This window comes from Acinetobacter lwoffii (assembly GCF_024129735.1).
Lineage (GTDB): Bacteria > Pseudomonadota > Gammaproteobacteria > Pseudomonadales > Moraxellaceae > Acinetobacter > Acinetobacter lwoffii_H.
In genome coordinates this window covers 1-57,671 of sequence record NZ_JAMXXK010000009.1, presented here as the reverse complement: position 1 = coordinate 57,671, position 57,671 = coordinate 1, and the positions used below count along the sequence as shown (strand labels likewise).

Below are 57,671 nucleotides of genomic sequence, written 5' to 3'. Positions count from 1 at the left end.
AAAAAAATATCTTAAAGGAAAGTTGAGTAAGTTAATATGGAATATATCTACTTAGGTTTTTTTATAACTTTCTTTTTCTTATTTTTTATATTGACTAGCGGAAAAGTCGATTATTTTTCTCCTTTATCATTGCATGTTGTATCTTGGTTTTTTGTTTTTTTTATTGGTTTACTTGTAGGGAATCAGTTTTATCCATTAACTGATCATATATTTTATTGTTTTATGATTTGGTTTTGTGTGCTAACTTTTTCATTTTTATTAATGTATTTTTCTCAAATAAAAATGAAAAAAATAGATTATAAGTATGAACTAAAATATAAAAAAACTTATATTATTCTCTCTATATTTGCATGTGTGATACTTATAGGTGAGATTTTTTATGTCGGGATGGGGGGGCCATATAATTTCTTTTTGAATCTTAGGCTTTCTTTGTTTGTAGAAGAGTATGAAGGTGTACGATATGTATTCGCACCATATTTTTATTTATTAATGACTCCACTATTTGCTATTTCTCTACTGAGTAATAATACTAAAGTTTTGAGTAAGATTACTTTTTTTTGGCAGATTTTGTTTATAGTGGCTACTGTTGGTAAGTTGGCGATATTAACGACATTGATAATATATTTGGTCGTTAAATATTCAGGGTTTAAAAGAAAAATTAAAATTTATAAGGTATTTTTATTTTTATTTTTATTTTTATTTTTATCATTTTTATTGCATAGTATTAGAGTAGCAAAGGGTGAAAGTTCTATTCCACTATTAGAAATGATAGGAATTTACGTTTATTCACCACTTATCGCTTTTGGAGAGTTATCGGAAAATAATAATTTTAATGGAGAGTATACTTTCAGATTTTTTTATGCTGTAAAATATAGTCTGGGTTTAAGTGAATACGAAGCTACCAAAACAATTTTAGAATATGTGTATATACCATCTCCAGTAAACGTCTATACAGTTATGCAGCCATTCTATCAAGATTTTGGTACTATAGGTATATTTTATGGGTCATTATTTTATAGTTTATTCTATGCAATATTGTATTTTAAGGCTGTAAGAGAGCAAGGATTATATTTGATTTTATACTCCTTGTTGAGTGCAAGTTTGATTCTTTCTTTTTTTGCAGAAACCTTGTTAACTAATATGGCTTTAAACATATATTTAATATTTTTTTCAATAGTTTTGTGGAGAAGTAGTGTTGTTAAGCGTTGATATAATTATGGCTACTTACAATGGTGAAAAGTATATAGAAAATCAGATACTTTCTTTAATGCAGCAATCACATAAAAATTGGACATTATACGTACATGATGATGGTTCAACTGATAGAACTATAGAAATTATAAGAAAATACATCACTATAGATAATCGTATAGTTTTAATTGATGATGGTTTGAAAGGCTTAAAGGTTGGGAAAAATTTTTTACATACTTTAAGCTATTCTACATCTGATTATGCAATTTTTTGTGATCAGGATGATGTTTGGTTAGAAAAAAAAGTAGAAAAACTTTTAAATGCAATAGTGGAAAATGATTGTCTTGATATGCCTGTAATGGTCTATTGTGATGGTTATTCATGGACTGAGGGAAATGGTTGTATTAACCAAGATAGTATTGCAATTAAACATGCACAAAGTTTAAAAGATTTTATTTTCTATAATGGTGGCTATCAAGGTTGTTCTATTATAATGAATAAAAAACTTATTGAGCTTGCTTGTTCTTATAATGGCTATATATATCATCATGATGATTTAGTTTCTTTAATAGCGCATACTTTTGGAAAAGTAAAATTTATTCCTGAAAAATTGATGCTATATCGCCAACATCAGCAAGCTGTTACTGGTGTTAAAAGTTATAAGAAAAAACCAGTGGATGGGTTGTTTAATAATGTTGGTTATGTGGTTTCAAAACAACATTATAAAGCTAAACTTGATTTTTATACTATTTATAAGGATGATATGAGTGATTCTGCTAAAAATGTTTTTCAATCATATTTAAGTTATTGTAATATTGGTAGTAAGTTTTTAAGATTAATACATGTTATTTCTTCTCCTTTAACCTTTGGGGGGAGCAAATTTAAACTATTGGGTAAAACCTTATTTCAGAGTTTATTTAATGTATAATTGAATTCCTGAATCAATTTGAATTAGGCATAATATTTAATGAAAATTCTATATATAATCACCGGTTTAGGATTGGGCGGTGCCGAAAAGGTTGTTTGTGACTTAGCAGATCAAATGATTTTAAAAGGTCATGATGTTAAAATAGTTTACCTAACAGGTAGTGTTTTAGTAAAGCCCATTTCTCCTAGGATTGAGTTATTGCCATTACACTTAAACTCTGCAAGTAATGTTTTTAGTGCTTCAAGGAAGTACAAAAAAATTATTAGAGATTTTTCTCCAGATGTTGTTCATTCTCATATGATTCATGCGAATATATTTGCAAGACTTAATCATTTAAGTTTTAAATATATAAGACTTATTTGTACTGCGCATAATTCAAATGAAGGTGGGCGAGTGAGAATGCTCGCGTATAAGTTGACTAATTTTTTATCTAACCTTAATACAAATGTCAGCCAAGAGGCATCTGAATCCCTTATTTCAAAAGGAGCATTTAATAAAAATAATTTAATTACAGTTTATAATGGTATAGATTTAAATAAGTTTAACTTTTTTAATAAGGATAAAAACTCAAATGAATTGAGTTTTTTATCTGTAGGGCGTTTTAATAAGCAGAAGGATTATCCAAATTTATTTCAAGCTATTTCTATTTTAAAAAATACAATTAATAAAGAGGTAAAATTCTATATTGCTGGTGATGGCGAGTTGCGTCCTCAACTTGAGCAATTAATAGTAGACTTGGGAATTTCAGATTGTGTTGTTTTATTAGGTAAACGATCGGATATACCAAATTTATTAAATAAAGCGGATTACTTTGTACTCTCATCTAGACATGAAGGTCTTCCTACGGTTGTAATTGAGGCAATGGCTTGTGGAACATTTGTAATAGCTACTGACTGCGGTGGCAGTGCTGAAATTATGGGAGATACAGGAATTTTAGTCCCTCCTCAAAATAGTGAAGCTTTAGCCGAAGCAATAAAACAAGCAGTAAGCAAAACACCTTTAGAGATACAAGAAAATAACTTAAAAGCACGACAACGTGTGGAAGAATTATTTTCTTTAGAAAAGTCTGTTCAAAATTGGTTAAAATTGTATGAACAAAATTAAAAAGATCGTAATGATTGGCACTACTGCTGCATGTTTTTACGGTTTTAGGGCAGAGCTTATAAAGAACTTAAACTTAAAAAATATTACTGTTTATGCATTTACTACGGACAATGATGCATTAGAACTAGAAAAAATTAGTAAGTTAGGCGCGATTCCTATCTCTTACCAGCTTAATCGAGGTGGTTTAAACCCTTTAGCAGATATGCTGGCAACTTTTAAGTTGGCACAACAAATCAAACAATTAAAGCCAGACTTAGTTTTTTCATATTTTACTAAACCTGTCATATTTGGTACGCTCGCTGCAAAAATTGCCAAAGTTCCAAAAATTATAGGTATGCTTGAAGGATTAGGCTACACATTTACAGATCAACCGAATGGTTTAAGCTCAAAAATTAAACTCATTAAAGCAATTCAAATTTTTTTATATAAACTTGCGCTACCAAAGTTAGATCAGTTAATTCTACTCAATCATGACGATAAAACAGACCTGCTCATAAATAATGATATAGAAGTCAAAGAAACATATATTTTAGGTGGTATCGGTCTAGATTTAAATCAGTATAAATATTCACCTGCAACAAAAGATTTACCAATACAATTTTTGTTCATTGGCCGGCTTCTAAAAGAAAAAGGAATACATGATTTTATTGCTGCTGCTCAGATTGTAAAAGAGAAATTTCCTCAAACAACATTCACTGTACTAGGTGGAATTGATGAAGCAAATTTAGGTGCTTTAACACAAGGTGAATTGACTCAGTATATTGACCAAAACGTAATTGATTATCCTGGTCATGTTGAGAATATTGCTGAGTGGATTAAACAGTCTCATGTGTTTGTGCTGCCATCATATCGCGAAGGCGTCCCAAGAAGCACACAAGAAGCAATGGCAATAGGACGTCCAGTCATTACAACAGATGTCCCTGGTTGTCGAGATACGGTCATAGACGGTGTAAATGGTTTTTTAGTGCCCAAATGGAACCCACAAGCATTGGCAGAAAAAATGACTTATTTCATTGAGCACCCAGAGCAAGTTCGTATGATGGGTGATCAAAGTCATAAAATTGCAATTGAAAAATTTGATGCAAAAAAAGTGAACCGGCGCTTATTAGAAATATTGGGAATTTAAAATATGAAGGTCTTGCTCACAGGCAGTAACGGTTTCCTCGGTCAATACTTATCACAATTCTTGGCTGAAAAAGGCGATTCAGTTTTAGCGCATACACGTAAAGCCCAAACATTTGATCATCCAAATATTAACAATATCAATTTTGACCTAAACGACAATTTAGACAACATTGATCTGAATCAAGTTGAGGTTGTTATTCACTGTGCAGGTCGTGCGCATGTCATGCATGAAACTGCCGTATCACCACTGGAAGCATATCGTCAAACCAATGTGCAAGGCACTTTAAACCTTGCACAAAAAGCAGTACAAAGTGGCGTCAAACGCTTTATTTACTTAAGCAGCATTAAAGTCAATGGCGAACAAACTACGACACAAGCCTTTCACCCCAATGATGATGTCCACACAAATGACCCGTATGGCCTATCTAAATATGAAGCAGAACAAGCCTTACTTGCGCTCTCTCAACGTTCAGGTTTAGAAGTGGTTATTATTCGTCCCGTCCTTATTTATGGACCGAATGTAAAAGCTAACTTTAAAAGTATGGTGAACTTGGCAAGTAAAAAAATCCCTTTACCGATTGGTTGCTTAGACAATAAACGTAGTATGGTGAGTGTTTATAACTTAGCTGACCTGATTCATACTTGTATGACTCATCCAAATGCGAACCGTGAAGTATTTTTAGCCAGTGATCAGGATGACATTTCAGTCAAACAATTATTTGAAAAATTAGCAAAATACCAAAATAACCAATTGCTAATGCTACCTGTACCAAAAAGCTTGATCAGTTTTATGGCAAGCTTGGTGGGGAAAAAAGCAGTGGCTTCACGTCTATGTTCAGAACTGGTGGTAGATTCCACTAAAAATACACAACTTTTAGGTTGGACTGCACCATATAATGTCGATACAAGCCTAGAAAAAATGTTTAACACAGCGCATCAAAACTGAGCCTAGTCACAAATATGTCCATGCTATCCCTTTTTATTTTCTTTTTACTTGCGTTTGCGATGACCTATTTTATGCGCGCCTACGCCCTCAAGAAAAATATCATAGATAATCCCAATGAGCGTAGCTCCCACAGTGTGCCTACGCCCCGAGGTGGCGGGGTTGCGGTGGTGGGTAGCTACTTGTTGGCGCTGGCTGTGCTGATATACAGCCAACAATTGACCGTACATATTGGTTTAACCCTGATAGCAGCGGGTTTTGTCATCGCTTTACTTGGTTTTTTAGATGACCATGGGCACATCAATTCTATGTTGCGCTTGGCTGTACATTTCTTGGTGGCCATTGGCGTGGTGATGAGCTTGGGTGGCTTTAGCGAAGTTACAGCTTTTAATGGTCTGCAACTTGGCTTTATCGCCAATATTATTGCAGTATTATTTTTGGTGTGGTTGCTCAATCTATACAACTTTATGGATGGCATTAACGGCATTGCCAGTGTCGAAGCCATCACCACTGTCGTTAGTATGGCCATTTTGTATTATGTACTGAATACAACATTAAACGTAGACATACTCTGGTTATTGGCAGCCTGTGTATTTGGCTTTTTACTGTGGAACTTTCCCAAGGCTAAAATTTTTATGGGCGATGCCTGTAGCGGATTTCTCGGCCTTACTTTGGGTATTTTGGCGCTCATTGCCCTCAAAGAAAATTTGGCACTGTTTTGTGCGTGGATCATTTGTCTAGGTGTATTTGTGGTCGATGCAACCTATACCCTCATAAAACGTGTGTTGAGCGGCTATAAAATGTATGATGCACATCGAAGCCATAGCTATCAGATTTTATCGCGTAAATGGAGAAGTCATACTCCTGTGACTTTGGCTGTAGCAGCTGTTAATTTATTGTGGCTCTTTCCAATCGCCTATATCACAACCACACAATTATGGGCATATCCTGAAATGGCAGTGTTGATTGCTTATTTACCTTTAATATTGATTGCTATTAAATTAAGAGCGGGAACACCTGATGCCTGAGAAAAAATTACTCATTCTCGGGGCAGGAGGTTTTGGTCAATCAATTGCTGAAGTTGCTGAACTGCTAGGTAAATGGAAGAGTATTTCATTTGTTGATGATCGATGGCCTGAGCAACAACAGGTTGGTCGCTATACAATTATTGCAAATATTCAATCTTTAGAAGCAATCAATTTGCATAGTTTTGAAGCCATTATAGCAGTTGGAAATAACCAAATACGACAAAAATGGCAACAATTATTGCTTGATTTATCTATACCCATTACGACTATTATACATCCACAAACTGTCATTGCTCCTAGTGCGAAAATAGGGCAGGGGGTAAGTATTATGGCTGGGTGTGTTATTGGAACGAATACGATTATCCAAGATGGTGCTATTTTAAATATGGGTACATTATTGGACCATGATGTGGTGGTTGAACAATTTGTACACTTAAGTATTGGGGTGAAAGTTGCAAGTAATAATATTATCCCTACATTTTCTTTCTTGGAAGTGGGAAGTATCATAGAACATAAGTCTTAATAACAACTTCTTTAAATTAAGATATGACGTGCTGAAAAATATATGAAATCTCTTGTAATTCCTCTGGTTGAATCTCCACGTTCAGCAAAACTCGCGTTTTTAGTCATTTTAGACTTTTGTATTTTCCCTGTTCTAATCTGGCTTTGTTATGCCATTCGACAGTTTGATCTCGGTGCAGAAGTTGTACCTAATATTCCCTTTGGGTCAGTTTGGGTCAGTGCTATTGCAGTCTTTGCGCTGTTTCTTTGTGGTGTATACCGTTTTATTGTTCGTACCTTTAATGAATTTTTTATTGCCAAATTAGGTCTAGCAACCATATTAAGCGTGATTGGTTTGTACTTGTTAGCTTATAGTACGCATGCGTTTGTTCCGACCTCAATTCCATTAATGTTTGGCTTTATGATGTTTGCCTGGGTTTGGTTCAGTCGTGGCGTTATTCGCTTTGTGGTGAGATCCTACTTACAGGCTAATGTGCCTAAAAAACGGATTGCTATTTATGGGGCTGGTTATGCAGGCCAACAGGTTGCAGCGACTTTAAATCGCTCCCATGAGCATTTGCCGATTATATTTATTGATGATAACCCGTCTTTAAGAGGCCAGAATATTGGGGGGGTTCAAGTATATTCACCACATAGAGCTTTAAAGTGTTTGGTTAAATTACGTATTGATGAAATCTTAATTGCCTTACCGTCAGTGGGAAGAATCCGTAAAAGTGAGATTGTTAAGTTTTTAGAACCAGCCCACCTTAAAATTACCGAAATTCCAGGTTTAACTAAACTGGTCAATGGTGAAATTCGAATTTCTGATATTCAGGAAGTGGATATTATTGATTTACTGGGGCGTGATCCTGTACCGCCAGTTCCAGCGCTTTTGGCTAAAAATATTAACAATAAAGTAGTCATGGTCACAGGTGCGGGTGGCTCGATTGGTTCAGAACTATGTCGCCAAATTATTAAAAATCAGCCTGTCAAGATTATTATTTATGAGCTAACAGAATTTGCTTTATATCATATCGATAAAGAATTACGTCTTACAGCAAACTGTGAAATTATTCCAATTTTAGGTTCAGTTCTCGATGAGCGTAAGTTAGAACGGGTGATTGAACAATATGGTGTACAGACTGTTTATCATGCTGCTGCGTATAAGCATGTGCCGCTGGTGGAGTGTAATCCTCTGGCAGGGTTGAAAAACAATGCCGTCGGAACCGCCTTTAGTGTGAATGCAGCAGTAAAAAAAGGCGTCGAAACCTTTGTGTTAATTTCAACCGATAAGGCCGTACGTCCCACCAATGTGATGGGAGCGACTAAGCGTATGGCAGAGCTGTATTGTCAGGCCATGGCAGAAGCCCAGAACCAGACCCAGATCAGTATTGTGCGCTTTGGCAATGTACTCGGTTCTTCGGGCTCGGTCGTGCCGCTGTTTAAACAGCAAATTGCCAAGGGCGGGCCAATTACCGTGACTGATCCAGAAGTGACCCGGTTCTTTATGACCATTCCGGAAGCCTCGCAGCTGGTGATTCAGGCCGGTGCTTTAGGTACAGGAGGCGACGTGTTCCTGCTGGATATGGGCGAGCCAGTACGGATTCAGGATCTGGCTCGTCAAATGATTGCCCTTAGCGGACTCAAAGTCAGAGATAATAAAGACCCGAATGGTGATATTGAAATTCAATATACTGGGCTACGTCCAGGCGAAAAACTTTATGAAGAACTGCTGATTGACGAAGAAAATACAGAAATTACCGCGCATACGCGTATTCTACGATCTGTCGAGAAACATTATCCATTGGCAGAAATTCTGGCAGTATTTAACCGTATGCATGAACTTAGCGCGACTCAGTCCGATATTGAATGGGCACTGGCACAATTAGAACATTATGTCGACGGTTATGTACGCGGTAATGAAATTAAAGTGAATTAGGTTTTTATAGATATGATCAAGAAAGCAATTCTTCCTGTGGCGGGTCTAGGTACGCGTTTCTTACCTGCCAGCAAATCCATTCCTAAAGAGATGGTGACTGTCGTGGATCGCCCTGCGATTGAATATGTGGTGCGTGAAGCAGTTGCTGCCGGGATTGAGCAGATTATTCTGGTGACCCATTCTTCCAAGGCATCGATTGAAAATTATTTTGACCGTAACTTTGAGCTTGAAACCACGCTTGAGCAAAAAAACAAAACCGACTTGCTTAAAGAAATTACTGAAATTCTGCCTGCGGGCGTGAGTGTGATTAGTGTCCGTCAGCCACAGCCTCTGGGCCTGGGCCATGCAGTATTGTGTGCCAAAGCAGTGATTGGCGATGATGATTTTGCGGTATTGTTGCCGGATGTACTGGTCAAGGATCAAGATCCGGAAAATGATCTAGCACGCATGATTCAGCGTTATGTTCAGTCTCAGGCTTCACAAATCATGGTGGAAGCGGTACCTGAACATCTGGTCGACCAGTATGGCATTGTGGATGTTGCCGCCTCGCCTGAGGAAGGGGAAAGTATCGTCATGCAAGGGATCGTCGAAAAACCGGCCGTCGGAACTGCACCTTCAAATCTGTCTGTGGTCGGACGTTATATTCTGCCGGCAAAAATCATGCAGCTTTTGGAACAGACCCCACGCGGGGCAGGTAATGAAATCCAGCTCACAGATGCCATCGCCATGCTGCAGCAAACCGAAGCCGTAGAAGCCTATCGCATGAAAGGTCAGACCTTCGACTGTGGCAGCAAGTTAGGTTATTTAAAGGCTGTTTTACATTATGGTATTGATCATCCTAAACTCGGTAGCGAGTTTAAAGCATTGATTCAGGAACTTGCTTTATAAGAAAGGAATATTATGAAAGTCGCAGTATTGGGAAAAACCTTATTTTCCGGAGTCATGTCGGCTCTTTTATCTGAGTGTGGTCACCAGGTGGTCTGGTGTAATAGCTTCAATGCAGATGAGTCGGCCCGGCCCTATTTCCAGGATGAATCTCTACAACAATTACTGCAAAAACAGGAAAAATCTGGCTTTTTAAACTGTTGCGATTTTCAGCATCTGGATTTTAATCAGGATGTTTTTTTCTTTAGTTTTAATGCGACTGAAGAACAGCAGGCATTTCAGATGCTGGACACCATCCGGCATGCCTGTTTTGCCCATCCCAAACTGATGATTAATGCTTCGACCTTTGGCTTGCATGGCACCCAGCGCTTTCAGCAGTTGCTGCCGAATGATGACTGGATTTATCTGCCAGATATTATTCAGGAAGGCAATGCACTGCGTAGCTTTACTCAGGCCACCCAGCTGATTGTGGGTTGTGATCATGCAGATATTCAGCCTAAAATCAAAGAACTCTTACGTCCTCTTTTTCCACGCGCGCAGCAGTATCTATTTATGCCGGTTCTGGATGCCGAATTTACCAAGCTGAGTATTTCCGGCATGCTGGCCACCCGGATCAGTTATATGAATGATCTGGCCAGTGTGGCAGAAAAGCTTGGCATTGATATTGAACAGGTACGGCAAGGCATGGCTGCGGATAACCGGATTGGTTCTGCCTATCTGTTCCCCGGCGTTGGTTTTGGTGGAGAGAATTTCTCCCATGATATCCGCACTTTGACACATGCAGTGGCAGATTCAGGGGTAAAAAACCAGCTGTTGGAGCAGGTCTGGGACATCAACGAACAGCAAAAAGAACTGCTGTTCCGTAAACTCTGGAATTATTTCCGCGGAGACTTAAAAGGTAAGGTCATTGCGATCTGGGGGGCTGCTTTTAAAGAAAACACGCCGAGTATCCAGCAGTCTCCGGTACATGCCATGCTGACCGCTTTGTGGGCGCAAGGCGTGACGGTCAAGCTGCATGATCCTCAGGCAATCGCAAATATTGAAAAGGTCTATGGGCCACGGGAAGACCTGATCCTGTGTAAAGACCAGTATCAGGCTGTGGAAGGGGCGCACGCCTTATGTCTGATTACGGCCTGGAAACAATATGGCAGTCCGGATTATCCGTATCTGATCAAGCTGATGCAGCATCCCCTGATTCTGGATGGGCGTAATCTGTATGATCCGACGTATGTCAAGACACGTGGTTTTAATTATATTGGGGTAGGACGTTAATGTTGAGCCATTTTAATCCAAATCTCGACACTGAAACTGTGTGTCAGAAACTCGCCTCGAACAAAGAACAGCTTCAATCTGAGCATTTGCGGGAGCTGTTTGCAGCTGACCCAGAGCGCTTTAACCAGTATTCCATCCAGTTTGAACAACTGCTGTTTGACTATAGTAAACACAGAATCAATAAAAATGTGCTGCAGGGCCTGATCGAATGGGCCGATGCACAGAACCTCAGATCCTGGATTGGTTCCCTATTTTCCAATCAGGAAATCAACTATACCGAGCAGCGCGCTGCCATGCACTGGGCACTGCGTCTGCCGGAACATGACCAACAGCATGCTGATCTGGCAGCTGATGTGCATGCCCAGCTGGAGCGTATGTATGCGCTGGTGGAACAAATTCATGCCGGACAGCGTCGCGGTGCCACCGGGGAAGTCATTCAGGATGTGGTCAATATCGGGGTAGGGGGATCAGACCTTGGCCCCTTGATGGTCACGCATGCTTTATCTGATTTTAAATACCAGTCTGCCCAGCCACTCAACGTACATTTTGTTTCGACCATGGATGGCAGTCAGCTGTCCGAGCTGTTGCATCAGCTGCGTCCGGAAACGACACTGTTTATTATTTCTTCTAAATCCTTCGGCACCATTGATACTCTGACCAATGCACAAACAGTCCGTTTATGGCTGGAAAAGGCTTTAGGTCAGCATCCTTATATTCTTAAGCATCATTTTATTGGGGTATCGACCAAACCGGAAAAAATGACCGCGTGGGGTATTGCACCGGAAAACCAGTTATTGCTTTGGGACTGGGTTGGCGGGCGTTATTCACTCTGGTCCTGTATCGGACTGCCAATTGCCCTGAGTATCGGGATTGAAGGCTTCAAGCAGCTGCTGGCGGGTGCCTATGCAGTGGATCAGCATTTCCAGTACCAGCCTTTTGAACGCAATATTCCGGTATTGATGGGATTGTTGGGAGCCTGGAATACCAATTTTCTGGATATTCAAACCCATGCAATTCTGCCTTATGACGGCCGGCTAAAATATTTTGCCTCCTATCTGCAACAGCTGGAAATGGAATCAAATGGTAAGTCAATCCAGCGCAATGGCGAAAAAGTCCAGTTCGATACCTGCCCGATCATCTGGGGAGAAGTAGGACCGAATGCCCAGCATGCCTTCTATCAGTTATTGCATCAGGGTACGCAGTCAGTTAGCTGTGATTTTATTGCGCCGGTAGAGCGTTATAACAGCCAGCAATATACTTATGCAGACAGTGCCGAAGCATTGGTAGAACAACATCATTTGGCCTTATCCAACTGTCTGGCGCAATCGCGCTTACTGGCTTTTGGTAATGAAGCCCTAGATCAGGCTGAATTGGCGAGCTTGCCGGCCTATAAACAGTATGAAGGCAATCAGCCGAGCAGTACCCTGTTATTGCAGGAGCTCAATCCATACAGCTTGGGCATGCTAATTGCTTTATATGAACATAAGGTATTTGTCCAGTCTGTGCTGTGGAATATCAATCCGTTTGATCAGTGGGGCGTAGAAAAAGGCAAGGAAATTGCCAACCAGTTATTGCCTATCCTGAATGGTGAACAGACCGATCTGGATGGTCTAGATGGCTCAACCCAAGGTTTAATTAAAGTTCTATTAGGAAAGTAAAATGGCGAAAATTCTGGTCACAGGCGGGGCAGGCTATATTGGTTCACATACCTGTGTGGAATTGCTGAATGCCGGACATGAGGTCGTTGTACTGGATAATCTGTGTAATAGCTCAGCTGAATCCTTAAACCGTGTAGAAAAGCTAACCCAGAAAAGTCTGACCTTTGTGGAAGGTGATATTCGGAATAGCCAGTTACTCGATCAGGTCTTTCAGCAAAATTCGATTGATGCAGTGATTCATTTTGCCGGACTGAAAGCCGTTGGCGAGAGTCAGCAGATTCCTTTGGACTATTTTGACAACAATATTGCCGGTTCCATCAGTCTGGTGCAGGCGATGCAGCGCGCACAGGTGTTCAAACTGGTCTTTAGCTCTTCGGCTACGGTCTATGGTGAAGATAATCCTTCACCTTTAAATGAAGAGATGCCTACCGGAATGCCAACTAATAACTATGGTTATACCAAACTGATAGTTGAGCAACTGCTCGAAAAGTTATGCATAGCTGATGAACGCTGGTCCATTGCATTATTACGGTATTTTAATCCGGTCGGTGCACATAAAAGTGGTCAAATTGGGGAAGATCCACAAGGTATCCCAAATAATTTAATGCCTTATGTAACTCAGGTGGCTGTAGGTCGTCGTGAAAAGCTATCTATTTTTGGTAATGATTATAACACGGTAGATGGCACTGGTGTGCGTGATTATATTCATGTGGTGGACTTAGCCAATGCGCACCTGTGTGCCCTGAATAATCGCCTTACGACACAAGGTTGCCGTGTCTGGAATATCGGTACCGGCAATGGGATTTCAGTGCTGCAAGTCAAGAATACCTTCGAGCAGGTGAATGGTGTTGCTGTTCCATTTGAGTTTGTACCACGACGTGAAGGCGATGTCGCAACTTGTTTTGCAGACAATACACGCGCTGTACAGGAACTTGGCTGGGTAGCTAAATATGGCTTGGAGGATATGCTCGCCGACAGCTGGAACTGGCAGAAGCAGAATCCCAAAGGATATGGATAATAAATATGAATTTTATTTATGGGATTGTTTGTCATCAACTTACCCATTCACTGGTTTTTCTGGTGAATGAGCTGCTGAAAAGTCCTCATAGTATTATTCTTATTCATGTCGATCAAAAAGCCGACCTTGCCCCATTTCATACTCAATTCAGACAGCTTGATCAGGTATATTTTTAGCAGACCGGACAGATGTACGATGGGGCAGCTATAGCCAAATTGAAGTCATGTTAAAACTCCTGCAGGAAGCACAAAAATATGATTACGGCTATTTTTTCTTCCTGTCTGGAGATGACATTCCTTTATGTTCCAATACCGCAAGAGAATTATTTCTAGAAAAAGAATATCAAAAACAGACAGAGTTTGTGGGTCATGATGATTTAGCAGATGATGTGGAACAACGGGTGAATGTCCTGTATTTACCGATTATGTATCAGAAAGCTAAATCATCATTATTTCAGTTCCTGAACAGATGGGCATTATGGTATTGACGGCACTTCCGTAAACAGGATATTTCTCATTTACCTAAACTATATAAAGGTTCAAACTGGATTACTCTCACCGATCAGGCGGTGACATTTATTCTAGATTATCTGGAAGCGAATCCGGATTATGCAAAAACCTTTAAATCTTCACTCTGTGGAGATGAAATCTTTTTCCATACCATTATTTATAATTCCCATTTTCAGCAACGCATCTATCATGTCCAGCATAGGATAGAGGATTGTGAAACAGGGCTAAGATATATTGACTGGGATTCCGGGCCGGATTATCCAAGGACTTTAGATGTGTCTGATTTTGATAAAATGAAGCAGTCAGGCATGCTGTTTGCGCGAAAAATGAATACAAATATCACAGTGGATATACTCAAAAAACATTTTCCATAAAAGCTTTAGGCCGGAAAAGTACCCTAAAAACTGGAATCTTTTGTCTGGTTTAAAGGGTACTGTTTTCAGGTTTTTTTTGAGGACTTAAGCTTCGCCTTGGATCAGCTGGGTCAGCTCATCAACATAGTCCTGCATTGTTCGTGGATTATGATCACGACGGCTTTCAATATTTAGACGCAATAGCGGTTCAGTATTCGATGCACGCACATTAAAACGCCATGCACCAAAATTAAGGCTGACCCCATCGGTCTGATCGATTTCTGGTTTTTGATCGGCATAATGATCGAAAAGTTTTTGGATGGTTGCTTGGGTATCGGCCACTTTAAAATTAATTTCACCTGAACATGGGAACTTGGCGATCATTTCTTCCACAAGAGAAGATAAGGATTTTCCTGTTTCAGACAGTACCGCCATAGCCAGTAACCATGGAATCATGCCGCTGTCACAGTAAGCAAAATCACGGAAATAGTGATGGGCACTCATTTCCCCGCCATAAGCCGCATTATGTTCACGCATGACATCTTTAATGAAGGCATGCCCTGATTTTGATTGGACGGTAATTCCCTGATACTGCTCCACCACATCCAGCGTATTCCAGACCAGACGCGGGTCATGGACAATTTTTTCACCAGATTGCTTCAGCAGGAATGCCTGCGCAAGAAGGCCAACAATATAATAACCTTCAATGAACTGGCCTTTTTCATCGAACAGGAAGCAACGGTCAAAGTCGCCATCCCAGGCAATGCCCATATCCGCACCATGCTGAATGACCGCATCACGGGTGCTATCACGGTTTTCAACCAGAATTGGATTCGGGATGCCATTCGGGAAGTTACCATCGGCCTCATTGTGAATTTTGACAAATTCAACCGGGATCTGTAGTTGTTGAAACTTCTGTTCAAGCGCATCCACCACATGACCTGCGGCACCATTACCGGCATTCATCACCAGTTTCATCGGGCGGATTTTTGCCGGATCGATATAGGTCATCAGGTGGTCGATAAATTCTGGCAGGATATTATATTTTTCCGTATGACCTTTTTTGCTAACTTCAATGAATTGCCCTGATTCGGCCAAGGCCTGAATTTCTTTCAGACCAGTATCGGCACTGATTGGACGTGCATTTTCACGCACCAGTTTCATGCCATTATAATCCATCGGGTTATGGCTGGCAGTAACTTCAATACCACCCTGGACATCCAGGTGAAAAGCCGCGAAATAAACTTCTTCAGTCCCGGTCATGCCAAGATCCAGCACATTGACCCCGGCATCATTCAAGCCGCGAATGGTGGCCTGTTTTAGGTCTTCACTGCTGAGTCGTATATCACAGCCAATGACAACCGTTTTAGGTTGATAAATCTGTCCATAAGCACGGCCAATTTTATAGGCGATATCTTCATTGAGTTCGGTACCGAGTTTGCCGCGAATATCATAGGCTTTGAAGCAAGTCAGTTTTGTCATTTAGAGGCTCTCCTGTAAGCTAGTAATAAAGCTTCATCCTAAGTTTTATTAAGTGCTTGATTTTAATAACTTATGATCATAACTTATTAAAAATAAAGTATCATCGTACATAATCATATATTCTTAATTTTATAGGATGTCTAGTAATAAAGTATCATCTTAAAGGTGGGTGAGTTAAATTCAAAGATCCAAATATTTATGCCATAGAGCATAGAGAAAACTATTAAGCAGATTTTAAGGCTTCTGTAAACCGCTTTAACCAATCTGCAAACTCTTTATCAGACTCACTTATCTCAAATTTGTTTTTTGGATGGTTAATGCCTTTGGGAATGCCAATATCTTTTAAGGATTTTGCCGTGGGCCAACGCAAAGAACGTCTAATAATCTGTTGTTTAAAAATTGGAAAATTTTGATCCCAGGCTTCAAAATCTTCGACTTTAACAATTAATGTTGAAAGTGGTTTGTAATTGTCGCTAGTATCAATTTCTAGAATGGAAAATTTTTTACCTTGAAATTCTAGCTGTACTTCCGCAATACTTCGAAAGTTGCCATCATCGGTCTTATGTAGCTTGGATCGATTGACAGCGGGAAGCTTAGAAATGGTAAATCTAAATTTTGATAGAATATTATTCTGTGATCTGAATTCCTCAATCATAGCTTGAAATGATTCAAATCTTTTCATAAATAGTTTAAGGTCATCACTCTCATCTTGACAATTTTCAAATTCCCCCCGGCCAATTTCTCCAAAAATAGTGGATTCCCCTGTACCGACGTCAGGTTCAGGTAAGGTAGTTATATCATCGTTATTAAAGCTGCCCTTTTTACCAGAACGTTTAATTACTGCTTTTTTCGTTTCAAAAGGAGATGAGAGTGCTAGTGTGATTTTAGGTGAATCAATAATTGCTATTTTTTTATCACTATTTGCTTCTTTTTTATCATCAATTATAGGATCTTCATCTTGGAGATGCTTACTACCTCTGGAAGAGCCCTGAGAGCTTTCCTGAGTATTTTTTACCGTAAATTTAGGACTGCAGAAAATGACAGTATGATTAATTTCACTGGGTAAGTTTGATATTGCTAGAATTTCATTTACATAATATTTGTTTTTCTTCGGACTAAAATATACTTTTAATGTGATTTCAGCACCTTTTAATGAGGGTGGGACAAAATTAAAGTTCCAGTATTCTCGGACTTTGGTCTGAAACTTCTCACTTAAAAATTTTTTGGAGATGCTTTCGAAAGATGTTCGTGCTTCTGTATCGAGTAATATCCATGCGAGCAAGCGGCGCATTCCGACATTATCATATTGGGATGGTGGGAAGTTACAGAATGTAGGAATATTGACCACAGTTTGATTCTCTCCCTTTATGATATCAAATTCACCAGAAAGACGTGTTTGATCCAGTGCACTACGAGATAGATAGGCATTATGCAAGAATAATACTCTAGCGAGTTCTATCTGGGGTAAAATAATTTCAATATCTTTATATTTTTCATTAATATCGCTAACAATATTGCTGAAATTATATTGTCCTGACTCATTAATTAAAATATTCCATTTTTGAAAGTTATCAATTTGAATGGTGATAGTAGATTCATTAAAAGGAGTAAAGGTTTCAGTCTGATTGAAACGTCGGTTGCGCGCTAATAATGGCATATTAGAAAAACGAGCATATTTCAGTATATATCTCTGATTTTCTATTGAATATTTATAATTTTCTAATCCAATATTTATATAGCATTCAGGATTTTTTCTTTCTTTAAAAATAGAACCTAAAAAAGTAATTCTAGCATTTTCAGGAAAATTTTTAATTTTTGTCATCTATTCTTTACCATTTGAATCTTTAGTTGATTGAAAAATACTGCATATATTAAAGCTTATTTTATTGAAATTTCAAAGTTTAATTTCAGTAAGGTAACGATTTAATCAAATTAATTTTGAATAATTTGAGAGAATTCAAGAGTGATATATTCTAGAAATCTTTTCGTTTCAGATGTCATTCGTTCTTCACTTAATCCAGCTTTTCGTAGAATGCGCCACTGAGGAATTGATTGTTTATTGATTTTAATATCGATAAACACTTTTGTTAGGCGTCTGATTTGATAACAGCTAATATTTTCACTATACCGTTCTAGAAAAAGTTGAATCAGAGGTAATTTATGTAAATTTTTCTCTAATGTATTTGAAGTAGACGTCTGTTTAAACCACCATTTCATAGAGCGTCTCGGGCTATCTAAATCCCAGATTAAAGTATTATTAAGTTGGATAAGTTGCTTTACATAAAAAAGATCGCGTTTTTGCCAATCAATTTTAGCCTCTTGAGGAATAAATTTCTGATGGAAATTTTGGTTTGTCTGCAATAGCCAGTCTTTATCGTTTCGATATAACCATGCATAAAGAGCTGCCTGCAGGTGACGAGCCGGTTTAACCCCATGTTCTTGTACTAAACCTACCCATTTTTCACGATTCTCAGCTCTAGTTATTTCAAAATTAGTATCCTGGAATTTTATTTGATTATTCTGTTGAGTAGTTGCTTTCTGGAAGGACTTAACTTGAGTGAAGATATCTGTAAAAGACCAGTCAGTATTTAAAAAAGCTTCGATTGTAATAATATGCTCCAGATAACTAAAGCTTTTGCGATGCTTTCTAAAAATATGACGTAGCCAACTGGTTTCAGAAGCTAAGTCATCTAAATGATATTGCTGAAGAAATTTTTCTGGCCACCTTAATGATATTTTTTCTAAAATTTGATCGAAAGCAATTTGGTTTTCCCCACGGATACAGTTATTCCGTCTGGCTAGTTCATTATAAAACATCGTCCACTGTTCATAACTCGGTGATACAAAAGGCGGTGTAGATAACAATTCTATTATTTTAGAACTAATGAAAAGTTCATCACTTGTTGCTGGTACCTGATTCCACTCAGTACAAAAAACATCTGAAGGTGCTATAAAGTCATGTCGATGTAATGATCTTAAATCTAGTCTTGATTCTACAAGATTACCGTGTTGCGGACAGCAAGCTCCCTGAATTTGCCATAAACTCAACCAGTAAAATTCTCCTTTTTGAAGCGCTTGCTCTTTCAGACATTGTGGACAGTAACGTAGTCTATGAATAATAGGGACTCGTGAAGCATTAATTCCCAAAGAAAGATGTACCGAACCTTGTGAAATATTACCCATCCATTTGATACATTGTTTTCTTCTTGCTTCAGGCACAAAAGGTGCATATATAGGAAATAATGTATGTTTGTATATTATATTTTGTAGAGTCAATTGTTGTTCAGAATACTGATTAACGATCGCATTAAGATGGCAGGGTAAATCAACCGTCGCAATAACCTGTCTATTTTCAAATACAGCATCAAGTAATTGCTTGGGACTTTCAAATGCCAAGCGGATTCCAGCACGAGCCACCGTACTATAAATTAGCTCATGTTCATAAGGCATAGGGAAATTTAGCATAACTAACTCACTTGTTTGATCCAATCAGGTATATCAAAGATCAAATCTGTTTCAGTTTTTAGATGATCATAAAAGCTTTGACCACTCTTTTTTTGTGAAAATTGAAAACGTAAGTCAACTGAATCCAATGTATGCCATTGATCATATTTAAGTAGTTTAGGTTTGGATATTTTAGGTTTGGAGAGTGGAGGGCTCTTTGTTGAATCTTCATTCTGTTTTAACCAGTCCAAAATAATTGATAGTAGTTCGGTCAAATGCTTGTCAGGATGTTTAATAAATACTTTTTTAACCATCGGTATCAAAATCTTGGAGTCATAACCAAGCTCAAGTAACAGAGCATGTAAACGCATAGATTCATCATGTCCTTGATATTCATCAAGCTCATCTTCTTGCTCAATTGCACTTTCTTCGATTTTGGAAAAAAGTTTTAACAATTGTCTGTCAATTTCAGGTGTGATCAAATCAGGATATTGTGCAATTCGTCGAGCATCACCTGAACGTAAGGCATCTATAATATGATGAATTGGTTTAAAGTCTTCTTGATATGTATTTTGGAGCAATTTTACAGTGATTCGTTCTAAACCAGATTCAATTGCTCGTATTTGTGCAAGGACAAAAAGCTTAACTGTTACGTCTAAAATACCTTGGGTTAGATCAAACCAGCATTGTCGTAACTCCTCTGAGAGTGCGAGATCAGCTTTTCTTAACCACTGATATTTCCAAAGAGCATCTGTAAATGTCATCCACTCAGATTTTCGAACTTTCCCATCTGGGGTTTTTATTGCAGGCTCATTTTTTATAGGTTCCCAGTGAATTGAACCAAAACCTACAGCTCGACGTGATGAGCGCAGATCACGTTCAAATATGTTACTTGCTTTAGGTGTTCCTACCATAATGATTGGCAAGCTATAAACATTCACTAAAGTCACAAAGAAATTCAACATTTCATCAGAATTTTTAGATCTGTTTGCCATGAGGTGTTGAATTTCATCAATCACCAAAAGACCGATTGCATGAAGATGGGCAATGTGTCCCATAAGTTGCAAGAGCTTTTGTTCATTATGTCTTTTTTGAGTGTATTGTTGTTCATAACTAGTTCCTAAAGCACGGTCAACAGCACTAAAGAAACTTAAATATAGAGATTTAAGTGAGCCGTTATATGGGCAGTCTATTTTTAGATAGACCAGTTGAGTGAAATTATGTTCAGGATGATAAATTTTTTGTGGATAATTTCTAAGAATGCGATTTAATGTGGTTGTTTTGCCACTACCAGAGAAGCCAATAAACACTAGACTCTGTGCTGTTGATATTAAATTTGTATGGCGGGAAGCATTAAAATCATTGCTTTTAATATGTTCAAAACTATTTTGTAAATGCCGACTTAAATCACCTGTAGTAATATTACGTCCTACATACCCCTTTCTTAACATAATAGAAATTTTTTGTTCTAATGTTAAATGCCGTTTAATAGGGTGAAAAAAATTATTTAATAACTGGGATATAATATGAGCACGAGTATTGTTGGGGAGTTGTCGATCAGATAATTTAAATTCGATAGTACCTCTAATGGCTTGGATAGTATCTTTTGCCTCAAAAATTTCGGGTAAGGCTTCGATAAAAGGATTTCCCTGATAGTCGGAAACAGGACTTGCTGTATACACTGCATGGTCGTTTTTATTAGTCATAATTGTATCCTGCTTATTTGAATTTAGTGAATATCAATTTTCATCGCCAGAATCTCCAAGGTCATCTAGTAACTCTTGATAAATGCCAAAACGTAGTTTGTAATCTTCATCATTTTCTAAATCTATAAATTGTCTAGACTTAGGCATAGGAATAATATTACTTTGATTTTCTGAAGACTGTTCAGAGTGGTCTAGAACCGTAAAGACAGATTTTGACGATTTTTGGCTGTTGTTTCTCTGTTTCAATCGTTCACTATCTTTTTCAGCTTGTTTATTTTTACGAAGATCAGTTAAACGTTCTTTTTTACTAAGTGTTGAAGAAGGTTTTTTTGCATCTGCCCGAGCAATAATTGATTCAATATGTTCTTCAAGGTTTGCTTGAGACCTATTGGTTTTTAGATTTTGAGCGGCTTTTGTTTTCTTTTGTTCGTGTTGAACCTGCCAAACTTCCCAAAAACTACAGCCCATGAATTCTCTAGATCTTGGAGAAATTGTAGCTTCCCAATAATCTAAACTATGCTCCTGATAAAACACATAAATTATTTCTGCATTACTTGGATCATAAGCCACTTGAAATGATTCTGGACGAGAAATAGATTTTTTACGATGCATCCAGCCTTGTTTATATATTTCAGGGCAATTATAAAATACTCCAAACATTTTTAGGCCAAGGTCAGACAAGGTCGCTTTAATTTTAGGTAATAAAGCAACACGTAATGCTTTTTCAGAAACTTGTTTTAACTGACCCACACGATGTTGTATTCCCCAATTCCATAAATGAATAGGAACTAAAGGCAAATCGCTAGGCATATCTATATCACGATCATAAGTTGTCAATTGATGTGATGTATTATGTGCAAGTATTGAACCAATAATGATCTGCTTAAATTCAGTTATAGTAAGTGTTGCATCTAACCGGTAGTCAGAGCCCCCACGTTTTTTTTCTTTAACCTGTTGTACTACACCAGAAGCAAAAGGCTTAAATTTTGTCTGAATAGTTCTGAAATAACGTTCAACAATTGGTTTTAAATCTCCACGATAAGGTGCAGTATTTTCGATACGAATAGAAAAGTTATATTCTAAAGCTTCAATCTGATGCCCTAATAATTCTCCTCGATCTGCTAAAATAGCATCGGGTAATCCAATACATGGCCAGTCATCATATGTAATTTCATAACCATATTGTTTGCATAACTCAACTTTATCTGTCATGGCGACTTGTAGAGCTTGCATTGCAGTTACATAGGAGGCATTTTCAAATCCAATATAGAAACCAACCACCATTCTACTAAATACGTCAGCAACTAAATAAATAGTGGGTCTTCCGACAATACAGGCACGATCTGAATCTGATACAAGATAAATATCAGCAATTGTTGCATCAATTTCATAGCGAGAACCTGGCCCTAGGACTTGGGTGTTGACAGTTGAATGGAGCTCTCGGATGTCTTTTGCATAGATAATTGGATTGGTTCGAGCAGTAAGTTGAGTTACTTTTGGAAACTCACGCTCATAAAAATATTTAAATTGCCAGATGGTCGGAATTTCGCTATCAGCAGTATCTGGAAATAATGAATGATACATCGTAGAAAATTTACGATAGGCATAACTCAAAGAATATTTATCCTTCGTTAACATATATTTATTAATATTAATTCTGAAAAGTCGCTCGACATTCTGATCAACTAATGCACCAACACCTTCACTATATTTTCTTGGCCTACCTAGTTTTTTATTTTTTGCAATACGTTTAACACCTTTAGCACCAGAATTGTTATAACTGGGAATAAGTGCATTTGGTGTTTGACCTCGTTGCCAGTATCGACGTGCTAATCTATAAATGGTTTGATGAGTTGTTTTATGCTGCTCAGTAATTATTTTAACAAGGCTAAAACGAATAGATGGATCATAGAAATGCTCATTAGATATGAGTAAATCTATAATGTTCATTCCCATATCACGTTTTTTTTGCTGTACAGAGTCTTCTGTCACATTAATCAAGGAGATATCGGCAAAAGGATCATCGGTTATTTCTGCTTCGCCTACTTCTATGGCTGTAATCAGTTCTTCTTTTTTAATTATAGAGGGATTGGCATTGGGATGATTTAAATCAATCCAGATAATATGAGAAGGAATAATTTTAAGAATTCGGTAATCTTTACCTTGAAACTTATATACACTATTGATTCGAAACATGGCGAATCTCCTTCCATATTTCAAAATTACCTAACTTGATCTCAGAGGCTTTAATCTTTTTATAGTCTTTAGTTATATCGAAAATAAAATAGCGTTGAGCAAGCAGTTCTCGGAGCTCAGCTAAAGACGTACCAATCGTTAAATTATACACTTGATCTATTTTTTTACTTAAAGTAATTAAGTCGAGCTCAGGATACTGTGTAAATATATGAATATAATCGTTTAAACGATTGTAAAATTCAGTACTAGATTCTCTCATGGCTGGATAAAGCCATTTGATGTTATTCAAAATAACGGAAGGAATTTCTTTTTCTGTAAGGATATACCAAGGTGTATCTGTACTTTTCCAATATCTACGCTCAAGCTCTAGTTTTTCAATGATTCTCTCATCCTTTAAGCTATTTGTGTATTTAGTTCGGATGACAAAATTTGGTTGGTTAGTACTTTGACTATTTACATAAAAACTTGAACTTATAGTTTGTAGAGTATCTTTAATTTTGGGGTGAGATATTTGGGCTCCTTCTGAAATTTCGAGCGTAGTGTTGAGAGGCAAGGGGAACTGCTCTCTGATATCAGTAATTAACGGATTCCAGTCTAAAAGTAGAAAAATTGCAAGTTCTAAATCGGATAATAAATGATGGGTGCGTTTCGTTGTATGGCCAAAAACTCGGTGAGAACGACCTTTTGAGCTAACATCTCGTACAGTAATCCATGGCTTATAATCTTTTAGATAGCCTTGACCACGTCCTTCTTTGATCCAGCGTTTCTGCTGATGTTCTGTAACCATAACAAATCGCCCGCTATTCTTTATTTATTCAGAATAGCAGGCGATCAATCTTTAATCAATATGAGATGATACTTTATTACTAAAGATGAAACTATATTACCTAGGGTGATACTTTATTACCTAAATACACCCCAGCCTTGATTCAATTTTAATTATTCTACGGTGACCGATTTTGCCAGGTTACGTGGCTGATCTACATCCGTACCACGTAATACAGCCACATGATAAGACAATAACTGCACCGGGATGCTATACACAATCGGTGCCAGCACTGCATTGACTGCCGGAATATGTACCACATGCTGGCGTTCTTTGGCTTTAATGCCGCTGTTTTCATCAGCAAACACAAATAGCTCGCCACCACGCGCCTGAACTTCTTCCATATTGGATTTGAGCTTATCCAGCATGTCATCCTGTGGTGCCAGAATCACTACTGGCATGTCATTGTCAACCAGTGCCAATGGCCCGTGTTTTAGTTCGCCTGCAGCATAACCTTCCGCATGAATATAGGAGATTTCTTTCAGCTTGAGTGCACCTTCCAGAGCGATCGGGAAATGCGTACCACGGCCCAGGAATAGGCAATGCTGCTTTTCAACAAACAGTTCTGAAAGACGTAAAATTTCATCATCATGACGTAATGTATCCAGAATCACTTTAGGCGTATGCCAAAGTTCTGTGGTGATCTCCGTCATTTGTGCTGTAGAAATCGTATTTTTCACAGAACCGATTTTGAGTACCAACAGCATCAATGCAGCAAGCTGGGTAGTAAAGGCTTTGGTTGAAGCCACACCAATTTCAGGGCCAGCCAGGGTTAACAGGCTATGCTGAGTTTCGCGTACCATTGATGAGGTCGCCACGTTACAGATGGTCATCGTGGTGATGTCGAGGCCTTTGGCAGCCGCACGTTTCTGTGTATCACGTAATGCAGCCAAAGTGTCGGCAGTTTCACCGGATTGGGAAATACACACATACAGCGTGTTATTCACAATCACCGGAGTGCGATAACGGAACTCGCTGGCAATCTCGACCTGGCAAGGCAGGTCAATCAGCTGTTCAAACCAGTATTTGGCAATCATGCCGGCATGATAGCTGGTACCGCAGGCAATAATCTGGATTTGCTGGATTTTTGCAAAGTCTTGTTCTGCACTGGCAAGAAAATCTTCACGCAGGTCATTGCCATTTAAAGCTTGGGAAATGGTCTGTTTGATCGCTTCAGGCTGCTCATAAATTTCTTTGAGCATGTAGTGCTTGTATTCACCTTTAGAAGCATTGCTGACGGCAGCATCCAGTTCCTTGACCGGACGATCGACAAGTTGACCATCGACAAAGACTTCAATCGTGGTACGGGTCAAACGGGCAATATCGCCTTCTTCAAGATAAATAAAACGGTTGGTAATCGGGAGCAGAGCCAACTGGTCAGAACTGATAAAGTTTTCACCAATACCGACACCAATGACGAGCGGAGAACCTTCACGTACGGTAATCAGTTCATCAGGGTGGTCAGTATGTACGATACCGAGTGCATAGGCACCTTTCAGTTGCGGAACCACTTGGCGTACAGCTTCTAACAGGCTCGAGGTAGATTTCAGCGCATCATTGATCAGATGGGCCACCACTTCAGTATCAGTCTGTGAGGTAAACACATAGCCCAAAGCTTCAAGATCATCTTTGAGTTCTTGGTAGTTTTCGATAATTCCGTTATGGACTACTGCCACATTTTCAGAAATATGCGGATGGGCATTTTCTTCAGTCGGTTTGCCATGGGTCGCCCAGCGTGTATGCGCAATGCCAAGTGAACCACTAATCTGTGATTCATTCACAGCCTGTTCAAGGTTCGCAACCTTACCGACACGGCGTTCACGTAGGACTTGGCTGTTGTTAATGAGTGCCAAACCTGCTGAATCATAACCACGGTATTCCAGGCGTTTTAAACCTTCAATCAAAATATTGGTAATGCTACGTTCTGCAATGCCACCAACGATACCACACATATTTATTCCCCTTATTTCTTGATTTTTTGCGGACGTGGATAGTTTTCTTTGGCAAATTGCTTAGAGCGCTCTACTGCCAAACTGTTGTCTTCCACATCACGGGTAATCGTTGAGCCTGCACCGACTGTGGCGCCATTGCCAATTTTTACAGGTGCCACCAATGAACTGTTCGAGCCAATAAAGGCCTGATCACCAATAATCGTTTTAAACTTGTTCGCACCATCATAATTACAGGTAATGGTTCCTGCACCGATATTAGAACCGGCACCGATTTCAGCATCACCCAGGTAGGTAAAGTGGTTGGCTTTAGAGCCTAAACCAATCGTGGTATTTTTAACTTCAACAAAGTTACCGATATGCACTTCATTGGCCAGTTGTGCACCCGGACGGAGTCGTGCAAAAGGTCCAATTTGAGTATCTTCACCAACGATGGCGCTATCTAAAATGCTATATGGCTGAACCTTGGTGCCAGCTGCAATCTTGGTATTCTTGATAATACAGCCAGCGCCGATTTCAACGTTGTCGCCCAGCTCGCAATCACCTTCGATAATCACGTTGATATCAATGCGGACATCCTGACCGACAGTCAAATTGCCACGCAAGTCAAAGCGGCTTGGATCAATCAGATGTACGCCTTGCTGCATCAGCTGTTTTGCTTGATAAACCTGGAACTGACGTTCTAAAGCAGCCAGCTGCACCCGGTCATTTACCCCTTCAACTTCAAAAGCCTGCTCAGGTTCTACCGATGCAACTTGCATACCATCTGCCAAAGCCATCGCGACGATATCCGTCAGGTAATATTCACCTTGAGCATTGTCATTACTTAAACTTGGCAGCCATTGATGCAGTTTGGCATTGCTGACCGCATAAATACCGGTATTAATTTCTTTAATCTGACGTTGCTCTTCGGAAGCATCCTTGTGCTCAATAATGGCCTGGATCTGACCCTGTTCACGCACAATACGACCATAACCATTGGCATCTGGCAGGGTAAGCGTCACCAGACCAATACCGGTTGCTGCAGTGGCATCGAGTAATTTTTGTAAGGTTACAGGATTAATGCACGGCACATCGCCGGAAAGAATCAGCGAGACGCCGTCTTGTGGCAGGACAGGCAAGGTCATTTGTACGGCATGACCGGTACCCAGCTGTTCAGCCTGTTCGACCCATTTAATATCCTCTTGTGCAAATGCTGTCTGAACCCGATCACCGCCGTGACCATAAATCGTAATAATATTATCTGCGTTTAATTTTTTTGCCGTTTCAATGACATGACCCAGTAAAGGACGTCCTGCAAGGGGTTGTAATACTTTCGGTAAGCTAGAGCGCATGCGCGTTCCTTTACCTGCAGCAAGAATAATAACAGTCGTTGACATGTTCTAATCCTAAATATGGCTTATGCCACGATGAAGTAAAAATAAAGCAAAATACAAAGAGCAGCCCAAAGGCCGGCAATAATGTCATCCAGCATGATGCCGAAGCCACCGTCGACCTGTCGGTCAATCACACGGATCGGCCAAGGTTTCCAGATATCAAATAATCTGAATAGCGCAAAACCGATGAGCAACCATAACCAGTTCATCTGGCCTAAATAGATCAGGGGCAAAAATGTGATGGATTGTCCGGCAAATTCATCCCAGACGATGCGGCCATCATCATGTACACCCATGACTCTAGCAGTATGCCCGCAGATATATATGCCAACCAGGGACATGATGGCAATGGCAAAAACACTGTTTAGAAAACCAAGATGCAGCCAAATAGGAATAAATAAAAGTGCAAAGGCCGAACCAAAGGTACCGGGTGCTTTAGGTGCCAGACCAGAACCAAAACCAACCCCACTAAAGACAATCAGTCGGTCGATCCATGACATGGCTTTAAAATTAATCGCAGGTTTATGCAAAATGTTGATACCCATTAAATTGAAGTGAATGATCTACGCCATCTTTTTCAAAAGTTAAGCCGTGTTGCTGCTGAATTGTGCCGATCATACTAATCGAAACATCAAGTTGTTTTTGCAATAATTTTTCGTAATTTTGCGGGCTTATTGTAAAGCATAATTCGTAATCATCGCCACCAGCGAGGGCATATTGCCATTTTTGCTCATCGTTTAAAGCATGCAGGGCAGGACTGATCGGTAAGTTTTCGAGTTGCAGCTTTGCACCTACTTGAGAGGCTTTGAGAATATGTCCAAGATCTTGTGCCAAGCCATCCGAGACGTCAATCATACTATGTACCAAACCTTTTAAGGCAGCACCGAGCTGACAGCGTGGCGTTGGATAGTCCAGACGTTTTTGCAGTGGATGACCAAGATGCTGTAGTGCAAAAGCTGCATCACCGACAGTTCCACTGACACAGATCAGATCACCCGGTTTTGCACCTGAGCGTGGAATGGCTTGACCAATATCCACCCAGCCCAATGCTGTAACAGACAGGGTTAAATGAGGACTTTGAGTGGTATCACCACCGATTAAACTTACGCCAAATTGATCGCAGCAATCGTACAGACCCTGACTAAAAGCTTTTAGCCAGTCATGATCAATTTGGGGTAGGCTCAATGCGAGTAAAATACTGTACGGGGTTGCGCCCATCGCGGCAATATCAGATAAATTGACAGCCACAGCTTTCCAGCCAATCGCATGCGGATCGGTATTCATTGGAAAATGGCGTCCAGCAACCAGGGTGTCGGCACAGATGACCAGTTGTTGCTGAGGAGGGGGGGTGAGCAAGGCTGAATCGTCACCGACGCCCAGATCGACAGAATTGGCATTCTTGCGATTGAAATAGGTGTCGATAATCGAAAATTCAGCCATACAACAAATCTACGCTATTAGTTAGATTGCTGTTTTTCTGCTGCACGCAAAGTTGTCGCTAAACGATCCAATACACCATTGATGTATTTATGGCTATCGGCACCGCCAAAATGTTTAGCCAACTCGATCGCTTCATCTAGAACGACGCGATATGGAATCTCAAGATGTTCTTTAAGTTCATATGCACCAAGACGAAGGGTCGCAAGTTCAACACCGTCAAGTGCAGAAAGTTCGCGATCGAGTACCGGGATTAAGAGCGCATCCAATGCTTCATGATTGGCAACCACTTGAGTCAACAATTCATGATAATAGCTCAGATCCACTTTGTGCATGGCATTTTCCACACGCGTACGTGCTTCAATCTCATGCACCGGATTGTGGCTCATTTGCCATTCATAAATTCCTTGTACAGCAAAGCGACGTGCTTTACGTTTTGCTGCATAAGTTGCTTGAAGTGTTTGCGACATAGCGTTAAATAGCCTTTAACAAGTTAACCATTTCAATCGCAGTCAGGGCAGCTTCGCTACCTTTATTGCCTGCTTTTGTTCCAGAGCGTTCAATCGCTTGTTCAATACTGTCCGTAGTGAGTACACCGTTAATGACAGGTAAGCCAGTGTCCAGGCCAACCACGCCTAAACCTTTGGCACATTCGCCTGCAACGAAATCGAAGTGAGGCGTGCTACCACGAATCACGGCGCCAAGCGCGATGATGGCATCGAAACGATCTGAAGCTGCCAGTTTTTTCGCAACTACAGGAAGTTCCCAGGCACCAGGTGCATGAACAACAGTGATATTATCCTCTGATACACCATGACGTTTCAATGTATCAATGGCACCTTCTAACAGATGTTCAACCACAAAGCTGTTAAAACGACCAACTAAAATCGCATAACGGTCTTCGTTCGCGAGATGTAACATACCTTCAATACGGCGAACTGCCATAACAACCTCGATAATTTCTTAAGATGTTTGTTGTGCGGTGATGTATTCCACCACTTCTAAGTTAAAGCCTGACAGGGCATTGAAACGCAATGGAGAGCTGAGCAGCTTCATTTTTTCAACGCCTAGATCACGCAAAATTTGTGCACCCACACCAATGGTCTGATACTGCTGAGACAGTGCAGAATTTGATTTTACATTTTTTGGTGCTTTAAGGGTATCTAATGCTGGACCCAAATCCTGTAAATGGCGTTGACCAATCCAGACCAGTACACCACGATCACTGTTGGAAATTTCTTTCAGGGCGCGATCCAGGTTCCAGGCCGGCTCGCCATCCTGTTTTTTCAGTTTGAGCAAGTCGCGGGTCGGGTTAAAACCATGTACACGCACCGTGGTCACGCCCTCTTTAGGCTCACCTTTGACCAAGGCCAGATGGATATCCGGATTGCCCAGTTCACGATAGCGGTACAGGTCAAAGCTGCCGTATTCAGTCTCAATACTTTGCTGATCGATACGCTCAACCGTCTGTTCATTGGTCATGCGGTAATGAATCAGATCGGCGATCGTCCCGATTTTCAGGCCATGCTTTTCAGCAAACACTTCCAGATCCGGACGGCGCGCCATCGTGCCATCTTCATTGATGATTTCACAAATCACAGAAGCCGGTTCCAGTCCTGCTAAACGGGAAAGATCACAACCTGCCTCAGTATGTCCAGCACGGTGCAATACACCGCCTGGCTGCGCCATCAGCGGGAAGATATGTCCTGGCTGTACAATATCGGCCGGTTTGGCATGAGCAGCCACAGCAGTTTGAATTGTATGGGCACGTTCAGCCGGAGAAATACCGGTAGAAATACCTTCAGCCGCTTCAATCGACAAGGTGAAATTGGTCCCATGCTGGGCACCGTTTGCATCGACCATCAAAGGCAGATTCAACTGCTGGCAACGCTCTTTGCTTAAAGTCAGGCAGACCAGACCACGTGCATGGGTGATCATGAAGTTGATGTCTTCAGGACGTACGTGCGTGGCAGCAATCACTAAGTCGCCTTCATTTTCACGATCTTCATCATCCATCAGGATGACCATTTTTCCTGCACGGATATCTGCTACAAGCTCTTCAACAGTATTGAGCGGCATCAACCTTCACCTTCTTTTTTGATCTTGATCAGACCGAATCATGACATTATTGGGTACATAGTCTAACGCTTTTTGCGCAATTTTGCCTATGCTTATTGCTTTCCCTCTAGTAGTTCATTGTTATACACAGTCTTGATAAACATGAAAAGCCGACTTTAAATGAAAGCCTGAGCTTTATTCAGGTTTTTTGAGCAATTAAAAAGCATAAAAAATGAGAAACTTAGGTGAAATCAACATAAGCCCAGACATTAAGGCGTTTTCAGAAAGTATTTTAATTTATTGTCAGTCATTCAATGGAATTCTGGACGAACAATGCTGGAAAATTTTACCTAGTATTAAAATTTTAAAAAATATCAGGTTAAAAGCGAACCGAAGTCCGCTTTTAATCATCAGGTTGTTTAGAAGAAACCAGCAGGCTTGGTCGAATAGCTCACCAAAAGATTTTTGGTTTGCTGATAGTGATCCAGCATCATTCTGTGATTCTCACGTCCAATGCCTGATTTTTTATAACCGCCGAAAGCCGCATGCGCAGGGTAAATGTGATAACAGTTGGTCCAGACCCGGCCGGCCTGAATGGCACGGCCAGCACGGTAGGAGGTATGCGCCGAACGCGACCAGACACCGGCACCGAGTCCGTAAATCGTATCATTGGCGATCTTGATCGCATCATCAAAGTCTTTAAAGGTGGTCACAGCCAGTACAGGCCCGAAGATTTCTTCCTGGAAGGTCTTCATGTCATTGGTGCCTTTAAAGATGGTCGGTTCAATATAGAAACCTTGACCCACTTCATGACGTGCTTCACCACCGGTCAGGATCTGTGCGCCTTCTTCACGGCCAGTGGCAATACAACCCAGAATCTTGTCCTGCTGTTCCTGTGAGGCTTGCGCACCAATCATGGTGTCGGTATCTAACGGATGACCAGTCTTAATCCGTTGCACCCGCTCTACTGCACGCGCCAGAAATTCATCGGCAATACTTTCCTGTACCAAGGCACGGGAAGGACAGGTACAGATTTCACCTTGATTCAGGGCAAACATGGCAAAGCCTTCCAGAGCTTTATCCAGATAATCGTCTTCCTGATCCATAATGTCAGCAAAGAACAGATTCGGTGATTTACCGCCAAGTTCCAGCGTTACCGGAATAATATTTTCAGTTGCATACTGCATGATCATTTGGCCGACGGCGGTTGAACCGGTAAAGGCAATCTTGGCAATACGGGGATTGGTCGCCAGTGGACGGCCAACTTCGACTCCGTAGCCATTGACGATATTCAATACGCCTGGTGGCAAAATGTCCTGAATCAGTTCAGCCAGTACCAGAATACTGACCGGAGTCTGTTCCGCAGGTTTCAGCACAATACAGTTGCCTGCAGCCAGGGCGGGTGCCAGTTTCCAGGCGGCCATCAGAATCGGGAAATTCCAGGGAATGATTTGTCCGACTACACCAAGCGGTTCATGGAAATGGTAGGCAATCGTATCTTCATCAATTTCGGAAATGCCGCCTTCCTGCGCACGAATACAGCCGGCAAAATAACGAAAATGATCAATGGCCAGTGGAATATCGGCAGCCAGTGTTTCGCGGACCGGTTTGCCATTGTCCCAGGTTTCTGCCACAGCCAGCAGTTCCAGATTTTGTTCCAGACGATCTGCAATTTTTAGCAGGATATTGGAACGGGTGGTCGGCGATGACCGGTTCCATTGTTCCTTGGCTTTGTGTGCTGCATCAAGTGCCAACTCAATGTCTTCTACAGAAGAGCGCGGCACTTTGGTAAAGACTTTGCCATCTACCGGAGAGATATTGTCAAAGTATTCACCTTTGACCGGAGCGACCCATTCGCCGCCAATGAAATTATCGTATTGTGCTTTAAATTGAATTTTTGAACCGTCAGTATTGGGGTCTGCATAACGCATAATCTATTCCTTTATATGATTGTTAGTGGTGCAGGTCGAGCGCATGTTGCCGATCAAAAAATATAGGCGCTTCTGCATTCAGCTCTACTATAAAGAGGGAAAAAGACGGGCGGTTGTTTGTTTACAGGCTTGCTACAAAAGACAATATTTGGAGACAAGCAGTAGAAGAATAAAAGTTATAAATTTTCAAGCCTTAAATTTAAAAACAAGGGCTTATAGCATTTATAAAACATCGAAAGATTGGCATATTTTCAATGTGCTTGATTACATTCCAACCTAATAAGGATTCAAAAGAAGCCAAGCAGGAGAAATGAGGGTAAGTTTCATTTCTCCTTCCACGTTTATCTAAAGCCCTTTGTCATGCAGCCATTGAAACAGTTGCTGATAAACCTGCTCACGCACAGATTGCTCTGAAAGTACCAGATCATGTAAACCCTTCCGGATACTTTGAACCGTGACATCGCCTTTAATTTTTTTGGCATATTTCTGAATGTCTTTAATCCCTAAAATTACATCGCTGCTCTGTGCGGCTTTACCCCATTTTTTAGGATATAAAGTCTGATGCGAATGCATGATCAATACCGGAACATCGAGCTGAACACCGCGATGAATTTCTTTCTGTGCCTCATGAATGGCACGAATAAAACTGATCCGAACCATCGGATAGCGGGTCTTTTTCCAGTCCAGACTGAAGTCCCATTCGCCTTTTAAATCCTTATGCAGGCTGGTGGCATACCACTTGTTCAGCTCGCTTGGAAATTTAAGATTGGGAAAAATTTTGGCCAGTCTGCTCAGTTGCGGAATGCCAAGCGCACGTTTAATCGGATTCATATTGAAGTCATAAAATGGACTGTTGACCCAAAGTGCTTTAATTAAAGAATGCTGCGGATGATGTGCCGCATACAAGGTCGTGGTCAGGCCGCCGGTAGAATGACCACAGAGCAGGGCAGCATCGTGACCCTCGGCTGCTATAATGTCGAGTGCCTGGGTAATTTCTGCATCATATTCAGCAAGGTCATACACGTTATAATATTTTTGATGCGGCAGAATCGAACGGCCGTATTTTCTCAAATCCAGCGCATAAAAATCAAAACCATGCTGATTAAAGCGCTCTGCCATTTCGGTCTGAAAAAAATAATCGATAAAGCCGTGAATATATAGAACTGCTTTTTTTGTAGGTTGGGCTGCTTTTTTACGGATCAGGGTTGCTACGACTTTGCCCTCATAATCATCGGGAAAGTTTAAGGTCGCTTGCTCATAACCTGTCCCCAAAATATCGGGCTGATAAAGCGGTTGCAGTTCACTCATTGTTATACTCGTTGGTCTTATTAAATTTATGCTTTATCCTTGATGAGCTGAGGTTTTTTGTCAAACAGATCTTGCTGCCGATTTAAATTAAAAATACGAATAGGGATTAATTTTAGAAACCGTCCAAAACCTAGGCTGAAAATGAGTGTTATCAGATTATAAAATCCTGCTACAAGTATTATAAATTTGCTAAATGACCTAACAGCTTAAAATCAGGCTAAGCTATATAAAATAAACAAAGTGATGTGACTATTTTGGCAGAACTGCCGAAGATTGATTAGATGAGTTAAATAATGCCCAGAGAAAATTTGAACAGTAAACGCCCTTTATATATTCCTTATGCTGGAAATACTCTGCTAGAACTCCCACTACTCAATAAAGGCTCTGCATTTTCTGAAGAAGAGCGTAGAAGCTTTAACTTGCATGGCTTGATTCCTCATGTCACCGAGACGATTGAAGAACAAAGTCAGCGTTCTTATCAGCAGTATTGTGCTTTTAGCAGTGATATTAACAAGCATATTTATTTGCGGAATATTCAGGATACCAATGAGACCCTGTTTTACCATCTGATTGAAAATCACCTCAGTGAGATGATGCCGATTATCTATACCCCGACTGTGGGTGAGGCATGTCAGCGCTTTTCTGATATTTATCGCCGTCATCGTGGGATCTTTATTTCCTATCCTGACCGTGATCAGATCGACCAGATTATTCACAATATCAATAAAAAGAACGTGAAAGTGATTGTGATTACAGATGGTGAGCGCATTTTGGGTCTTGGAGATCAAGGCATCGGTGGTATGGGGATTCCCATTGGAAAACTGGCACTCTACACCGCATGTGGCGGGATCAGTCCGGCCTATACCTTACCGATTACTCTTGATGTCGGTACCAATAATCAGCAGTTGTTAAATGACCCGATTTATATGGGCTGGCGTGAACCACGAATCAGCGGCGATGAATACTATGCTTTTGTCGAGACGGTGATTCGGGCGATTCAACAGCGCTGGCCAGATGCCTTAATTCAGTTTGAAGACTTTGCACAGAAAAATGCCATGCCTTTGCTGGAAAAATATCGTGATCGAATCTGTTGTTTTAATGATGATATTCAGGGCACCGCAGCAGTGTCTGTCGGCAGCCTGATTGCTGCTTCGCGTGCAGCAGGTAAACAGCTCAAAGATCAGGTGGTTACTTTCCTGGGTGCTGGTTCAGCTGGTTGCGGGATTGCAGAACAGATCATTAAGCAAATGGTTGCTGAGGGTTTAAGTGATGCTGAAGCGCGTGCACGCGTGTTTATGGTCGACCGCTTTGGTCTGATCACAGAAAATCAGCCGAATTTACTGGACTTCCAGCGCAAACTGGCACAGCCTCTTGAAAATGTAGAAAGCTGGGCAGATGCTGAGAGCATGATTTCTCTGCTAGATGTAGTTAAGCGTGCCAAACCGACGGTACTGATAGGCGTATCTGGACAGCCAGGTCTATTCACTCAGGAAGTGATTGAAGCCATGGCTGAAAACAGTGTGCAACCGATTATTTTCCCTTTATCCAATCCGACTTCCCGCGTAGAAGCTGTTCCGGCAGATATCTTGCAATGGACCAAGGGCAAAGCGTTGATTGCGACGGGTAGCCCATTTGCACCAGTGAATTATCAGGGGCAGATTCATCATATTTCACAATGCAATAACTCTTATATCTTTCCGGGCATTGGTTTGGGTGTAGTTGCTTCAGGTGCAAAACGTGTCACGGATAATATGCTGATGGCCTCGAGTAATGCCTTGGCGGACTGTTCTCCGAAACTGAAAGATCCTCAGGCAGATTTATTGCCAAATCTGGATTGTTTACAGTCGATTTCGAAGCAGATTGCCTTAAAAGTGGCGCTTGCTGCGATTGAAGATGGGGTAGCACCGAAAGTCAGTGTAGAAGAATTGCAGTTGGCTATTGAACGTAATTTCTGGACACCGCAATACCGTAACTATCAGCGAATTACCTTTTAATTATATTGGAAATGGACTCTGTATTGTGGCTAGTGGTTTGCTAGCTTGAGTTTATCTGATGCGTTGGTGAAATATAAAAAGCCCTGATCTTTTGATGAGGGCTTTTTATATTGTCGTAGGGGTGGCATGGTCACATCTTGGTTATAAAATCAGAAAGTACTTTAAGAATTTGTTATTGAGTGAAACAAAAATGAAAGGATCATTTAAAAAAATAACATCAACATAAAAAAAGCCCCGATCTTTCGATCAGAGCTTTTTTAGAATCTGGAGCGGGAAAGGAGACTCGAACTCCCGACCCCAACCTTGGCAAGAGTCACCGACATAAAATACACTAAATAACCTCATTGGTATTTTAATAAACCCTATATATAACAGCTATATAGGGTTTTTATTTTGTGTGGTGTAATTTAAAGTAGGGTGGGGTACTTTTATTTTTGGTCACTAAGTATGATCTGGTAATCAACAATAATTACCGACATATATTTCTCTGTCTAAGGGAGGTTTACTATTTGGTATAATATTATGATGAGGTTAGGGCTTTGACTGCTACGATTTCTGTTTGGCCTTTTGGCGTAAGACATACAAATATAAGTTTTCTACTTTTTCACGTGCCCATGGGGTGGTACGCAAGAATCGCAATGATGATTTAACACTTGGGTCTATGCAAAAACATCTAATTTCAATTTTACGACTCAAACCTTCAAAGCCACCGTAGTAATCCAATAATTCATCCAAAATGTCAGCAAGTTTTTTACCGTGTAAAATGATCATTGGAGGTATTCATAATAGATCAATCGTATTTTGGGTGACCATTATTATAACTTGGGCTAGTTAGAAAACTAGAGAGAGTTGGAATGTAGATAATGATGGACTGAATAGCTATCCAAATTCTAGGCAGACATAATCATATTTTGGACTGCCACTGCTGTCCCACAATTTTTATAAGAGGAAGCTTAAACGAGCTTCCTCCTGATTGATGGGGGCTTTATTGAGTGAAATAATGCTTTTAAGGTTTTATTTCAAATAAATTTACTTGAATTATTCTGAGTAAGAGCTGAACTGCATTAGTTCAGAGTTAATCTGATTTTTTTTATCGTAGGAAAGAAAATTATTTCACCTGATCTTAAAATAATGTTTTTCAGTAACCAGCTTAATTTTTATTTGTTTATAAAGACGCTCTTTAGGGTCTTCTTTTGATTTTGTGACTTTATCAGCAAATTTCTTATCTAACATCAAGGCTGCATATGTTTTGTAACCTATTTCCAATCGGTCTATCTTATTTCCTTCTTGTTCAAACTCTTCAATTAATTTATTGACTTTTTTTACGCTGATATCACTCATATCTTTCAACCATTTAACTTTGGGTTCTTTTAATCTAATCTTTAATTATTGAGATTAGATTAAAGTACAAAACGCATTTAAGGGCTAATAGCTTATGGAGTAATCAGCCCAGGTTAGTTAACCCGAATTGTGGATAAGAAAAACTTGAAAAATAAGAGGATTAGAGCCATCAGTTGAGTTACCACACCAAACTAAAGCTTTAGCCCCGATGTTCAATAGTACCGAATTATTCTGCGTAATTGATGATTTCTTTCTGAAATTTGAAGCAACTTATTGGAAATTTTTCAAATAAAGTCATCAGTCTATAAGAATTTGAATAGCCCAACTCAGCCTCTCAGAAATTAGTTTTATCGTCATTTGGTATATTTAGGACTTGGAAAAATCAGGCTTCATAAAAATGTCATAATTCAGAGATATTAATGTCATCGAACTGGATTAAAAAAGAACAAAAAACCCACAATAGAAAGCTGTTATGACTAAAAAAATATCCAGACGTGAACTGCTTAAGACCTCCATTGCAGGCTTCGGTGCTTTGTCTTTACCCATATCTTTGACCGCTTGTGGCAGTGATGATGATGCTTCAGATCAAGCTCTGGCACATCCTAAAGTCGCTTTTAAACATGGGGTGGCCAGTGGTGATCCCTTACAGGATCGGATAATTCTATGGACACGCTTAAGTCCGGAAGATGAAAACCTGCGTTATCAGGTACAGTGGGAAATTGCTGCCGATCAGGATTTTCGTCAGATAATCAATACAGGACAAGTTGAAACCAGTCGGTCGCAAGATTTCACGGTTAAAGTCGATGCGGATCGTCTATCGGCAGGGCAAACTTATTTTTACCGTTTTAAGTGTGCATCGGTATATTCATCTGTCGGTCAAACCAAAACTTTAGCCACACAAAGCAAGCTGGTGCAATTTGCCGTTTGTTCATGTTCCAATTATCCAGCCGGATATTTTCATGTCTATCAGGAAATTGCCAAGCAAGACCTAGATGTGGTGATTCATTTAGGGGATTACATTTATGAATACGGGATGGGTGGTTATGCGACTGAACAGGCTGAAGCATTAGGCCGAGGTCTGGCTGCAGACAATGCTGAGGAAATCATTAAACTGGAAGACTACCGCAAGCGTTATGCCTTGTATCGAACTGATGCGGACTTACAAGCAGCACATCAGCGCCATCCATTTATTGTGGTCTGGGATGATCATGAGCTGACCAATGATACCTGGGAGCAGGGTGCGGAAAATCATGATGTTTCAGAAGGTGATTTTTTTGCACGTAAGCTGGCTGCTTTGCAGGCCTATTTTGAATGGATGCCGATTCGACCAGTGTCTGAAACAGATCATTTGAATATTTATCGCCAGTTTAATTTTGGTGATCTGGTTCAGCTGAATATGCTGGATACTCGTATTTTGGCGCGTAACAAGCAATTGCAATATGCTGACTATCTTACCGCGACAGGACTAGATGCCAATAAATTTCAGACAGATTTGCTCAATCCGACGCGTACCTTGTTAGGACATACACAACGTGAATGGATACTGAAACAACTCAGCCAATCGAATGCCGTCTGGAATGTGCTGGGTCAGCAGGTGCTGATGAGCAAGATGCTAATTCCGGCCGAAATTCTGGCTGTTTTGGGGCAGATCACCAGTGGTCAGGCCACTGCAGATGTGTTGCTACAAGTGCGTCAGATGCTGACAGAACTGGTAGGCCTAAAAATACGCTATCTGCAAAATGATCCAACTTTGACAAAGGCAGAATTAGCCAGAATACTGACTGTTGTGCCTTATAATCTTGATGCCTGGGATGGGTACGTCGTGGAGCGTGAGGTGATTTATACGGCTTGTAAACAGCTGAATAAAAAACTGATTGTATTTGCAGGAGATACCCATAATGCCTGGAACTCCACTTTGAGAGATCAAGCCGGCAGTACAGTCGGGGTAGAACTAGCGACCAGTTCAGTTTCATCACCGGGTATGGAGAAGTATTTGCAGATTCCCTTAGCCCAGTTACAGGAATTTGAAATGGCATTTACTACGCTAATTGATGAGCTGAATTATTGTAATTTGAATCAACGCGGATACTTGAGTGTTGCATTTACCCCGGATCAGGTACAGGCGAACTGGATTTTTATCGATAGCATCCAGAATCGTAGTTATCAGGTTGATCAAAGCCGTGCGTATCAGCTTCAATTAGATCATGAATTAAATGAAATCAAACCGTTAAAGCAAACTGCCTAAGCTGCTTAGAGTTTAAATATCCGGGCCAATGCCCGGATATTTTTTTATAACATTTCATCCCTATAGCTATCAATATCCAGATGTTTGATCGTATTTGCAATACTGATGCTCATATTTTAGTAGCCGCGTATATAATCCGGCAAAGTGAATTAATTGCTGTTTTAGTTCGGCATACCGAGGATCATGGCTTGAATAAAAACGTAATTTTAGTCGTAGCAGGCAGGTTTTTTATAAGCCTAAAAAAAAGATTTTATGTAATGGGAACAAAAATCATGGCAGCCAAGGCCCAAGGAATTAAGAGCTTGGCTTTGTCCCTGATTCCGCGGATTTTAATCTGGGGATTTACGCATCGTTATGTGCATATCAACTCACTCATCAAAATAAGCCAAAAATTCAAATTATAGAATCAGTGGCTTAAACAGGATTCGGGTTAATTAAGATGTATGGTTTAATAAGTGCTGTTGTGCGATATACATGGGCTTATCCAAACTTGGTGTACATTGAATCCACGTTCCATCTGCTTGAAGTTCCCATGCACGGCGGTTATCTTGAAGATAATTCATTAAGCCATCTTGCAGAATTTGTTTACGAAGTTTTTTATCTTCGATTGGGAAACAGGTCTCGATACGAGAGAATAAATTACGCCCCATCCAATCTGCACTGGCGCAATAAAGCTTGTTTTCGCCCTGATGGTAAAAATAATAAACCCGGGTATGTTCTAAAAAACGTCCCACAATTGAGCGGACTCGAATATTTTCAGAAAGCCCTTTCACTTGTGGGCGTAAGCAGCAAATTGAACGGACAATCAAATCGATTTGAACACCCGCTTGAGATGCTCTATATAGGGCATCAATTAGTTGAGGTTCAGTTAAGGCATTTACTTTAATAATAATCTGCGCTTTTTTGCCTGCTTTGCTATTTTCAGTTTCAATTTCGATGAGTTCAATCAATTGAGAATGCAGAGTAAATGGTGCATGAAAAAGTTTTTTCAATTTGACCATTTTCCCCATGCCCGTGAGCTCCTGAAAGACTTTATGGACATCTTCACAAATATCAGCATCACTGGTCAGTAGTCCATAATCAGTATAGATTTTGGCATTCATTGCATGATAGTTACCTGTGCCTAAATGAACATAACGTTTAATTTTGTCTATTTCACGACGCACGATCAGAATCATTTTGGCGTGGGTTTTATAGCCAACGATCCCATATACAACAACCGCCCCAGCTTCTTGTAATAGATTGGCAACTTCGATATTTGACTCTTCATCAAAGCGAGCACGTAATTCAATCACTGCTGTGACTTCCTTACCATTTCGTGCCGCTTCAGCAAGAACTTGCACAATTTCAGAATGTACACCACTCCGATAAAGGGTTTGTTTTATGGCTAACACATGTGGATCATGGGCTGCCTCTTTCAGTAGCTTAATGACCGGAGCGAAAGAGTGAAAAGGGTGATGTAATAAAACATCTCCGGTTTTTAATACCTCAAATATGGATTTTTTCCCATACAACACTTTCGGTAATTTTTGTACATGGGGAGGAAAACGTAACTCTGGCAAATTGAAGTTCGATATAAAGCGCGCCAGATTAAGCGGGCCGTCAATACGATAGAGTTGCTCTTGCTTAAGATCAAACTGTCTAAGTAAATAATCAATAATATTTTCAGGGCAATTTTTAGTCACCTCAAGTCTTACAGCCCGACCAAAGCGCCGTGAGGATAGTTCATCTTTTAAGGCAATTGCTAAGTCTTCAACATCTTCTGAGATAGTTAAATCTGCATTACGTGTGACCCGAAATTGATAACATCCAGTGGTGGTCACCCCTGGAAATAACTCATGAAGATGTTGCTGAATAATGGCTGAAAGTAGAATGTAGTGTTCATCCTCGCCAGAAATACTTTTAGGTAACTTTACTAATCTAGGTAATGATCGTGGTGCGGGAACAATCGCCAAATCAATTTTTCGTCCAAATGCATCTTTACCTTCTAGGGTTACAATGAAATTTAGACTTTTATTCACTAGCCGAGGAAAGGGGTGGGCTGGATCTAAACTGATAGGTGTGACCACAGGTCGAACTTCATTATGGAAATAGTCCTTAATCCATTCTTTATGTTTTTCGAGGATGTCACCATACTGAATGAAATGAACACCATGTCCTTGCAGTTGTGGTAAGAGATTATAATTAAGTATTTTATACTGTTCTTCGACAGCTTCGTGTGCAAGTTTGGAAATGGTGGTGACTATATCTGAGAGGAGTGAGTTATCTGGACGAGCTCTAGCATGATCTGAAAGTTCAATTTGTTGCATTAAACTGGCAACTCGTATTTCAAAAAACTCATCCAGATTACTTGAAAAAATAATTAAAAAATTTAATCGTTCAAGTAAAGGGTATTCAGTATCTTTCGCCTGTGCCAACACCCGCTTATGAAACTCAAATAGTGAGAGCTCTCTATTTATATACTTTTTTAACGGATGTGATGAAGAGTTTGAAGACACATTTAAGGTAGTCATTTATGGCTCTTATAAAGTCAGATTGCAGCGCTGAAGGAAGCTAATAGAAAATTCTTTAAAGCCTTTGAAAGAGGTTAATTGACTCTTCGTAAATAAAAAAATGACTAATTCTGTAGAAAGGCTAAGAATTAAACTTTATTCAACTAAGCATTCTGTGACTGTTTCATGACATATTTATGACATCGTACTGTATAGTTATTTCATCTGGGTAATATTCAGCCTTTTATCTGAATTTAGAAGAAAAGGGGCAACGTTGATTTAAACCGGGACAACTTGGGGGCTTAATAAGAAAAATTCTAGAAAAGCGATTTCACTAAAACTGTCATCAGTTATTCATAGTGATGTCATGTATAAAAACTAAGCTATTTTGAATTTTAACAACTGTTCAAAATCATTATGAATATAAAACCAAAAATATTGAGTTTAAGTTTAATACTTATGGGGTGCTCGTTTTCTGCACATGCACAATTAATGTTTAGTCAGTATATAGATGGTACATCTAATAAAAAGGGTTTGGAAATCTATAACCCTGACAGTTTAACAGTGAACTTAGCTGACTATGAGATTCAACAATTTACTAATGGTTCAACCACGAAATCTGCGACTTTTCAATTAAAAGGCTCATTGGCAAGTAAAGCAAAATACATTATTGGTCGAACAGAGTTGCAGGCAGTAATTGGTAATAAAGTCAATCAAGTGGCAGGACTTGCATTTAATGGAGATGATACCTTGGTCCTGTTTTATAAAGGTACTCCAATAGACCGTTTTGGTCGTGTGGGAGAGGATCCAGGTACTGGTTGGGGAGTGGGTTTTAGTAGTTATCAAAATAGTTTGTCACGTACTAAAACTTCAAATAATGTAACTTCAATTGATCCTGCAACAGCATTTGAGTTAGAAAGCGAATGGTCTAAATGGTCTGATCGAAATGAGTTTTCCCAGTATTTAGATACAAGCGCGCCTATAACCTCCCCCGTTACTCCTATCAGTTGTAATACAGCAGATACGGCGATTGCGGACCTACAATCTGCCGCACAAAATCAACCATATGTTGTTCGTGGTGTTATTACCGCAGACTACCGTTATGACAATGGTTTTTCTGGTTTTTATATACAAACTCCCGATAGTAAAGCCAAATCCAATTTAAGTAATGCTATTTTTGTCTATCTTCCTGCAAGTAGTAAAATCACTGGAGGAAAAGTGGGTGAAGAGGTTATTTTAAAAGGTCGTTTAACCTCATATCAAAACCAACTCCAAATAGATCAACTTGATCAAAATATTCAAACCTGTAATACACAAGCATCCAATACAGTCACGGCACAGGCACTTAATTTACCGTTTACCAGTTTGACGGAGATAGCAGGAAATGTACCTAAACGCTATCAAGGGATGCTAGTTAAAATCCCACAAACTTTAACGATAAGTGAAAATTACAATTACGGTCGTTATGGTGAGCTATCTTTAAGTTTAGGTCGCTTGTATATTCCAACGAATCTATATCCTGCAAAATCTGCTGAAGCAGTTGCATTAGCCCAGCAAAATCTGCTTTCTAAAATTATCTTGGATGATGGCTATAATAATCAAAATAGAACACCATTACTTCCGCAAAACTTCAATGCCATAAATACATTAAGAACAGGTTCTGAACTGAAAAATGTTGAGGGGATTTTAGAGTATCGTTTTAATGCATGGCGAATTCAACCGATACAGGGGAAGGCACAACCTGAAATTATCAAGGATACTAATTTACGTCCTTCAACGGTGATTCCAAAAGATGTTAAACAAATTCGCGCTGCGGCTTTTAATGTCTTAAATTATGATAATGGTTCAGAAAAAGGTTTCCCAACAGAACGTGGTGCAAGCTCAGAAACTGAGTTTAAGAAGCAACATCAAAAAATTGTCAGTGCTTTAAAAACAATTGATGCCGATGTGTATGGGTTAATGGAAATCGCAAATAATGGTTTTGATGATAAAAGTGCAGTGGCATACTTATCGCAAGCCTTAGGTGCAGACTGGAAATATGTCATTCCAACCCAAATGACAAAATTAGGTACAGATGCAATTGCAGTTGCGATTATCTATAACAGTAAGCGCGTAAAACCTGTTGGTGAGCCTGCAGTTTATGATGATCAGACTGAAAAGAACCGTGTCACCATGGCGCAAAGTTTCCAATCTGTAAATGGTGGAAAAATATTTACGATAGTACCGAATCACTTAAAGTCGAAAGGCAGTTGTCCTACCGATAAAACTCTGGCCGATGCTGATCAGGGTGATGGTCAAGGTTGCTGGAATGCAACACGTTTAACTGCAGTACAAAAACTTATGCAGTGGATTGCAAAAAATCCAACACAAGTGGCTAAACCAAATTATTTGCTGGTCGGTGATATGAATAGTTATGCTAAAGAAGATCCGATTTTAGCATTAGAAAAAGCCAATTATAAAGTCTTGCTCAATGACGAAAAAATTGGACAAGGTAAAACGGCCTATAGTTATGTCTTTGGTGTTGCAAGTGATGCCAATGGCAATGGGGGCGCAGGAAACCTAGACCATGCAATTGCTGATGCAGACTTATATCCAATGGTGAAACGCGCTTTTGCTTGGCACATCAATGCTGATGAGCCGACAGCCTTAGACTATAACGAAGAATATAAAACAGATGAGCAAATTGCAGCATTCTATAGCGATGATGCATTCCGTTCTTCCGATCATGATCCTGTAATTGTTGATATGGATTTAAACGAAAATATATCGAGTAATCCTGATACAGGAAAAATAAGCGGTGGCAGCATGGGGATCTGGTCAATGTTAACCTTAACGGGCCTCGTTTTAGTTTCCATGATACGTAGACGTAAATTTTGATATGAGTTCATCGACTGTAAATTAAGAAAACTGACGAAATAAATTTAATCTATAAGGGGAAATTTCATATTTCTCCTTATTTTATTGAGTGCTTAAAAAATTAGCCAAGCAGTAATCAAACATATGCTTATTCAAAATTTATAATTTAAGCCTAGGGCATGAAATGATAAGTTCCCTAATGGGATAACTTAACCATTTGTTAAAAAACAATTAGAAAAAATAGTGAATGTCATGAATTTTAAACAGCAGACCTACATGATGTTTGTTTAAATTATAATCAGGTGGGGTGGTCATGTCTTTTAATAATAAACTAACTAGGTATTCGGGTTTTACATGCAGTTTATTAGTTTCTAGTATGTTTTTAACTGGGTGTAATAATGATAGTAAAGAAAATACGAATATAACGCCTGTTATTCCTCCTAAACCGCTGGAAGTCAATTTAGTACATATTAATGACAGTCATTCACATTTGGATGAGGAAAGTACTAAATTAATGCTTGAAACTTCGATGGGTAAACGTGAAGAAATACAAGTCTCTAATGGTGGTTTTGCACGCGTTGCTGCGTTGATGAATACCTTGGCAAGCACTGAGAAAAATCCAATAAAAATTCACTCAGGTGATGCCATTACTGGGGATCTCTATTTTACTTTAAAAGAAGGTGAAGCAGAGGCAGACCTCATGAATAGTGTTTGTTTCGATACGTTAACGCTAGGTAATCATGAATTCGATAATACGGATGATGGCTTAAAAAAATTTATTGGATTCCTAAATGATAAAGGTAATTGTGAAAATAAAACCCAAGTCTTGAGTGCAAATGTCGAGTTTGGAAAAACTTCAGCACTATACCAAACTAACCTTGTTAAACCTTATACAGTTATGGAAAAAGAAGGGCAGAAAATTGCTTTAATTGGTTTAACGATTGCCAATAAAACTAAAAATGCTTCTCGACCAAATCAAGATACTGTATTTAATGATGAAGTAGTTACTGCACAAAAATATATTGATGAGCTAAAACAGCAAGGCATCAATAAAATTATTGTTCAATCTCATTTAGGGTACGGGTTAGAAAAAGATTTAGCCACTAAATTGTCAGGCGTTGATGTCATTGTTGGCGGAGATTCTCATACCTTGCTGGCAGATGCGAAACTTAAAAGTTACGGTATAAGCCCAGAGGGTGACTATCCCACTGTATTAAAAAATAAAGATGGTGATCAGGTCTGTGTTGTACAGGCATGGCAATATAGTTATGTCGTCGGACAACTCAAAGTCAACTTTGATGCCGATGGTAAAATTGAAGCATGTGCAGGAAAAGCCAATGTATTGATTGGCGATGATTTTAAACGTACAGCTAAAGATGCTCCAGCATTGATGAGTACGGAACTAGATTCTATTAAGCGAGATATTGAAAATAGTAACTCCTTACGTATTGTACAGCCTGATGCTATAGCTTTAAGTATTTTAGAACCGTATAAAGTCGCTAAAAACTTATTAGGCAAAGAAAAAGTTGCCATTGCTAATGATAATTTATGCTTACGTCGTGTTCCAGGAATGACCAAAGATACATCACGTTCTAGTTTAGGTGATGTCTGCAATAAAGCAGATTTTATTAATCAGCATGGGGGTGATGTACAGCAGCTGGTTGCCGAAGCATTTCTACAGCAAGGTAAAAAATATTTTAATGCAGATATTTCAATCCAAAACGGAGGAGGGGTAAGGGTAGATCTGCCTCAAGGTGATATTACGGTAGAGAAAATTTATACAGTGCTGCCATTCAAAAATACCTTAGTACAATTAAATGCAACTGGCCAAGAAATTAAAGCAGTGCTGGAAGATGCCATGGATGCTGTTACGAGTAATAACACAGGCAGTTATCCATATGCGGGTGGACTACAATGGGATGTAGATTTAACTAAGGCAAAGGGTCAGCGTTTATCCAATTTAAAGGTTCGAAATGCACAAGGTCAATATCAGCCATTAAATATGAATCAGACCTATCAAGTAATTACCATCAACTTTCTGGCTGATGGTCAGGACTTTTACACAAGCTTTAAAGACATTACTGGTGAGCGTCGTATAGATGTGGGATTAGATTATGCAGAAGCATTTTTGCAGTATGTAGAAGGGTTACCTGGTGAAAAAGGGCAAAAGGCCTTGTCCCGATTGCCAGTTGAGCAATACAGCACGCAAAATTATAAAGAATAAAAAGGATTTATTGATAAAAGATAAAAATTTTGGCTCAGACCGATCCATAGTTTTAAAAAAAAGAAGCTCCATTGAGCTTCTTTTTTTTAAAACTATGGATTAGAGAAATATTACTTTTTAAATTTTCATTCAAATTAATTTAAAAGGGGAAGTAACTATTTCGATTCGTAAAGCATATATTTGGTCTATATAGTGCAATGGAAGTTGATTACATAGTTTTTGCTGGAAAATCTAAGGTTTGTCGTAATTTTTTGAAAGACGTTAAGTGATATTTAAGAATCAAATAAACTATTTTCATCATAGTGAAATAATTTGATTTTATATTTAGTGCAAATAAATAATACTGAATAATTAGTGATACAGCGCAAATTGATCTGTTTAATTTGGGAGAGTTAAACAGATTTTTTTCTTGAAAAAAATATCTAATCCCTAGCCGAAATTGTTACGGTACTAACAGCCCCGTCAAGTTATTGAGCGGGGTTTTTCTTTTCTTATTGGTGGTACACATGGATGCAGTCAATGCAAAGAGAACCTTAAATAAATTACACAATGAGTGAAAGAGATATGAAAACTTTGAACCGACATTTATAAACAGCTAACAGGTGATCACTATTGATGATAATGATGCCTAGTATTTACATGCCTATGAAGAATATTTAATCCAATATTAACCAGGAATATCTATTTAAATACAAATAGAACAGTGGGTTAATTTTTTAAAAAAGTCGCTCTTGGTGTAATACAGTCATAGGCTTATGTAGGGTAGCAGGTGATATGTCATCTAACTCATTAAGCTGAACAGATCGTGGGCGGCCAATACACGCTAAGCAAAACTAAAATTGCAGAGCATGACCATCTTTTACTGAATAGAGCTGCAGACGAGGAAAATCCTCTAGAGTCGATGGATATTTATCTATTGATGATTTTACTAATTTGAAAAGTTGAGGCTGTTGTTTAACATCTAACTTTTTTGCAAATCTTGTCCAAGTAAGTGCCAAAATTTGGCAGGAAATAAATCATTCAAATTATTTCACATTCAATAATTGATCCCACTTGAAGTAGTTTTGAGTTAGCCGATCTCTTGACATGTTCCAGGTTCTATTCGGTAACGTACTTGCTCCTAAAGCCAGCTTGGTTTTGCCAAACTTATGATGGATTTCCTCAAGTGAATCCATCAGGTTATTGTCTAAGCTTATTTGCTTCATGTCAGTGAACAGGTCATAAATATGGGAAGCTTTAGGCTCCAGGCACGTCAAGATCACGCCACATTTCTTAAAGGCAATATCTTTGGTATACAAGTCATCAATCATCGTGGTAGCAATTTTAGAGAACACTAACAGGTTGTCAGTAGGTTCTTGTAAAGTCACTGCAGCTGACTTGCTGTAATAAGGTCTATACGTGTCAAACGGGTTAGATTGTACGAAGCCAATTATATAACCACACAATAAATTTTCACCTCTTAAACGAGTAACTGCATCTTGCACATAGAGGCTCATAGCTTCTTTTAAGTCGTCAATATGGTAAATCCTTTGTCCAAAAGAACGGCTTGCAACAATCTGCTTTTTTGGTGCCCGCGTATGCTCTAGCTCTATACATGAAACACCCTGCAATTCCAGTAATGTCCTATGCATGACGATAGAAAACTGATCTCTGATCATCAGAGGCGAAGCCATAATGAAATCCATGACTGAGTGTATCCCCATGTTGTTGAGCTTTTGGCTGTGCTTCCTGCCAACTCCCCAGATTTCACTCACTTCTATAGCTTGGTACAGATCTTCAGCAGAGCAAGGATCCATTGAAACTAGGTTGCATACACCGTTCAGATAAACATTCTTTTTCGCAATGTGGTTTGCTAGTTTTGCTTCTGTCTTAGATCTGCCAATGCCAATACATACTGGTAAACCAAGCCAAGAAAAAATACGCTGACGAATGTGCTGGGTATAGTCAGTTAAGTCGTAATTTCCCGCATGGGCTGTCAGATCGAGAAAACATTCATCAATAGAGTAAATCTCCTGTTCTTTAGGAGAAACAAAGTCGGACAGGACTTTCATGAATCTGCGTGACATCTCTGCATACAGGGCATAATTGCTAGAAAGCACTTGGACCTGATGCTGTTCAACGATGTCCTTGATCTGAAATAGAGGAACACCCATCTTAATGCCTAGGTCCTTGGCCTCTTGAGAGCGGGCTACAGCGCAGCCATCATTATTAGACAGGACAATTACTGGTTTATCTTTTAGACCAGGGTTAAAGATGCGCTCACAACTCACATAGCAATTATTAATGTCTACTAAAGCGTAGATTTTCTGAGAATATATGGTCATTGGGCAGGAAACCAATAAAGAAATTAACGATTTCTAAATGACTTAATGACAAAAGTAACCACACCCCAAATCACCATTTCCTGGCCATCTTGCAGATGAATGTCTGAGCAATCTGGATTTTCAGCTTTAAGCCAACGATAATTATTTTCGATCATTAAGCGTTTTACAGTGAAATCATTGTCGATCAGTGCAATCACGATGTCTTCATGTTTGGCGTCAATACTTCGGTCTACAATCAGTTCATCATCAATCTCAATACCTGCATCTCGCATAGAAAGTGAAGCGACTTTCACCACAAAGGTTGCTGCTTCATTTCTAATCAAGTGTTCATTCATGTCTAGAGTTTTATCTACATAGTCTTGGGCAGGGGATGGAAAGCCAGCAGCGATTTTCTCAGCGGCTAAAGGAATTTTCATGTAGGTGGATGACTCTACAACAGAGATTGAAGCAATATCATTAAAGCACGGGTTTTCTGTCTTATTGAGATAGTTTTTAATCTCTATAATCTTAGAGAGGGGCACTCTTAATGTTTTTGTAGGCTCGTTATATTTCAGTTTTCTACCTGCACCTTCTCTGATTCCACCACGATTATTGTTCATAATCTACCTACTATTTGATTTTGTGACAAAATCAAATATTAACTTTAACTCTTTGTAAAAACAATATAATTTGGATGAATGGTTAAGGTGAAATTATAAATTCCCGGAACTTATAGGCCTTATCTTTTGTTAATTCGCGGCATACTGAGTAACTTCTATTGAAGTTTAAGAGATCGTGGTCTGCCAATACAGGCTAGATGTAGACAAAACTTAAATGCTGCAAGAGCATGGCCATCTTTTACCGAATAGAGTTGCAGACGAGGAAACTCCTCTAGAGTCGATGGATGTTTACCTGTTGATGCTTTTGCTAATTTAAAAAGTTGAGGCTGTTGTTTACCATCTAACTTTGTTTGCAAATCTTGTCCAAGTAAGTGCCAAAATTTGGCAGGAAATAAAGCCTTAACTTGGGAGTAAAAATGTTCGAGTTGATCGATATCCTTCCAGCGGTAATGGATACCGGTATGTGATGCGGTCACTCGAGTTAAAAATACATTTAGGACGTATGCAATTTGTGCTGGATTTTTACGAGCTATTTTCTGTAGATGTTCAAAAAAATATGTCACTGTATAAAGCTCTTCAGCGCTATCAAGCATTGCTGGTTTTAAGTGGATTGAGCTATCAATACTAAATAAACGGGGATTCCCTTTTTTTGATTTAATGTCTGCTAAATTTAGGGCATTTTCATACCAATAATTGACAAGCTCTTCTGGTAAACACATTTTTTGAGATACAGCTTGAGGATCGTTGTGAATCTCTAATTGATTTAAGGTTTCATAAAAGCGTTGAAGTGAAATTTTAGAGCCTTCTGTGCCGGCGAAGAAAGCAAAAAAGTCATGGGATTGATTTGTTTGTACTGACAGTTCTGCAAGAATGTCAGTAGCATTACTCTGAAGCCAGTTTGTTTGATCATTCAATAATATAGTGGCTAGAACGGCCTGATTTTTCTCAAAATTAAAGTTTTTTTCATCCTTTGTTATTTTCAAATTTTTATATGTTGCATTGTAGCCCATGATTTTTTTAGCCAGTTCATTTGGCATATCTGGATGATGTTTTAGTAGTTTTTGACCAGCAATGAGATAACTTAAGTGAATATAACTTTTGAAAGTTTCAATGGGTTCTATATGCCCTAAAAGATGTGCGATAACAAACCAATGGTTTTGTCCATGTTGATTTTGAAGAAGTTCATCTCGAATTTTTTGATATTCGTTTTCGCTATAGTCAGTTAGCTCTTGCACAAGTGGCGCATATTCACAGTTAAGTACAAGTGATAAATGATTCGCTGCAGTGTGACGAAAAGAGTGAAATGAATAATGATGTCCTTTAAACACGTGATTCATTATCAGTTTTAGGGGCACAGTGACAGTGTGTCGATTCAGTTTTTTATTTTCATTTAAATTGCTGAATAAATATAAACTTTTCTTATTCTCTAAACGTTTTTCAACAATAAAATCGCTAAAAAATTGGTATTCATCGTCTTTAAGCAAAGCGTAGGCAGGCACAATGCGTTCCGCACTATCAGTTTTGAGCAGATGTTGATTTCCTTGTTTTTTCGAACCATACGGTTGAACCCAGATGGAAAATTGATCTAAACCCTCGATATCTTTTACACGTAACCCGAGGATTTCGTTAATACGCATACCAGTACGGTAAGCCAAAATATAAATGATTTTTAATAATTTATAGTGATGGTCTGAGATGGATTGGTCATGTAAGAGCTGATTTAACTTCTTTAATATGACCTGGAAGGCTGTATGACCTATGATGCGTGCCCGAGGTCGACTTTGCGATGCGATAAATTCAAGTTCGAAATCTTCTGCTTGAAAAACAATTTGCTGGAAGGTGTGGAAACGTTTCAACATGCGGATCGTTTGGGAGTTAGATTTTTTAAACTCAGGTTGATCTGCTTCATCAGCAAGTCGTGTATTGCTAATGATTTGTTGATAGATTTTGTTCAGCAGATCATTAATGTCATCGTCGGCATCGAAGTATTGCAAGGCATGAGTTAAAAACGGTTCTGCAATCCGGGTGTAATATGTATAGATTGAACTATCTGCGAGTTTTTGATTATATTGAAATGCCTTCGTGTACTGAGTTGTATCAAAATCAAAAGTGGCTGATAATTTTTTTATTTGCTCTGAATTTGGTCGATACAGACTGATGAGCCATAAGATAATACGCTTAGAAAACTTATTAAACTGCTCTTGGTGAAGCAGGCAAAAATCAATAATAAGTTCAGCAATGGGGTGTTCCGTTGATGGTGTGCGAATAATTTTCAGCAAGTTTTTATGAATAAGTATGATATTTTCTACTGCTTCAGACGTATTGAGATCTGGTAGGGCTTTGGCGGTAGAAGAGACATTTTGTTCGATTTCATCACTTAATTGAGTTTTGAGTTTTGGGAATGCAAAATTTTCAAACTCATGTTCAGATAAACCACACGTGAGCGTGTTTTCTAACAAACATTGTGAGAGGGCAGGATCAATATCTGCATTGTGCAGTTGTACCCAATTAAAATTGGCATAGTCACGTAGAAATTTGAAAGTCTTTTGGGTGTATGGATGTTTTATTTTTTGAAAAATGAGGTGTAGATAAGCATCCACGTCTAGACTGATGTCACGAATTTGCCTTGTGTTGAAGTGAATGAGCCAAAGTCGTGTGAGTTGATCTGGAACAAAATTACGCGATTTTCGAATTGTTTTCTCATCGACAAATAGATCGCCATAGCTTGGAGAAAATGGCTCTAAAAAGATGATATTTAAATCGCAAATTTTTTGGATTTTTACGGGATTCTTTAAATGTTCAAGTAATGCATTTAATGTTGCTGTTTGACTTAGTCCACCATATAGCATTGAGCAAAGCAGAATATTTGCAATAATTTCTTCATCAGAAAACGTCGAGCTATCTTGAGCAAGAATCCAGTAGTGCCACAGTTTTTCGAGGATGATGTCAATTTCATGACCGGCCTGGATCCAATCCAAAGTGAAAATTGGTTCATCGCGTTTCATCTCGAAGGTGAGATAAGGTAGTGGGAGGTCTAGGTTATTGCTCTTATTGAGGTCTTTGATATATGTTCGGAAGAATTCATGTGCATATTTATTCCAAGCCAAATTTGGTGCTTTACGTTTAATAAACTCATAAATCGCAGGATAAGCTTGAATTAAGTCTTCAGTTGAGAATTTTTGTTCATCAAAGTATTGGCGGAGCTCACGTTCTGCATCAGCTCGTAGATTCTTTTCTAATTCATTACGTTGAAGTTGACGTCTGTCTTCTGCATAGCGTTTTTTTGAGATTTTTTTATTGCGTGAGGACATCAACTTCAACACCTGTAATTTTAAAATACGTTTTCATTTGCTCTAAAACATCTGCAATTTTGGAAAATTGAGAGAACGATAAACTAGAAAATGGATGGGCTGCTTCTTGTTGCATGAGCTCATGTCCAAAAAGTGCCAAAATTTCAGGTTCAGAAACTTTATGAGTCAAAAATGCACGAGCTGTGTGGCGATGCCAGTTTGCATGATCAAGACCTAATTCTGGATGAAATTTTTTTACTGAAGATGGGCTTAACGGTATCCAGTCATTATTCTGAATGATTCCCAAGAGGGGGAGCTTACTCATTTTGATTTGTTGTATGACATCACTTAAAGCTGGTTGACTCATCATGATTTGAGTCGAAAAATATTCTAAAAAATTAAGAAATTTTTTTATCTCTTCAACTAAAAATGGACAAAGCGGAATGAGGCGTCCGAATCCATTGCGGCCACCAATTTCTTTGTCTGAAACCATCAAAATTTGGCGTTTTAAATTAAAGTTTTTAAGAAATCCAGGGAATTCAGCAACGGGGCGTGCTGCTGTAAAAAGAAGAAGGATATGCCATAACCAGATGTTGTAATGATTAAAGATTGAAATTAGGTCATCTTCGGCTTGTGAAAAAATATTAAATTTCAATACAGCAAAAATCTCTGTAATGACTTGTGGCTTGGGAGCTTTACGACTACCAAAATAAAGTGTTGAATCAGATGGTGAAGTGGTAACACCACTTTCATATTTACGCACTATATCCGTACAGAGTGATTTTAAAATATCGAGATATTGTGCGTGTAAACGCGGGATATTCTGATGACAATAAGAAATAGACGATGACTGATTTGCATCAATCCCTGTAACTAGGTCTGCAAGTTGTTTATTACCTGTTTTTTCAAGAACCGTGTGATGCAGTAGAGAACTCACCTTTACGACAGACAGTTTTGGAATCAGTAATTCTTGTCTTAATTTGCGTAAATATTGCTGTATATCATCGATACTAACCGAATCCATTTTGCGAAGATCCTCTATGAATAGATTCGGAATTGGAATGTCTAAATAGATAGTCTGATTGAGCAAGCTGTCCGAATACTTAAAATTGCGGTTCTCAAATATATTAAATTTACTGCGTAAGAAGAACTGATCATTTTTATGGAGCAATTCTTGGCGGTTATTTAATTTTTTAGCTCGCTTGCTTTCTATATATAACCACTCATTCACACTATTGCCTGTTAAAAATGCAAGTATCAGGATCAAAGCACTTTTATTTTGATGTTCAGAGTAGTCCACATGAAGTCTTTTCAGTAGATGGTTCACGCTAGATGGATTTGGGAAAAAACTACTCGACGTGAGTAAATGTTCTTTACGTTGAATATGTTTTGCAACGAGTGGTAGAACATAACTTTGAATCGTTTCTGAATGTGCTGCCAGTGGTGTGACATGAGTTAGATTGACAACAATTTGCCGACTAACTGGCTCATCAATTAACGTTTCTATATTCAGTGCTTTAGATTTAGCACTTTTTTTTATTTCTACACTTTCTTCAATGAATTGTTCTTCATCAAGAAATTGATGTTGAAGCTGTGTACCGATACTTGCACGTGCAATCTTCGCTTTGTTTTTTAAAACGTAGTTGAAGGTAACACGAATATCATTGAGTAGATTACGGTCAAACTCAGGCAATTCATCCTTATCTAATGTGATCAGATGTTGAATAAATTGTTCTAAGCTCAGCGTTGGATCTTGAAGATAGGTATTCCAGAGACGTTGATACTCTTCTGTATTTTGATATTTTTTTTCAGTATCTAAATTTTTATTCGCATTCCTAAAGCGCTGAAATAAGCGCTTTATGGTATTGAAGTGTTCTGTGTGTGCTTGTTTAAAAAGCTCTGGTTTAAGCTCAGGAAGAGCAATTAGATAAATTGCCGCTTTTAAAACTAAAATATTCCAATTTTTTGCATGCGTCTGCAATTCAGAAAATTGTGCAATTGAATTGATGTATGACGTAATAGGTAAATCACTAATCTTAACTTTTTTCGTGAACGCGATTACCGGAGGTGTCGGCAGTTGCGAATCAAAGTCTACATCGATGTCAAAGCAATCGAGATTGAGACCATCTAGACAGTTGTCAGTCTGTTGAGAAGACAATAGTTCAATCACAAAGTTGATATGTTGTGCACGTTCAAATTGCTCATCACCGAACAATTTTTCAATTGTTTTTTTAATTGAAACCATTGGTAAATCAAAATGTTCGTTTAGATCATTAGACATTTAAGATCTCCAAATTTTTTCTGCACTCAGATCGCTATTTGAGTGATCTAAGAGATCTTTTACACATCTGCTGTGTAGTGATAATTCATTAAAAATCTGTGTACGTTCTTGCTTGATCTTTTCCATCCGCTGATTGAGTTGGTTTCGAGAGCATGAAAGCAAGTGTGCAAGTAACTCTAGGCTCATTTGATGGTGTGGCTTCAAAGATGATTCTTTGTTAAGAGTTAATAGTGTTTGACGTGAAAGGTGTGTATTAATCAAGTGCAATGTTTTTCGTGGGTTCAAAGGCTTAATGTCAAATTTTGTAGATTTGATGAATTGAATAAATTCAAGACTGCATAACTCTTTCAGAAATAATAATTCGTCATCTGAAAAAGATTGTTGATGATGAATAATTAAAGTGACTTCTTTGATATCATTCTTTAAGTAGCTAAGATATAAGTGAATATTATTAAAAACGGTGTAGCTATCAAATTCTGGAGTTTTCCAGACATGAAGTTCTTTTATACGATTAGAAATATCTAAATCTACTGCGAGATTTTTCCACATATTTAAGTAGCATAGATTGAAACCATAAGCGTGTGGATGAATGGTGATTCTGCTTTTTTTGAAATTTTTTACAGTACTTATCTGTGTTGCTGGAAACTTTAAAAGTAGTTCAGATGTCAAATCCATAAATGTCATTGAATAAAAATAATACAGTAATATTCACGGATATTTAGAGTTTTTGAATATGGCAGGAAGCATCATTTTTTTCTTGATTTTAAAGTTTTTTTATTATTGAAGGTTTCAAAATTTCCTACTCGATAGGATACTCACTATTAGTTAGCTATATTTGTGAATTGGCAAAAAATAACATGTTTCTATTATGATGTTCACATAGCAGATTACAATGAATACAGTAGGGATGAGTACAGTTGATTATTACAATAACAATGCTCAAATTTGATCTTTTTTAATGGTAATTAAAACCAAACAGGAATCAATTTTTGATAATTATGTAGACAAATTTAATTTGATTGATATCGGGAGCCGTATATGGAAATTAAACAACTGAAACAGGTAGAAGTCGTTACAGATATTGTATGTGATGTATGCAACCAATCAACGAAATTGGAATTTGGAACTTTATCTGCGCATTGGGGCTATGGTTCTAAACATGACGGGGAAAGATATGAATTGCAGTTATGTGAGAAATGTTTTTTTTATGCACTTGCGACATTAAAGAAAGAGCGAGCAGATGAGTTTATGTTTGATGAAAACTTTGACCCTTCAACCCTAGATGGGTTTGGGTTGAAGTGAACCTATCATCGCGACAGGTTCTAAGAATCCAGAAAATAATGATTCAGATCCACGCTAGCAGCTTCATTTTTAATGGCGAGTAAGGGATTCAGGAAAAGTATTTTTCTTTGCTTCGAGGTCACTGAGTTCGGAAAATGCTTGAATACCGCCTGCGGCTTTAATTCCATCTAAAGCGACAGATAGAGCTGCCTGATCTGACGGGAATGTTTCATCCCATACAGTAGAAGTACCACTTTGGTTCACCACTTCCAGTGTCCAGTCACTATCAGGTAATCGATAAATTAGAACTTCAATTTGCTCATTATCCTCTTGTAAAATTTGAGATAAGGGAGAATCGATTAAATCATTTTCATCATAATCCAGAGTATTGTCATTATCAGACATTAGCGGCAGCCTTTATTGTATTTAACATCCGTCCATAGTAATGAATGAATTAAATTTTGCCTAGCAGTGGATATTATGGGACGCAGATTCAAATCCCAAGTGCAACACATTTGTAGTTAGTTGAAAAAGTTAGGTGTATTCATAGAATCATTAGACTTTTTCAACTCGCAAT

41 protein-coding genes and 6 pseudogenes (1 of these 47 running past the window's edge) are annotated in these 57,671 nt (G+C 39.0%); 21 read left to right on the top strand and 26 right to left on the bottom strand.

All coding sequences use genetic code 11. The annotated features are described in order from the left end of the window. The 14 genes and pseudogenes from NI469_RS04265 to NI469_RS04200 all read left to right on the top strand — a co-directional run. A protein-coding gene (locus NI469_RS04265; protein WP_253174478.1) for a flippase crosses the window boundary here: on the top strand, window positions 1-26 show its final stretch. 1,216 nt of this gene lie to the left of the window's left edge; only the last 26 of its 1,242 coding nucleotides appear in the window; the start codon falls outside the window, past its left edge; it ends in the stop codon at window positions 24-26. A 10-nt stretch (window positions 27-36) separates the two neighbouring features. Then, entirely contained in the window at window positions 37-1,209 is a 1,173-nt protein-coding gene (locus tag NI469_RS04260; RefSeq protein WP_253174477.1) for an O-antigen polymerase, read from the top strand. A gap of 7 nt (window positions 1,210-1,216) precedes the next feature. After that, window positions 1,217-2,119, top strand: a complete 903-nt coding sequence (locus tag NI469_RS04255) for a glycosyltransferase family 2 protein (protein WP_253174476.1) — start codon at window positions 1,217-1,219, stop codon at window positions 2,117-2,119. Window positions 2,120-2,158: 39 nt separating this feature from the next. After that, a complete protein-coding gene (locus tag NI469_RS04250; RefSeq protein WP_253174475.1) occupies window positions 2,159-3,223 on the top strand; it encodes a glycosyltransferase in 1,065 nt (354 codons plus the stop codon). Next, on the top strand, window positions 3,210-4,349 hold the full coding sequence (locus NI469_RS04245) for a glycosyltransferase family 4 protein (RefSeq protein ID WP_253174474.1): 1,140 nt from the start codon (window positions 3,210-3,212) through the stop codon (window positions 4,347-4,349). Before NI469_RS04250 ends, NI469_RS04245 begins: the two co-directional genes overlap by 14 nt. 3 nt (window positions 4,350-4,352) lie before the next feature. Continuing rightward, entirely contained in the window at window positions 4,353-5,294 is a 942-nt protein-coding gene (locus NI469_RS04240; RefSeq protein WP_253174473.1) for an NAD-dependent epimerase/dehydratase family protein, read from the top strand. Between the two features lie 14 nt (window positions 5,295-5,308). After that, window positions 5,309-6,319 (top strand): MraY family glycosyltransferase, encoded by a 1,011-nt coding sequence (locus NI469_RS04235; RefSeq protein WP_253174472.1) that lies wholly within the window; start codon window positions 5,309-5,311, stop codon window positions 6,317-6,319. Continuing rightward, window positions 6,312-6,842 carry an acetyltransferase gene (locus tag NI469_RS04230; RefSeq protein WP_180181019.1) on the top strand — a complete coding sequence of 177 codons (531 nt, stop codon included), beginning with the start codon at window positions 6,312-6,314 and terminating at the stop codon, window positions 6,840-6,842. Before NI469_RS04235 ends, NI469_RS04230 begins: the two co-directional genes overlap by 8 nt. A 42-nt stretch (window positions 6,843-6,884) precedes the next feature. Beyond that, a complete protein-coding gene (locus NI469_RS04225) occupies window positions 6,885-8,759 on the top strand; it encodes a polysaccharide biosynthesis protein (RefSeq protein WP_253174471.1) in 1,875 nt (624 codons plus the stop codon). A gap of 12 nt (window positions 8,760-8,771) precedes the next feature. Next, the gene (gene galU, locus NI469_RS04220) at window positions 8,772-9,647 is read left to right on the top strand and encodes a UTP--glucose-1-phosphate uridylyltransferase GalU (RefSeq protein ID WP_222112385.1); all 876 of its coding nucleotides are present in this window, start codon (window positions 8,772-8,774) and stop codon (window positions 9,645-9,647) included. Between the two features lie 12 nt (window positions 9,648-9,659). After that, window positions 9,660-10,916, top strand: coding sequence for a nucleotide sugar dehydrogenase (locus NI469_RS04215; RefSeq protein ID WP_064101686.1), 1,257 nt, complete (start codon window positions 9,660-9,662; stop codon window positions 10,914-10,916). Continuing rightward, complete coding sequence (pgi, locus tag NI469_RS04210; protein ID WP_222112384.1) at window positions 10,916-12,574, top strand: glucose-6-phosphate isomerase; 1,659 nt, start codon at window positions 10,916-10,918, stop codon at window positions 12,572-12,574. Before NI469_RS04215 ends, pgi begins: the two co-directional genes overlap by 1 nt. A gap of 1 nt (window position 12,575) precedes the next feature. After that, window positions 12,576-13,592, top strand: a complete 1,017-nt coding sequence (galE, locus tag NI469_RS04205; RefSeq protein ID WP_222112383.1) for a UDP-glucose 4-epimerase GalE — start codon at window positions 12,576-12,578, stop codon at window positions 13,590-13,592. Window positions 13,593-13,815: 223 nt separating this feature from the next. Next, window positions 13,816-14,475 (top strand): annotated as a pseudogene (locus tag NI469_RS04200) (beta-1,6-N-acetylglucosaminyltransferase). Window positions 14,476-14,559: 84 nt separating this feature from the next. Here NI469_RS04200 and NI469_RS04195 read toward each other — a convergent pair. The 15 genes from NI469_RS04195 to NI469_RS04125 form a co-directional block, all read right to left on the bottom strand. Next, entirely contained in the window at window positions 14,560-15,936 is a 1,377-nt protein-coding gene (locus tag NI469_RS04195; RefSeq protein ID WP_253174470.1) for a phosphohexomutase domain-containing protein, read from the bottom strand. A gap of 223 nt (window positions 15,937-16,159) precedes the next feature. Continuing rightward, window positions 16,160-17,758 (bottom strand): Tn7-like element transposition protein TnsE, encoded by a 1,599-nt coding sequence (locus NI469_RS04190; RefSeq protein ID WP_004647626.1) that lies wholly within the window; start codon window positions 17,756-17,758, stop codon window positions 16,160-16,162. Window positions 17,759-17,868: 110 nt separating this feature from the next. Continuing rightward, window positions 17,869-19,401: a TnsD family Tn7-like transposition protein gene (locus tag NI469_RS04185; protein ID WP_004647625.1), complete on the bottom strand. Its 1,533-nt coding sequence runs from the start codon at window positions 19,399-19,401 to the stop codon at window positions 17,869-17,871. Between the two features lie 2 nt (window positions 19,402-19,403). Then, a complete protein-coding gene (locus tag NI469_RS04180; RefSeq protein WP_004647624.1) occupies window positions 19,404-21,086 on the bottom strand; it encodes an AAA family ATPase in 1,683 nt (560 codons plus the stop codon). A gap of 33 nt (window positions 21,087-21,119) precedes the next feature. Next, window positions 21,120-23,282 (bottom strand): DDE-type integrase/transposase/recombinase, encoded by a 2,163-nt coding sequence (locus NI469_RS04175; protein WP_004647623.1) that lies wholly within the window; start codon window positions 23,280-23,282, stop codon window positions 21,120-21,122. Then, the gene (locus NI469_RS04170) at window positions 23,266-24,069 is read right to left on the bottom strand and encodes a heteromeric transposase endonuclease subunit TnsA (protein WP_004647622.1); all 804 of its coding nucleotides are present in this window, start codon (window positions 24,067-24,069) and stop codon (window positions 23,266-23,268) included. The genes NI469_RS04175 and NI469_RS04170 overlap by 17 nt, the downstream gene beginning before the upstream one ends. Before the next feature lie 152 nt (window positions 24,070-24,221). After that, on the bottom strand, window positions 24,222-26,060 hold the full coding sequence (gene glmS, locus NI469_RS04165; protein WP_253174469.1) for a glutamine--fructose-6-phosphate transaminase (isomerizing): 1,839 nt from the start codon (window positions 26,058-26,060) through the stop codon (window positions 24,222-24,224). An 11-nt stretch (window positions 26,061-26,071) separates the two neighbouring features. Then, complete coding sequence (glmU, locus tag NI469_RS04160) at window positions 26,072-27,436, bottom strand: bifunctional UDP-N-acetylglucosamine diphosphorylase/glucosamine-1-phosphate N-acetyltransferase GlmU (protein ID WP_253174468.1); 1,365 nt, start codon at window positions 27,434-27,436, stop codon at window positions 26,072-26,074. A 20-nt stretch (window positions 27,437-27,456) separates the two neighbouring features. Then, window positions 27,457-27,978, bottom strand: a complete 522-nt coding sequence (locus NI469_RS04155) for a phosphatidylglycerophosphatase A family protein (RefSeq protein ID WP_085064581.1) — start codon at window positions 27,976-27,978, stop codon at window positions 27,457-27,459. After that, window positions 27,956-28,873, bottom strand: a complete 918-nt coding sequence (gene thiL, locus NI469_RS04150) for a thiamine-phosphate kinase (protein ID WP_253146592.1) — start codon at window positions 28,871-28,873, stop codon at window positions 27,956-27,958. Before thiL ends, NI469_RS04155 begins: the two co-directional genes overlap by 23 nt. 17 nt (window positions 28,874-28,890) lie before the next feature. Then, complete coding sequence (gene nusB / locus NI469_RS04145; RefSeq protein WP_004280924.1) at window positions 28,891-29,340, bottom strand: transcription antitermination factor NusB; 450 nt, start codon at window positions 29,338-29,340, stop codon at window positions 28,891-28,893. Between the two features lie 4 nt (window positions 29,341-29,344). After that, a complete protein-coding gene (gene ribH, locus NI469_RS04140) occupies window positions 29,345-29,815 on the bottom strand; it encodes a 6,7-dimethyl-8-ribityllumazine synthase (protein ID WP_004280926.1) in 471 nt (156 codons plus the stop codon). An 18-nt stretch (window positions 29,816-29,833) separates the two neighbouring features. Then, a complete protein-coding gene (ribBA, locus tag NI469_RS04135) occupies window positions 29,834-30,949 on the bottom strand; it encodes a bifunctional 3,4-dihydroxy-2-butanone-4-phosphate synthase/GTP cyclohydrolase II (RefSeq protein ID WP_004280927.1) in 1,116 nt (371 codons plus the stop codon). A 398-nt stretch (window positions 30,950-31,347) separates the two neighbouring features. Beyond that, window positions 31,348-32,859 carry an acetaldehyde dehydrogenase ExaC gene (gene exaC, locus NI469_RS04130; RefSeq protein WP_253174467.1) on the bottom strand — a complete coding sequence of 504 codons (1,512 nt, stop codon included), beginning with the start codon at window positions 32,857-32,859 and terminating at the stop codon, window positions 31,348-31,350. A gap of 345 nt (window positions 32,860-33,204) precedes the next feature. Then, entirely contained in the window at window positions 33,205-34,167 is a 963-nt protein-coding gene (locus NI469_RS04125) for an alpha/beta hydrolase (RefSeq protein ID WP_174894076.1), read from the bottom strand. A gap of 293 nt (window positions 34,168-34,460) precedes the next feature. Here NI469_RS04125 and NI469_RS04120 point away from each other — a divergent pair, with 293 nt between their 5' ends. Then, window positions 34,461-36,161, top strand: a complete 1,701-nt coding sequence (locus NI469_RS04120) for an NAD-dependent malic enzyme (RefSeq protein WP_004280930.1) — start codon at window positions 34,461-34,463, stop codon at window positions 36,159-36,161. A 546-nt stretch (window positions 36,162-36,707) separates the two neighbouring features. Here NI469_RS04120 and NI469_RS04115 read toward each other — a convergent pair. Together NI469_RS04115 and NI469_RS04110 are read right to left on the bottom strand one after the other, a co-directional pair. Then, window positions 36,708-36,945, bottom strand: a pseudogene (locus NI469_RS04115) (VF530 family protein). Window positions 36,946-37,274: 329 nt separating this feature from the next. Then, the gene (locus NI469_RS04110; RefSeq protein ID WP_005264607.1) at window positions 37,275-37,502 is read right to left on the bottom strand and encodes a hypothetical protein; all 228 of its coding nucleotides are present in this window, start codon (window positions 37,500-37,502) and stop codon (window positions 37,275-37,277) included. Between the two features lie 208 nt (window positions 37,503-37,710). Between NI469_RS04110 and NI469_RS04105 the strand changes: the two are divergent. Both NI469_RS04105 and NI469_RS04100 read left to right on the top strand, forming a co-directional pair. Beyond that, window positions 37,711-37,815, top strand: a pseudogene (locus NI469_RS04105) (IS982 family transposase); the annotation flags it as partial. A gap of 159 nt (window positions 37,816-37,974) precedes the next feature. Further along, window positions 37,975-39,747, top strand: a complete 1,773-nt coding sequence (locus tag NI469_RS04100) for an alkaline phosphatase D family protein (protein ID WP_005264608.1) — start codon at window positions 37,975-37,977, stop codon at window positions 39,745-39,747. Window positions 39,748-39,791: 44 nt separating this feature from the next. Here the strand turns inward: NI469_RS04100 and NI469_RS15905 are convergent. Beyond that, window positions 39,792-39,975, bottom strand: a pseudogene (locus NI469_RS15905) (hypothetical protein); the annotation flags it as partial. Between the two features lie 100 nt (window positions 39,976-40,075). On the opposite strand from NI469_RS15905, the pseudogene NI469_RS15970 reads away from it, so the two are divergent. Beyond that, window positions 40,076-40,165: pseudogene (locus tag NI469_RS15970) on the top strand (IS982 family transposase); the annotation flags it as partial. 16 nt (window positions 40,166-40,181) lie between these two features. On the opposite strand, the gene ppk1 reads toward NI469_RS15970, so the two are convergent. Then, window positions 40,182-42,260: a polyphosphate kinase 1 gene (gene ppk1, locus NI469_RS04090; RefSeq protein ID WP_005264611.1), complete on the bottom strand. Its 2,079-nt coding sequence runs from the start codon at window positions 42,258-42,260 to the stop codon at window positions 40,182-40,184. A gap of 393 nt (window positions 42,261-42,653) precedes the next feature. Here ppk1 and NI469_RS04085 point away from each other — a divergent pair, with 393 nt between their 5' ends. Both NI469_RS04085 and NI469_RS04080 read left to right on the top strand, forming a co-directional pair. Further along, window positions 42,654-45,116: an ExeM/NucH family extracellular endonuclease gene (locus NI469_RS04085; RefSeq protein ID WP_407595355.1), complete on the top strand. Its 2,463-nt coding sequence runs from the start codon at window positions 42,654-42,656 to the stop codon at window positions 45,114-45,116. 292 nt (window positions 45,117-45,408) lie between these two features. Next, entirely contained in the window at window positions 45,409-47,319 is a 1,911-nt protein-coding gene (locus NI469_RS04080; RefSeq protein WP_253174466.1) for a bifunctional metallophosphatase/5'-nucleotidase, read from the top strand. Between the two features lie 716 nt (window positions 47,320-48,035). Here the strand turns inward: NI469_RS04080 and NI469_RS15965 are convergent. From NI469_RS15965 to NI469_RS04055, 6 genes and pseudogenes are all read right to left on the bottom strand, one after another. Continuing rightward, a pseudogene (locus NI469_RS15965) lies at window positions 48,036-48,334 on the bottom strand (hypothetical protein); the annotation flags it as partial. Window positions 48,335-48,344: 10 nt separating this feature from the next. Next, window positions 48,345-49,643, bottom strand: coding sequence for a Y-family DNA polymerase (locus NI469_RS04075; RefSeq protein ID WP_253174465.1), 1,299 nt, complete (start codon window positions 49,641-49,643; stop codon window positions 48,345-48,347). Between the two features lie 23 nt (window positions 49,644-49,666). After that, window positions 49,667-50,242, bottom strand: a complete 576-nt coding sequence (locus NI469_RS04070; protein WP_005105086.1) for a LexA family protein — start codon at window positions 50,240-50,242, stop codon at window positions 49,667-49,669. A 155-nt stretch (window positions 50,243-50,397) separates the two neighbouring features. Continuing rightward, on the bottom strand, window positions 50,398-53,553 hold the full coding sequence (locus NI469_RS04065) for a site-specific integrase (protein ID WP_253174464.1): 3,156 nt from the start codon (window positions 53,551-53,553) through the stop codon (window positions 50,398-50,400). Continuing rightward, window positions 53,537-55,813, bottom strand: a complete 2,277-nt coding sequence (locus NI469_RS04060; RefSeq protein ID WP_253174463.1) for a hypothetical protein — start codon at window positions 55,811-55,813, stop codon at window positions 53,537-53,539. Before NI469_RS04060 ends, NI469_RS04065 begins: the two co-directional genes overlap by 17 nt. Further along, window positions 55,814-56,488, bottom strand: a complete 675-nt coding sequence (locus NI469_RS04055) for a hypothetical protein (RefSeq protein WP_005108362.1) — start codon at window positions 56,486-56,488, stop codon at window positions 55,814-55,816. A gap of 363 nt (window positions 56,489-56,851) precedes the next feature. Here NI469_RS04055 and NI469_RS04050 point away from each other — a divergent pair, with 363 nt between their 5' ends. Further along, window positions 56,852-57,115, top strand: coding sequence for a hypothetical protein (locus NI469_RS04050; protein ID WP_174498903.1), 264 nt, complete (start codon window positions 56,852-56,854; stop codon window positions 57,113-57,115). Window positions 57,116-57,184: 69 nt separating this feature from the next. Here the strand turns inward: NI469_RS04050 and NI469_RS04045 are convergent, their stop codons facing one another. Then, window positions 57,185-57,499, bottom strand: a complete 315-nt coding sequence (locus tag NI469_RS04045; RefSeq protein ID WP_253174462.1) for a hypothetical protein — start codon at window positions 57,497-57,499, stop codon at window positions 57,185-57,187. Window positions 57,500-57,671: the final 172 nt, after the last annotated feature.

Bases quoted from the DNA above. Each gene is read 5' to 3' on its own strand.
- NI469_RS04260 (WP_253174477.1), top strand. From the start codon at position 37: ATGGAATATATCTACTTAGGTTTTTTTATAACTTTCTTTTTCTTATTT.
- NI469_RS04255 (WP_253174476.1), top strand. From the start codon at position 1,217: ATGGCTACTTACAATGGTGAAAAGTATATAGAAAATCAGATACTTTCT.
- NI469_RS04250 (WP_253174475.1), top strand. From the start codon at position 2,159: ATGAAAATTCTATATATAATCACCGGTTTAGGATTGGGCGGTGCCGAA.
- NI469_RS04245 (WP_253174474.1), top strand. From the start codon at position 3,210: ATGAACAAAATTAAAAAGATCGTAATGATTGGCACTACTGCTGCATGT.
- NI469_RS04240 (WP_253174473.1), top strand. From the start codon at position 4,353: ATGAAGGTCTTGCTCACAGGCAGTAACGGTTTCCTCGGTCAATACTTA.
- NI469_RS04235 (WP_253174472.1), top strand. From the start codon at position 5,309: ATGTCCATGCTATCCCTTTTTATTTTCTTTTTACTTGCGTTTGCGATG.
- NI469_RS04230 (WP_180181019.1), top strand. From the start codon at position 6,312: ATGCCTGAGAAAAAATTACTCATTCTCGGGGCAGGAGGTTTTGGTCAA.
- NI469_RS04225 (WP_253174471.1), top strand. From the start codon at position 6,885: ATGAAATCTCTTGTAATTCCTCTGGTTGAATCTCCACGTTCAGCAAAA.
- galU (WP_222112385.1), top strand. From the start codon at position 8,772: ATGATCAAGAAAGCAATTCTTCCTGTGGCGGGTCTAGGTACGCGTTTC.
- NI469_RS04215 (WP_064101686.1), top strand. From the start codon at position 9,660: ATGAAAGTCGCAGTATTGGGAAAAACCTTATTTTCCGGAGTCATGTCG.
- pgi (WP_222112384.1), top strand. From the start codon at position 10,916: ATGTTGAGCCATTTTAATCCAAATCTCGACACTGAAACTGTGTGTCAG.
- galE (WP_222112383.1), top strand. From the start codon at position 12,576: ATGGCGAAAATTCTGGTCACAGGCGGGGCAGGCTATATTGGTTCACAT.
- NI469_RS04195 (WP_253174470.1), bottom strand. From the start codon at position 15,936: ATGACAAAACTGACTTGCTTCAAAGCCTATGATATTCGCGGCAAACTC.
- NI469_RS04190 (WP_004647626.1), bottom strand. From the start codon at position 17,758: ATGACAAAAATTAAAAATTTTCCTGAAAATGCTAGAATTACTTTTTTA.
- NI469_RS04185 (WP_004647625.1), bottom strand. From the start codon at position 19,401: ATGCTAAATTTCCCTATGCCTTATGAACATGAGCTAATTTATAGTACG.
- NI469_RS04180 (WP_004647624.1), bottom strand. From the start codon at position 21,086: ATGACTAATAAAAACGACCATGCAGTGTATACAGCAAGTCCTGTTTCC.
- NI469_RS04175 (WP_004647623.1), bottom strand. From the start codon at position 23,282: ATGTTTCGAATCAATAGTGTATATAAGTTTCAAGGTAAAGATTACCGA.
- NI469_RS04170 (WP_004647622.1), bottom strand. From the start codon at position 24,069: ATGGTTACAGAACATCAGCAGAAACGCTGGATCAAAGAAGGACGTGGT.
- glmS (WP_253174469.1), bottom strand. From the start codon at position 26,060: ATGTGTGGTATCGTTGGTGGCATTGCAGAACGTAGCATTACCAATATT.
- glmU (WP_253174468.1), bottom strand. From the start codon at position 27,436: ATGTCAACGACTGTTATTATTCTTGCTGCAGGTAAAGGAACGCGCATG.
- NI469_RS04155 (WP_085064581.1), bottom strand. From the start codon at position 27,978: ATGGGTATCAACATTTTGCATAAACCTGCGATTAATTTTAAAGCCATG.
- thiL (WP_253146592.1), bottom strand. From the start codon at position 28,873: ATGGCTGAATTTTCGATTATCGACACCTATTTCAATCGCAAGAATGCC.
- nusB (WP_004280924.1), bottom strand. From the start codon at position 29,340: ATGTCGCAAACACTTCAAGCAACTTATGCAGCAAAACGTAAAGCACGT.
- ribH (WP_004280926.1), bottom strand. From the start codon at position 29,815: ATGGCAGTTCGCCGTATTGAAGGTATGTTACATCTCGCGAACGAAGAC.
- ribBA (WP_004280927.1), bottom strand. From the start codon at position 30,949: ATGCCGCTCAATACTGTTGAAGAGCTTGTAGCAGATATCCGTGCAGGA.
- exaC (WP_253174467.1), bottom strand. From the start codon at position 32,859: ATGCGTTATGCAGACCCCAATACTGACGGTTCAAAAATTCAATTTAAA.
- NI469_RS04125 (WP_174894076.1), bottom strand. From the start codon at position 34,167: ATGAGTGAACTGCAACCGCTTTATCAGCCCGATATTTTGGGGACAGGT.
- NI469_RS04120 (WP_004280930.1), top strand. From the start codon at position 34,461: ATGCCCAGAGAAAATTTGAACAGTAAACGCCCTTTATATATTCCTTAT.
- NI469_RS04110 (WP_005264607.1), bottom strand. From the start codon at position 37,502: ATGAGTGATATCAGCGTAAAAAAAGTCAATAAATTAATTGAAGAGTTT.
- NI469_RS04100 (WP_005264608.1), top strand. From the start codon at position 37,975: ATGACTAAAAAAATATCCAGACGTGAACTGCTTAAGACCTCCATTGCA.
- ppk1 (WP_005264611.1), bottom strand. From the start codon at position 42,260: ATGACTACCTTAAATGTGTCTTCAAACTCTTCATCACATCCGTTAAAA.
- NI469_RS04080 (WP_253174466.1), top strand. From the start codon at position 45,409: ATGTCTTTTAATAATAAACTAACTAGGTATTCGGGTTTTACATGCAGT.
- NI469_RS04075 (WP_253174465.1), bottom strand. From the start codon at position 49,643: ATGACCATATATTCTCAGAAAATCTACGCTTTAGTAGACATTAATAAT.
- NI469_RS04070 (WP_005105086.1), bottom strand. From the start codon at position 50,242: ATGAACAATAATCGTGGTGGAATCAGAGAAGGTGCAGGTAGAAAACTG.
- NI469_RS04065 (WP_253174464.1), bottom strand. From the start codon at position 53,553: ATGTCCTCACGCAATAAAAAAATCTCAAAAAAACGCTATGCAGAAGAC.
- NI469_RS04060 (WP_253174463.1), bottom strand. From the start codon at position 55,813: ATGTCTAATGATCTAAACGAACATTTTGATTTACCAATGGTTTCAATT.
- NI469_RS04055 (WP_005108362.1), bottom strand. From the start codon at position 56,488: ATGGATTTGACATCTGAACTACTTTTAAAGTTTCCAGCAACACAGATA.
- NI469_RS04050 (WP_174498903.1), top strand. From the start codon at position 56,852: ATGGAAATTAAACAACTGAAACAGGTAGAAGTCGTTACAGATATTGTA.
- NI469_RS04045 (WP_253174462.1), bottom strand. From the start codon at position 57,499: ATGTCTGATAATGACAATACTCTGGATTATGATGAAAATGATTTAATC.